The 55,013-nt window shown below is 73.2% G+C and carries 57 protein-coding genes, 1 tRNA gene, 1 rRNA gene and 2 pseudogenes (1 of these 61 running past the window's edge); 35 read left to right on the forward strand and 26 right to left on the reverse strand.

Going from position 1 to position 55,013, the window contains the following annotated elements; all coding sequences use genetic code 11:
• The 16 genes from rrf to der form a co-directional block, all read left to right on the forward strand.
• Positions 1-81: ribosomal RNA gene (rrf, locus tag CLV52_RS08365) — 5S ribosomal RNA — on the forward strand; the annotation flags it as partial.
• A 91-nt stretch (positions 82-172) separates the two neighbouring features.
• Complete coding sequence (locus CLV52_RS08370) at positions 173-1,120, forward strand: hypothetical protein (protein ID WP_133765915.1); 948 nt, start codon at positions 173-175, stop codon at positions 1,118-1,120.
• Between the two features lie 4 nt (positions 1,121-1,124).
• Positions 1,125-2,129, forward strand: coding sequence for an HAD-IIA family hydrolase (locus CLV52_RS08375; protein ID WP_133765916.1), 1,005 nt, complete (start codon positions 1,125-1,127; stop codon positions 2,127-2,129).
• 121 nt (positions 2,130-2,250) lie between these two features.
• Positions 2,251-3,093, forward strand: a complete 843-nt coding sequence (locus tag CLV52_RS08380) for a TlyA family RNA methyltransferase (RefSeq protein WP_133765917.1) — start codon at positions 2,251-2,253, stop codon at positions 3,091-3,093.
• Positions 3,090-4,001 carry an NAD kinase gene (locus tag CLV52_RS08385; RefSeq protein ID WP_133765918.1) on the forward strand — a complete coding sequence of 304 codons (912 nt, stop codon included), beginning with the start codon at positions 3,090-3,092 and terminating at the stop codon, positions 3,999-4,001. Before CLV52_RS08380 ends, CLV52_RS08385 begins: the two co-directional genes overlap by 4 nt.
• Positions 3,980-5,719: a DNA repair protein RecN gene (recN, locus tag CLV52_RS08390; RefSeq protein WP_133765919.1), complete on the forward strand. Its 1,740-nt coding sequence runs from the start codon at positions 3,980-3,982 to the stop codon at positions 5,717-5,719. The genes CLV52_RS08385 and recN overlap by 22 nt, the downstream gene beginning before the upstream one ends.
• 75 nt (positions 5,720-5,794) lie before the next feature.
• Positions 5,795-7,480 carry a CTP synthase gene (locus CLV52_RS08395; protein ID WP_133765920.1) on the forward strand — a complete coding sequence of 562 codons (1,686 nt, stop codon included), beginning with the start codon at positions 5,795-5,797 and terminating at the stop codon, positions 7,478-7,480.
• Entirely contained in the window at positions 7,473-8,114 is a 642-nt protein-coding gene (locus tag CLV52_RS08400) for an NUDIX domain-containing protein (protein WP_133765921.1), read from the forward strand. Before CLV52_RS08395 ends, CLV52_RS08400 begins: the two co-directional genes overlap by 8 nt.
• 129 nt (positions 8,115-8,243) lie before the next feature.
• Entirely contained in the window at positions 8,244-9,143 is a 900-nt protein-coding gene (xerD, locus tag CLV52_RS08405) for a site-specific tyrosine recombinase XerD (RefSeq protein WP_133765922.1), read from the forward strand.
• Between the two features lie 237 nt (positions 9,144-9,380).
• The gene (locus tag CLV52_RS08410; RefSeq protein WP_133766745.1) at positions 9,381-10,265 is read left to right on the forward strand and encodes a ParA family protein; all 885 of its coding nucleotides are present in this window, start codon (positions 9,381-9,383) and stop codon (positions 10,263-10,265) included.
• 7 nt (positions 10,266-10,272) lie between these two features.
• Entirely contained in the window at positions 10,273-11,070 is a 798-nt protein-coding gene (locus CLV52_RS08415; protein ID WP_342773143.1) for a segregation and condensation protein A, read from the forward strand.
• Positions 11,063-11,818: an SMC-Scp complex subunit ScpB gene (scpB, locus tag CLV52_RS08420; protein ID WP_133765924.1), complete on the forward strand. Its 756-nt coding sequence runs from the start codon at positions 11,063-11,065 to the stop codon at positions 11,816-11,818. The genes CLV52_RS08415 and scpB overlap by 8 nt, the downstream gene beginning before the upstream one ends.
• The gene (locus CLV52_RS08425; RefSeq protein WP_133765925.1) at positions 11,808-12,596 is read left to right on the forward strand and encodes a pseudouridine synthase; all 789 of its coding nucleotides are present in this window, start codon (positions 11,808-11,810) and stop codon (positions 12,594-12,596) included. Before scpB ends, CLV52_RS08425 begins: the two co-directional genes overlap by 11 nt.
• Before the next feature lie 11 nt (positions 12,597-12,607).
• Entirely contained in the window at positions 12,608-13,684 is a 1,077-nt protein-coding gene (locus CLV52_RS08430) for a prephenate dehydrogenase (RefSeq protein WP_133765926.1), read from the forward strand.
• A gap of 13 nt (positions 13,685-13,697) precedes the next feature.
• On the forward strand, positions 13,698-14,372 hold the full coding sequence (gene cmk, locus CLV52_RS08435) for a (d)CMP kinase (RefSeq protein ID WP_133765927.1): 675 nt from the start codon (positions 13,698-13,700) through the stop codon (positions 14,370-14,372).
• Entirely contained in the window at positions 14,369-15,880 is a 1,512-nt protein-coding gene (gene der / locus CLV52_RS08440) for a ribosome biogenesis GTPase Der (RefSeq protein ID WP_133765928.1), read from the forward strand. The genes cmk and der overlap by 4 nt, the downstream gene beginning before the upstream one ends.
• A gap of 52 nt (positions 15,881-15,932) precedes the next feature.
• On the opposite strand, the gene CLV52_RS08445 is transcribed toward der, so the two are convergent.
• From CLV52_RS08445 to CLV52_RS08460, 4 genes are all read right to left on the reverse strand, one after another.
• Complete coding sequence (locus CLV52_RS08445; protein ID WP_133765929.1) at positions 15,933-16,805, reverse strand: Rieske (2Fe-2S) protein; 873 nt, start codon at positions 16,803-16,805, stop codon at positions 15,933-15,935.
• A 125-nt stretch (positions 16,806-16,930) separates the two neighbouring features.
• Positions 16,931-17,872: an alpha/beta hydrolase gene (locus tag CLV52_RS08450; protein ID WP_211342660.1), complete on the reverse strand. Its 942-nt coding sequence runs from the start codon at positions 17,870-17,872 to the stop codon at positions 16,931-16,933.
• Positions 17,873-17,906: 34 nt separating this feature from the next.
• Complete coding sequence (locus CLV52_RS08455; protein ID WP_133765930.1) at positions 17,907-18,758, reverse strand: 3-hydroxyacyl-CoA dehydrogenase; 852 nt, start codon at positions 18,756-18,758, stop codon at positions 17,907-17,909.
• 13 nt (positions 18,759-18,771) lie between these two features.
• Positions 18,772-20,268 carry a flavin-containing monooxygenase gene (locus tag CLV52_RS08460; protein ID WP_133765931.1) on the reverse strand — a complete coding sequence of 499 codons (1,497 nt, stop codon included), beginning with the start codon at positions 20,266-20,268 and terminating at the stop codon, positions 18,772-18,774.
• Positions 20,269-20,352: 84 nt separating this feature from the next.
• Here CLV52_RS08460 and CLV52_RS08465 point away from each other — a divergent pair, with 84 nt between their 5' ends.
• A complete protein-coding gene (locus CLV52_RS08465; protein ID WP_133765932.1) occupies positions 20,353-20,979 on the forward strand; it encodes a TetR/AcrR family transcriptional regulator in 627 nt (208 codons plus the stop codon).
• A gap of 66 nt (positions 20,980-21,045) precedes the next feature.
• On the opposite strand, the gene CLV52_RS08470 is transcribed toward CLV52_RS08465, so the two are convergent.
• From CLV52_RS08470 to CLV52_RS08480, 3 genes are read right to left on the reverse strand one after another with little or no spacing between them, the layout of a single operon-like run.
• On the reverse strand, positions 21,046-22,653 hold the full coding sequence (locus CLV52_RS08470) for a long-chain-fatty-acid--CoA ligase (RefSeq protein WP_133765933.1): 1,608 nt from the start codon (positions 22,651-22,653) through the stop codon (positions 21,046-21,048).
• A gap of 46 nt (positions 22,654-22,699) precedes the next feature.
• A complete protein-coding gene (locus tag CLV52_RS08475; RefSeq protein ID WP_133765934.1) occupies positions 22,700-23,155 on the reverse strand; it encodes an acyl-CoA thioesterase in 456 nt (151 codons plus the stop codon).
• On the reverse strand, positions 23,152-23,805 hold the full coding sequence (locus CLV52_RS08480) for a QsdR family transcriptional regulator (protein WP_133765935.1): 654 nt from the start codon (positions 23,803-23,805) through the stop codon (positions 23,152-23,154). Before CLV52_RS08480 ends, CLV52_RS08475 begins: the two co-directional genes overlap by 4 nt.
• 84 nt (positions 23,806-23,889) lie before the next feature.
• Between CLV52_RS08480 and CLV52_RS08485 the strand changes: the two genes are divergently transcribed.
• Both CLV52_RS08485 and CLV52_RS08490 read left to right on the forward strand, forming a co-directional pair.
• Positions 23,890-25,107, forward strand: a complete 1,218-nt coding sequence (locus CLV52_RS08485) for an acyl-CoA dehydrogenase family protein (RefSeq protein ID WP_133765936.1) — start codon at positions 23,890-23,892, stop codon at positions 25,105-25,107.
• 30 nt (positions 25,108-25,137) lie between these two features.
• The gene (locus CLV52_RS08490) at positions 25,138-26,370 is read left to right on the forward strand and encodes an acetyl-CoA C-acetyltransferase (protein WP_133765937.1); all 1,233 of its coding nucleotides are present in this window, start codon (positions 25,138-25,140) and stop codon (positions 26,368-26,370) included.
• A 107-nt stretch (positions 26,371-26,477) separates the two neighbouring features.
• On the opposite strand, the gene CLV52_RS08495 is transcribed toward CLV52_RS08490, so the two are convergent.
• The 4 genes from CLV52_RS08495 to CLV52_RS08510 all read right to left on the reverse strand — a co-directional run bounded on the left by CLV52_RS08495 (position 26,478) and on the right by CLV52_RS08510 (position 29,736).
• Positions 26,478-26,930, reverse strand: a complete 453-nt coding sequence (locus CLV52_RS08495; RefSeq protein WP_133765938.1) for a MaoC family dehydratase — start codon at positions 26,928-26,930, stop codon at positions 26,478-26,480.
• Positions 26,927-27,682: a 3-oxoacyl-ACP reductase FabG gene (gene fabG / locus CLV52_RS08500; protein ID WP_133765939.1), complete on the reverse strand. Its 756-nt coding sequence runs from the start codon at positions 27,680-27,682 to the stop codon at positions 26,927-26,929. The genes CLV52_RS08495 and fabG overlap by 4 nt, the downstream gene beginning before the upstream one ends.
• A gap of 9 nt (positions 27,683-27,691) precedes the next feature.
• Entirely contained in the window at positions 27,692-28,795 is a 1,104-nt protein-coding gene (locus CLV52_RS08505) for an alcohol dehydrogenase catalytic domain-containing protein (protein ID WP_133765940.1), read from the reverse strand.
• A 71-nt stretch (positions 28,796-28,866) separates the two neighbouring features.
• Positions 28,867-29,736 carry an LLM class F420-dependent oxidoreductase gene (locus CLV52_RS08510; protein WP_133765941.1) on the reverse strand — a complete coding sequence of 290 codons (870 nt, stop codon included), beginning with the start codon at positions 29,734-29,736 and terminating at the stop codon, positions 28,867-28,869.
• A gap of 101 nt (positions 29,737-29,837) precedes the next feature.
• On the opposite strand from CLV52_RS08510, the gene CLV52_RS08515 reads away from it, so the two are divergent.
• From CLV52_RS08515 to CLV52_RS08525, 3 genes are read left to right on the forward strand one after another with little or no spacing between them, the layout of a single operon-like run.
• On the forward strand, positions 29,838-30,164 hold the full coding sequence (locus CLV52_RS08515) for an ArsR/SmtB family transcription factor (protein ID WP_133765942.1): 327 nt from the start codon (positions 29,838-29,840) through the stop codon (positions 30,162-30,164).
• Positions 30,161-30,670, forward strand: a complete 510-nt coding sequence (locus CLV52_RS08520) for an SRPBCC family protein (protein WP_133765943.1) — start codon at positions 30,161-30,163, stop codon at positions 30,668-30,670. Before CLV52_RS08515 ends, CLV52_RS08520 begins: the two co-directional genes overlap by 4 nt.
• A gap of 11 nt (positions 30,671-30,681) precedes the next feature.
• Positions 30,682-32,172: an aspartate ammonia-lyase gene (locus CLV52_RS08525; protein WP_133765944.1), complete on the forward strand. Its 1,491-nt coding sequence runs from the start codon at positions 30,682-30,684 to the stop codon at positions 32,170-32,172.
• A 3-nt stretch (positions 32,173-32,175) separates the two neighbouring features.
• On the opposite strand, the gene CLV52_RS08530 is transcribed toward CLV52_RS08525, so the two are convergent.
• Entirely contained in the window at positions 32,176-32,931 is a 756-nt protein-coding gene (locus CLV52_RS08530) for a hypothetical protein (protein ID WP_133765945.1), read from the reverse strand.
• A 108-nt stretch (positions 32,932-33,039) separates the two neighbouring features.
• On the opposite strand from CLV52_RS08530, the gene CLV52_RS08535 reads away from it, so the two are divergent.
• Both CLV52_RS08535 and CLV52_RS08540 read left to right on the forward strand, forming a co-directional pair.
• Complete coding sequence (locus tag CLV52_RS08535; RefSeq protein ID WP_133765946.1) at positions 33,040-33,648, forward strand: GNAT family N-acetyltransferase; 609 nt, start codon at positions 33,040-33,042, stop codon at positions 33,646-33,648.
• A complete protein-coding gene (locus CLV52_RS08540) occupies positions 33,645-34,175 on the forward strand; it encodes a GNAT family N-acetyltransferase (protein ID WP_133765947.1) in 531 nt (176 codons plus the stop codon). The genes CLV52_RS08535 and CLV52_RS08540 overlap by 4 nt, the downstream gene beginning before the upstream one ends.
• Before the next feature lie 89 nt (positions 34,176-34,264).
• Here the strand turns inward: CLV52_RS08540 and CLV52_RS08545 are convergent, their stop codons facing one another.
• Both CLV52_RS08545 and CLV52_RS08550 read right to left on the reverse strand, forming a co-directional pair.
• A complete protein-coding gene (locus tag CLV52_RS08545; protein WP_133765948.1) occupies positions 34,265-36,385 on the reverse strand; it encodes a glycoside hydrolase family 36 protein in 2,121 nt (706 codons plus the stop codon).
• A gap of 34 nt (positions 36,386-36,419) precedes the next feature.
• Positions 36,420-37,211, reverse strand: a complete 792-nt coding sequence (locus tag CLV52_RS08550; protein WP_133765949.1) for a prenyltransferase/squalene oxidase repeat-containing protein — start codon at positions 37,209-37,211, stop codon at positions 36,420-36,422.
• A 48-nt stretch (positions 37,212-37,259) separates the two neighbouring features.
• On the opposite strand from CLV52_RS08550, the gene CLV52_RS08555 reads away from it, so the two are divergent.
• Positions 37,260-38,972 (forward strand): alpha-glucosidase, encoded by a 1,713-nt coding sequence (locus CLV52_RS08555; RefSeq protein WP_133765950.1) that lies wholly within the window; start codon positions 37,260-37,262, stop codon positions 38,970-38,972.
• A gap of 7 nt (positions 38,973-38,979) precedes the next feature.
• Here CLV52_RS08555 and CLV52_RS08560 read toward each other — a convergent pair whose 3' ends face one another.
• A complete protein-coding gene (locus CLV52_RS08560; RefSeq protein WP_133765951.1) occupies positions 38,980-39,537 on the reverse strand; it encodes a CGNR zinc finger domain-containing protein in 558 nt (185 codons plus the stop codon).
• Positions 39,538-39,622: 85 nt separating this feature from the next.
• Between CLV52_RS08560 and CLV52_RS08565 the strand changes: the two genes are divergently transcribed.
• Both CLV52_RS08565 and CLV52_RS08570 read left to right on the forward strand, forming a co-directional pair.
• Entirely contained in the window at positions 39,623-40,639 is a 1,017-nt protein-coding gene (locus CLV52_RS08565) for an EamA family transporter (RefSeq protein ID WP_162850766.1), read from the forward strand.
• A gap of 11 nt (positions 40,640-40,650) precedes the next feature.
• Positions 40,651-41,547, forward strand: coding sequence for an SDR family oxidoreductase (locus CLV52_RS08570; RefSeq protein ID WP_133765953.1), 897 nt, complete (start codon positions 40,651-40,653; stop codon positions 41,545-41,547).
• A gap of 62 nt (positions 41,548-41,609) precedes the next feature.
• Here the strand turns inward: CLV52_RS08570 and CLV52_RS08575 are convergent, their stop codons facing one another.
• On the reverse strand, positions 41,610-42,266 hold the full coding sequence (locus CLV52_RS08575; RefSeq protein ID WP_133765954.1) for a peroxiredoxin-like family protein: 657 nt from the start codon (positions 42,264-42,266) through the stop codon (positions 41,610-41,612).
• A gap of 97 nt (positions 42,267-42,363) precedes the next feature.
• Positions 42,364-43,020: an SDR family oxidoreductase gene (locus CLV52_RS08580; protein ID WP_133765955.1), complete on the reverse strand. Its 657-nt coding sequence runs from the start codon at positions 43,018-43,020 to the stop codon at positions 42,364-42,366.
• A 55-nt stretch (positions 43,021-43,075) separates the two neighbouring features.
• On the opposite strand from CLV52_RS08580, the gene trxA reads away from it, so the two are divergent.
• Both trxA and CLV52_RS08590 read left to right on the forward strand, forming a co-directional pair.
• Positions 43,076-43,456: a thioredoxin gene (gene trxA / locus CLV52_RS08585; protein ID WP_133765956.1), complete on the forward strand. Its 381-nt coding sequence runs from the start codon at positions 43,076-43,078 to the stop codon at positions 43,454-43,456.
• A 102-nt stretch (positions 43,457-43,558) separates the two neighbouring features.
• Positions 43,559-44,413, forward strand: a complete 855-nt coding sequence (locus tag CLV52_RS08590; protein ID WP_133765957.1) for an aldo/keto reductase — start codon at positions 43,559-43,561, stop codon at positions 44,411-44,413.
• A gap of 54 nt (positions 44,414-44,467) precedes the next feature.
• Here the strand turns inward: CLV52_RS08590 and CLV52_RS18895 are convergent, their stop codons facing one another.
• From CLV52_RS18895 to CLV52_RS08605, 3 genes and pseudogenes are all read right to left on the reverse strand, one after another.
• The gene (locus CLV52_RS18895; RefSeq protein WP_342773150.1) at positions 44,468-45,379 is read right to left on the reverse strand and encodes an FAD-dependent monooxygenase; all 912 of its coding nucleotides are present in this window, start codon (positions 45,377-45,379) and stop codon (positions 44,468-44,470) included.
• Positions 45,380-45,519: 140 nt separating this feature from the next.
• Positions 45,520-45,711, reverse strand: a pseudogene (locus CLV52_RS19045) (FAD-dependent monooxygenase); the annotation flags it as partial.
• Between the two features lie 83 nt (positions 45,712-45,794).
• Positions 45,795-46,748, reverse strand: coding sequence for a hypothetical protein (locus CLV52_RS08605; RefSeq protein ID WP_133765960.1), 954 nt, complete (start codon positions 46,746-46,748; stop codon positions 45,795-45,797).
• Between the two features lie 169 nt (positions 46,749-46,917).
• On the opposite strand from CLV52_RS08605, the gene CLV52_RS08610 reads away from it, so the two are divergent.
• Positions 46,918-46,991: transfer RNA gene (locus CLV52_RS08610), tRNA-Pro, on the forward strand.
• A 142-nt stretch (positions 46,992-47,133) separates the two neighbouring features.
• Positions 47,134-48,225 carry a TIR domain-containing protein gene (locus tag CLV52_RS08615; protein WP_133765961.1) on the forward strand — a complete coding sequence of 364 codons (1,092 nt, stop codon included), beginning with the start codon at positions 47,134-47,136 and terminating at the stop codon, positions 48,223-48,225.
• 10 nt (positions 48,226-48,235) lie between these two features.
• Here CLV52_RS08615 and CLV52_RS08620 read toward each other — a convergent pair whose 3' ends face one another.
• Entirely contained in the window at positions 48,236-48,553 is a 318-nt protein-coding gene (locus CLV52_RS08620; RefSeq protein ID WP_162850767.1) for a tyrosine-type recombinase/integrase, read from the reverse strand.
• A gap of 42 nt (positions 48,554-48,595) precedes the next feature.
• On the opposite strand from CLV52_RS08620, the gene CLV52_RS19050 reads away from it, so the two are divergent.
• Positions 48,596-48,730, forward strand: coding sequence for a hypothetical protein (locus CLV52_RS19050; RefSeq protein ID WP_281276060.1), 135 nt, complete (start codon positions 48,596-48,598; stop codon positions 48,728-48,730).
• On the opposite strand, the gene CLV52_RS08625 is transcribed toward CLV52_RS19050, so the two are convergent.
• The gene (locus tag CLV52_RS08625) at positions 48,727-48,867 is read right to left on the reverse strand and encodes a site-specific integrase (RefSeq protein WP_162850768.1); all 141 of its coding nucleotides are present in this window, start codon (positions 48,865-48,867) and stop codon (positions 48,727-48,729) included. The genes CLV52_RS19050 and CLV52_RS08625 overlap by 4 nt on opposite strands.
• Before the next feature lie 128 nt (positions 48,868-48,995).
• Between CLV52_RS08625 and CLV52_RS08630 the strand changes: the two genes are divergently transcribed.
• Complete coding sequence (locus CLV52_RS08630) at positions 48,996-49,289, forward strand: hypothetical protein (RefSeq protein WP_133765964.1); 294 nt, start codon at positions 48,996-48,998, stop codon at positions 49,287-49,289.
• A gap of 94 nt (positions 49,290-49,383) precedes the next feature.
• On the opposite strand, the gene CLV52_RS08635 is transcribed toward CLV52_RS08630, so the two are convergent.
• From CLV52_RS08635 to CLV52_RS19180, 4 genes and pseudogenes are all read right to left on the reverse strand, one after another.
• The gene (locus CLV52_RS08635; protein WP_133765965.1) at positions 49,384-50,163 is read right to left on the reverse strand and encodes an SGNH/GDSL hydrolase family protein; all 780 of its coding nucleotides are present in this window, start codon (positions 50,161-50,163) and stop codon (positions 49,384-49,386) included.
• Positions 50,164-50,404: 241 nt separating this feature from the next.
• Positions 50,405-50,545, reverse strand: a complete 141-nt coding sequence (locus tag CLV52_RS18360; protein WP_162850769.1) for a hypothetical protein — start codon at positions 50,543-50,545, stop codon at positions 50,405-50,407.
• Between the two features lie 680 nt (positions 50,546-51,225).
• Entirely contained in the window at positions 51,226-52,686 is a 1,461-nt protein-coding gene (locus CLV52_RS19175; RefSeq protein ID WP_483964198.1) for a mannosyltransferase YkcB-related protein, read from the reverse strand.
• Positions 52,569-53,372 (reverse strand): annotated as a pseudogene (locus CLV52_RS19180) (glycosyltransferase family 39 protein); the annotation flags it as partial. The gene CLV52_RS19175 and the pseudogene CLV52_RS19180, both read right to left, overlap by 118 nt.
• A 130-nt stretch (positions 53,373-53,502) precedes the next feature.
• Here CLV52_RS19180 and CLV52_RS08650 point away from each other — a divergent pair.
• On the forward strand, positions 53,503-54,939 hold the full coding sequence (locus CLV52_RS08650; protein ID WP_133765967.1) for an APC family permease: 1,437 nt from the start codon (positions 53,503-53,505) through the stop codon (positions 54,937-54,939).
• Positions 54,936-55,013, forward strand: the 5' end (the start) of a protein-coding gene (locus tag CLV52_RS08655) for an ROK family protein (RefSeq protein WP_133765968.1). Its footprint extends 1,158 nt past the window's final position; the window shows 78 of its 1,236 coding nt (coding positions 1-78); the start codon lies at positions 54,936-54,938; its stop codon lies beyond the right edge, outside the window. Before CLV52_RS08650 ends, CLV52_RS08655 begins: the two co-directional genes overlap by 4 nt.

A 55,013-nucleotide genomic window follows, 5' to 3' on the forward strand; every position in this document is an offset into this window, starting at 1 on the left:
ATTCCGAACCCGGAAGCTAAGGCTCTCAGCGCCGATGGTACTGCGAGGGTGACCTCGTGGGAGAGTAGGACACCGCCGGACTTCTTCTAGAAAAGGGGGAGGCCCTGCGCTCATTGCGAGCGCAGGTCCTCCCCCTTTTCCTTTTTGCGGCGCAGCCCGCGGAGGAGCCGAGATGAGCGACCAGAACGGGCGCGGCGGAGACCGACCGCGCCGTGGCGCGCGCCACGACCGCGGCGAGTCGAACGACCGGCCGCGGCGCGACAACGATCGACCGGGCCAGCGGGGCAAGCGCTCGACGGAGCGCTCGGGTCGCTCGTTCGCCTCGGATCGGCCGGCCCGCGAGGGCGCTCGGCGGGACCCGCGGCCGTCGCGGGACGCCGACGGCGCTCACCGCTCGGGTGGCGGGCGGCACGTCGACGAGCCGGCGCTGCCGGACGACATCAAGGCGTCGGACCTCGACCGGGCGGCACGCAGCGAGCTGCGCACGCTGTCGAAGGAGAACGCTGACGCCGTCGCGCGGCACCTCGTCGCGGCCTCGCGCGTGATCGAGGACGACCCCGACGAGGCGCTCCGTCATGCGCTCGCTGCAGCTCGCCGCGCGGGTCGCGTCGCGGTGGTCCGGGAGAGCGTGGCGATCGCCGCCTACGCGACGGGCGACTTCGCGCTCGCGCTCCGCGAGCTGCGCACGTTCCGCCGGATCTCCGGGTCGGACGACCAGATCGCCCTCATGGTCGACAGCGAGCGCGGCGTCGGTCGACCCGACCGTGCGCTCGAGGTCGGCCGGGCCGTGGACCGGGGCACGCTCCCGGTCGAGGCACAGGTCGGACTCGCCATCGCGATGTCGGGTGCGCGGCTCGACCTCGGAGATGCCCGCGCCGCGCTCGACGAGCTCGAGCGCGCGCCGCTCGACCTCCGGGTCGTGCACGTGTGGTCCCCGACGCTCTTCGAGGCCTTCGCGACCGTGCACGAGGAGCTGGGCGACGCCGACGAGGTGGCACGCTGGCGCAAGCGGGCGGAGAACGCCGAGCGGGTGCTCGACGACGCGGATTCTGAGCAGGACGCCGTGGTGGTGGAGACGGAGGCCGGCGAGGAGCCGGACGCCGACGGGGTCGGGGCCTGACCCCGTGGCGCGCTCCACGCCGCTCGGCGACGCCGACACCCTCCTGCTCGACCTCGACGGCGTCGTGTACCGCGGCAGCGGCGCGGTCGCCCATGCGGCGGCCTCGCTCGAGGCCGTCCGCGCGCGCGGCGTGCGGGTCGGCTACATCACGAACAACGCGTCCCGGACGGCGGCGACGGTCGCGGAGCAGCTGACGTCCCTCGGCATGGCGGCGGAGGCGGACGACGTCGTCACGTCCCCGCAGGCGGCCGTGCGGCTGCTCGCCGACCGGCTGCCCGCCGGTGCACGCGTCCTGGTCATCGGCGGGATCGGGCTCCGGTCCGTCGTCGAGGAGGCCGGGTTCGTCGTCGCCGCGAGCGCCGACGACGCGCCCGACGCGGTCGTGCAGGGCTTCGCCCCCGAGCTCGGCTGGAAGGACCTGGCGGAGGCGTCCTTCGCCCTCGCCGACCCGGACCGCCTCTGGGTCGCGACGAACACCGACTGGACGATCCCGGTGGACCGGGGTATCGCCCCGGGCAACGGCACGCTCGTCTCCGCGGTGCACGCCGCGGTGGGGCGGCTCCCGATCGTCGCGGGGAAGCCGGAGACGCCGCTCTTCGAGACGGCCGTCGAGCGGTTCGGCGCGCGACGGGCGTTCTTCGTGGGCGACCGCCTCGACACGGACGTGAAGGGGGCGAATGCGGCCGGGATGCCGTCCGCGCTCGTGCTCACCGGCATCGACGGCCCGAAGGAGCTCCTCGCCGCGCCGCCGGACTCGCGGCCCGGCTTCGTCCTCGCCGATCTGCGCGGGCTGCTCGAGCCGTACCCCGAGGTGAAGCGTCGCGGCGACGGCGTGCAGGTCGGCAAGGCGATCGCCCGGATCCGCGGGGTGGAGCTCGAGGTCGTCCGCGAGGGCGAGCCGATCGACCTGATCCGCGCGGTGGCCGCCGCGGTCTGGTCGTCGGGCGTCGGCGTCTACGCCCTCCGCATCCCGGAGGCCGTGCTCCGTCTGCGCGCCTCGTTACGCTGACGACCATGGACGACGACCGGATCACCCCGGCGGCGGTCGAGGCGCTGCCCCTCGAGGCGCGCGCCGCGGCGTACCTCGCCGCGCAGCGGGCACTGGAGGAGCGACTGCAGCTGCCCTCCTCGTGACGGCCCCCGCAGCGGCCTCCGACGACCTCGAACGCATCGACGTCGCCCTGGTGAGCCGCGGGCTCGTCCGCAGCCGGTCGGCCGCGCAGACGGCGATCGCCGCCGGACGGGTCCGCGTCGACGGCGTGGCCGCCAAGCGCGTCTCGCAGAAGGTCGGACCGGACGCGGTGCTCGAGGTCGACCGCGGCAGCGGCTGGGTCGGTCGCGGGGCCGGCAAGCTCGACGCCGCGCTCGACGCGTTCGAGGTCGCGGTCGACGGACGGACGGCCCTCGACCTCGGGGCGTCGACCGGCGGCTTCACCCAGGTCCTGCTCGAGCGCGGCGCCGCCTCCGTGATCGCGCTCGACGTCGGGCACGACCAGCTCGCGCCGGAGCTCCGCGCGGATCCGCGGGTCGTCGTCGTCGAGGGGGAGAACGCACGCACGCTGACGGCGGAGCGGCTCGCGGAGCTGACCGGGCGGTCGGACGCGCCGCAGGTCGTGGTCGCGGACCTGTCGTTCATCTCGCTGACGCTCGTCCTGCCGGCGATCGCCGCGGTCGCGGCGCAGGACGCGGATGTGATCCTCCTGATCAAGCCGCAGTTCGAGGTCGGTAGGACCGTGGTGCGCGGCGGGCTCGTGCCCGATGCGGCGGACCGGGAGCGCGCCGTCAGGGCGGTGCTGGACACCGCATCGGCCGCCGGCTTCCTCACCGCGGGCCTCATCCCGTCCCCGGTCGTCGGCACGCACGGCAACCGGGAGGCGCTCGTGCACCTCCACCGTCTGCGCGGGAGCGATCCGTCAGAATGGACGACGTCGATCGGGCGCGCCGTGCGCCCTGGCCCCGGGGAGGTCGGATGACGCAGCGACGCCACGTCCTGATCCTCGCCCACACCGGTCGCGACGTGACCGTCGACGCCGCCGCCAAGGCGATCGCACTGCTGCGCGACGGCGGCGTCGTCCCCGTGCTCACGCCGACGGAGCGCGACGACCTCGCGGGCCGCTGCGACGTCGACGGCGTGGAGGTGCTCGGGGAGGACGTGCGGGTCGACGACCTCGAGCTCGTCGTCGTCCTCGGCGGCGACGGCACGATCCTGCGGGCCGCCGAGCTCGTCCGGAACTCGGACGTCCCGCTGCTCGGGGTGAACATGGGCCACGTCGGCTTCCTCGCCGAGGCGGAGGCGGACGATCTCACCCGGGTCATCCGCCGCGTCGTGGAGCGCCACTGGGACGTCGAGGAGCGCCGGGCCATCGCGGTGACGGTCTACCAGGACGACCGGGTCGTGCACCGCGACTGGGCGCTGAACGAGGCCTCCGTCGAGAAGGCGGCGCGGGAGCGGATGCTCGAGGTCGTGCTCGAGGTCGACGGCCGGCCGCTGTCGACCTTCGGGGCCGACGGGGTCGTCGTGTCGACGCCGACCGGGTCGACCGCCTACGCGTTCTCCGCGGGCGGGCCGGTGGTCTGGCCGACCCTCGACGCGATGCTCGTCGTGCCGCTCTCCGCCCATGCGCTGTTCGCCCGGCCGCTGGTGGTGCCCCCCACCTCGACGATCGCCGTGGAGGTCCTGCGGCGCACGCCGACGAGCGGCGTGCTGTGGTGCGACGGGCGTCGCATGTTCGACCTCGAGGTCGGCGCGCGGATCGAGATCGGCGCCTCGCCGCGACCGGTGCGGCTGGCGCGCATCCACTCCGAGGAGGACCGGTTCACGGACCGGCTCGTCCACAAGTTCGACCTGCCGGTGAGCGGATGGCGGGGCCCGGCGTCGTGAGCGCGCCCCGCCCCGGTATCGAGGAGATCACGATCCGCGGCATCGGCGTGATCGAGGACGCGGTCCTGCCGCTCGGACCCGGCTTCACCGCGCTCACCGGCGAGACCGGCGCCGGCAAGACGATGGTGGTCACCGCGCTCGGGCTGCTCCTCGGCGGACGGGCCGACTCCGGGGTGCTCCGGGCGGGCGCGGAGCGCGCGGTCGCGGAGGCGCGCTGGATCGTGCCCGCGCACGGCGCGGTCGCCGACCGGGTGGACGACGCCGGCGGCGAGCTCGAGCCGATCGGCGAGGGCGCCGCGGAGCTGCTCGTGTCGAGGACCCTCTCCGCGGAGGGCCGCAGCCGCGTGGCGGTGGCCGGCCGATCCGTGCCGGTCGGGGTGCTGCAGGAGCTCGGTGAGGACCTCGTCGCCGTGCACGGGCAGTCCGAGCAGCTGCGGTTGAAGTCGCCCGTGGCGCAGCGCGAGCTGCTCGACCGGTTCGCCGGCGGCGAGCTCGCGGCCGTCCTGGAGGAGTACGCGGCCGTGCACCGGCGGCTCCTCGAGGACCGCGCGGAGCTCGACCGGCTGACGGCCGAGCGGGACGCGCGGGCCGCGGAGGCGGAGGAACTCCGGATCGCCCTGGCGGAGATCGAGGAGGTCGCGCCGCAGCCCGGCGAGGACGCCGAGCTCGCCGCCCTCGCCGAGCGGCTCGGCGCGCAGGACGAGCTCCGCGTCGCGGCGGCGACGGCGCACGAGGCGCTGTCCTCCGAGGACGTGGGCGCGCTCGACGCGCTAACGCTGCTCGTCGAGGCGCGGCGGGCGCTCGAGCGGGCCGCGCCGATCGACCCGGAGCTCGCCGCGCTGGCCGAGACCGTGGCGTCGGTGGCGTCGCTCGCCGCGGACGCCTCCGCCGACCTCGCGAGCTACCTCGCCGCGCTCGATCCGGACGCCCCCGGGCGGCTCGAGGGCGTGCAGCAGCGGATCGGGGAGCTGAACGTGCTCCTCCGGAAGCACGGGCCGACGCTCGACGACGTGCTCGCGACCGCCGAGTCCGGCAGCCGGCGTCTGCTGGAGCTCGACGCGGACCCGGACCGGCTCGAGGCGCTCGCCGCCCGGACCGGCGAGGCGGAGCGCGAGGCGTCCGTGCTCGCCGACCGGATGACGGCGCTGCGTCGCGACGCCGCGGATCGGCTCGGCGCCGCCGTGACCGCGGAGCTCGGCGACCTCGCGATGGGGAACTCGTCGGTGCTCGTCGAGGTGACGAGCCGCGAGGAGCTGACGGCGACCGGCCGCGACGCCGTGCAGCTGCTGCTCCGGGCCTACCCGGGCGCGGAGCCACGACCGATCGCCCGCGGCGCCTCCGGCGGCGAGCTCTCCCGCGTGATGCTCGCCCTCGAAGTGGTGTTGGCCGGCACGGATCCCGTGCCGACGTTCGTGTTCGACGAGGTCGACGCCGGGATCGGCGGCGCGGCGGCGACGGAGGTCGGCAAGCGGCTCGCCCGGCTCGCGACCACGTCGCAGGTCATCGCCGTGACGCACCTCGCGCAGGTCGCCGCGTTCGCGACGAACCACCTGAAGGTGCTGAAGGGGTCCGACGGCGGCGTCACCACCTCCACGGTGCAGCGCCTGACCGGCGACGAGCGGGTCGCGGAGATGGCGCGGCTCCTGTCCGGGCTCACGACGAGCGACTCGGCCCTCGCGCACGCCCGCGAGCTGCTCGACCTCGCGGGCACCGCCTGAGTCGCGACCGCCGTGGTCGGTCCGGTGCCCGGAACATCCATAAGATGGAAACCCGTGGTGGACACGGGGAGTTCGATGCCGGCCAAGATCACGAAGCACGTCTTCGTCACCGGAGGCGTCGTCTCGTCTCTGGGGAAGGGCCTGACGGCCGCGAGCCTCGGCAACCTGCTGACGTCGCGCGGGCTGCGGGTCGTCATGCAGAAGCTCGACCCCTACCTCAACGTCGATCCCGGGACGATGAACCCGTTCCAGCACGGCGAGGTGTTCGTCACCGACGACGGCGCGGAGACCGACCTCGACATCGGGCACTACGAGCGGTTCCTCGACATCAACCTCAGTCAGTCGGCGAACGTGACGACCGGGCAGATCTACTCCTCCGTCATCGCGCGGGAGCGACGCGGCGAGTACCTCGGCGACACCGTGCAGGTCATCCCGCACATCACCGACGAGATCAAGCGCCGCATGCGCCTGCAGGCCGCCGACGACCCGCAGCCGGACGTGATCATCACGGAGATCGGCGGCACCGTCGGCGACATCGAGAGCCAGCCCTTCCTCGAGTCGGCGCGGCAGGTGCGCCACGAGCTCGGTCGCCGCAACGTGTTCTTCGTGCACGTCTCGCTCGTGCCGTACCTCCCGACCTCGGGCGAGCAGAAGTCGAAGCCGACGCAGCACTCCGTGGCCGCGCTGCGCTCCATCGGCATCCAGCCGGACGCCCTCGTGCTGCGCTCCGACCGCCCGGTGACGGAGGCGAACCGCAAGAAGATCGCGCTGATGTGCGACGTCGACGAGGACGCCGTGGTGAACGCGGTCGACGCCCCGTCGATCTACGACATCCCGGCGATGCTGCACGACCAGGGCCTCGACGACACGATCGTCGAGGCGCTCGGGCTGGAGACGGGGGACGTCGACCTCACCAGCTGGAACACCGTCCTGCAGGCGGTCCACCAGCCCCGTCAGGAGGTCACCATCGGCCTCGTCGGCAAGTACATCGACCTGCCGGACGCCTACCTGTCCGTCACGGAGGCGCTCCGGGCCGGCGGGTTCGCGCAGCAGACGAAGGTCTCGCTCCGCTGGGTGCCGAGCGACGAGTGCGAGACGCCGGAGGGCGCCGCGCAGCACCTCGGCGACCTCGACGGCATCTGCATCCCGGGCGGCTTCGGCGTGCGCGGCATCGAGGGCAAGGTCGGCGCGCTCCGCTTCGCGCGGGAGAACGGCATCCCGGCGCTCGGGCTGTGCCTCGGCCTGCAGTGCATGGTCATCGAGTACGCGCGGCACGAGGCGGACCTGCCGGACGCCTCGTCGACGGAGTTCGACCCGGACACCCCGTTCCCGGTCATCGCGACGATGGCGGAGCAGGTCGCGATCATCGCCGGCGGCGACCTGGGCGGCACGATGCGCCTCGGCCTGTACCGCGCCGACCTCGACGAGGGCACCCTCGCCCGCGACCTCTACGGCCGGGCGGAGGTCAGCGAGCGGCACCGGCACCGGTACGAGGTGAACAACCACTACCGCGAGCGGCTGCAGGGCGCCGGTCTGGTCTTCTCCGGCACGTCGCCCGACCACAAGCTCGTCGAGTTCGTCGAGCTGCCGCGCGACGTGCACCCGTTCTACATCGGCACCCAGGCGCACCCCGAGCTGCGGTCGCGCCCGACGAACGCGCATCCGCTGTTCCGCGGCCTGGTCGGCGCGGCGCTCGAGCGTCAGCGCGCGTCCCGCCTGTTCGAGGACTCGAACGTGGAGGAGGTGGCCGCCGGTGCCTGACGCCATCGAGGACCGCCCGGAGCGGCACGAGGTCGTCGCCGACACGCTCCTCCACTCAGGCCGGGTGTGGGACGTCGCGCGGGAGACCTTCGACTACGACGGGAAGCCGATCACGCGGGAGCTGGTCCGCCACCCGGGAGCTGTCGCCGTCCTGGCGCTCGACGACGACGAGCGCATGCTGCTGATCCGCCAGTACCGGCACGCGATCCGCACCCGGGCCTGGGAGATCCCGGCCGGGCTGCTCGACAAGCCGGGGGAGCCGCCCCTGGTCGGCGCGCAGCGGGAGCTGGCGGAGGAGGCGGACGTCGCGGCGACGACCTGGAACGTCCTGGCCGACTTCCAGAACTCCCCGGGCGGCAGCGACGAGACCATCCGGGTCTACCTCGCGCGCGGGGTGTCCGCCGTGCCCGCGTTCGAGCGGAGCGACGAGGAGGCGGACATCGAGGTGCGCTGGGTGCCCCTCGACGACGTGGTCGACGCGGTGCTGAGCCGCCGGGTGCAGAGTCCCTCCCTGGTCGTCGGCGCGCTGGCCGCGGTCGCCGCGCGGGCCCGCGACTGGACGACGCTCGCGCCGGGCGACGAGCCGTGGCTCCGCCACCCGGTGGTCGGCGGCGACCCCTGGGTCACCCGCTGACCTTCCGGATCCGCAGTTCGTTCGCGGATCCGCAGTTCCTGGTCGACACGCCGGGGTGAGCCGCGGAGGACGCGGCGTGTCGTCCCGCTTCTGCGGATCCGCGAGCAGCGCGGTGCTGGACTCGACCCCGTGAAGGTCGAGCAGGCGGTCGGGCGGTTCCTCCGCCACGTCGCGGTCGAGCGCGGCCTGTCCGACAACACGCTCGCGGCCTACCGGCGCGATCTCGCGCGGTACGCCGCGCATCTCGAGGAGGCCGGCCGCACGGACGTCGGCGATGTGACGACCGCGGACGTGACGGCGTTTCTCTCGCGCATCCGCGGCGAGGACGGCGCCGCGGCCTCCTCCGCGGCTCGGATGCTGTCGTCCGTGCGCGGGCTGCACCGGTTCCTGGCGGAGGACGGCGTCGTCCCGGACGACGTCGCGCACGAGGTCGCTCCGCCGAAGCTGCCCATGCGCCTCCCGAAGGCCATCGCGATCGACGAGATGGCGCGCCTGATCGCCGCGACGGAGGGGGAGGAGCCCGTCCTCGTCCGGGATCGGGCCCTGCTCGAGCTGCTCTACGCGACCGGTACCCGGGTGAGCGAGGCCGTCGGGCTCGACGTCGACGACCTGTCGACCGGGGAGCTGGTGCGGGTGCTGGGCAAGGGCGGCAAGCAGCGCCTCGTGCCCGTCGGCTCCTACGCTCGGGCCGCGGTCGACGCTTACCTCACCCGCGTCCGGCCGATGTGGGCGGCGAAGGGGCCGGCGACACCCGCGCTGTTCCTCGGCGCGCGCGGGGCGCGGCTGTCCCGGCAGGGGGCGTGGCTCGTCATCCAGGCCGCCGCCGAGCGGGCCGGTCTCTCGGCGCACGTCTCACCGCACACCTTCCGGCACAGCTTCGCCACTCACCTGCTGCAGGGCGGCGCCGACGTCCGCGTGGTGCAGGAGCTGCTCGGCCACAGTACGGTCGCGACGACGCAGCTGTACACGCTCGTCACGGCGGACGGCCTGCGGGACGTCTACACGACCGCGCACCCCCGGGCGCGCTAGGCCCCGGGGGTCGAGCCGGGCGCTCCGCCCCCGTGTCGAGACCATTCCGATCGCGGACTGGTCTCGAGGCTCGCTGCGCTCGCACCTCGACCAGCGGACCGAACCGGCCGGCAGGACACGCCGCGGGCTCGGCGCGCGTCCAGCCGGCGGCGGCGCGTCGCCCCCGGACGGGGGACAGCCGTGCATAGCGTGGTCGGACGTTCGAGCCAGGACCCGAGGACCACACCCATGACGCAGATGACCGTGCTGGACACCCGACCCGACGCAGCCGAGGACGCGCTGCCGATCGGCCCGACCGGTCGGCCGGCGCACGACTTCCCCGTGCCGGCGCCGCTGACGCAGCACGGCCCGGCGCGGATCGTCGCGCTCTGCAACCAGAAGGGCGGCGTCGGCAAGACCACGACGACCGTGAACCTCGGCGCGGCGCTCGCCGCCTACGGCCGCCGGGTGCTGCTCATCGACTTCGACCCGCAGGGCGCCCTGTCCGCGAACTTCAAGGTGCAGACGGACGACGTCCCGACGATCTACGAGCTGCTGCTCGGCTCCTCGCGGACCGACCCGCGCGTCGCGATCCAGCACACGCAGATCGAGGGCCTCGACATCATCCCGGCGAACATCGACCTGTCCGCCGCCGAGGTGCACCTCGTCAACGAGGTCGCCCGTGAGCAGAGCCTCGCCCGCGTGCTCCGTCGCGTCGTCGACGACTACGACGTCGTCCTCATCGACTGCCAGCCCTCCCTCGGGCTGCTCACCGTCAACGCGCTCACCGCCGCGCACGGCGTCGTCATCCCGCTCGCGTGCGAGTTCTTCGCCCTCCGCGGCGTCGCGCTGCTCGTCGAGACCATCGAGAAGGTCCGCGACCGGCTCAACCCGGCGATCGCGCTGGACGGTATCGTCGGCACGATGTACGACCCGCGCACGCTGCACAGCCGCGAGGTCCTCGACCGCGTGGTGGAGGCCTTCGACGCCGACGTGCTCGAGACGGTGATCAGCCGGACCGTGAAGTTCCCGGACGCCTCCGTCGCGCGCGAGCCGATCCTCGAGTACGCGCCCGAGCACCGCGCCGCGGCCGCGTACCTGCAGCTCGCGCGGGAACTGGTGGTGCGGGGTGCCTTCGCCTGACCGGGACGTGCAGGTCGACGCGGCCCCGACGTTCCGGGTCCGCGTCGGCGGCTTCGACGGCCCGTTCGACCTGCTGCTCGACCTGATCGGTCGGCACGAGCTCGACGTGACCGAGCTCGCCCTCTCGATCGTCACCGACGAGTTCCTCGCGCACCTCGAGCACCTCGGGGACGACGCCGACCTCGACCAGACGAGTGGCTTCCTCGTCGTCGGCGCGACCCTGCTGGACGCGAAGATCGCCGGCCTCCTGCCCGCCGGCGAGGTCGTCGACGCGGAGGCCGTCGCGATGCTGGAGGCGCGGGACCTCCTCTTCGCCCGACTGCTGCAGTACCGCGCCTTCAAGGAGGCGTCGACCTGGTTCGCGGAGGCACTCGCACTCGAGGAGGCCCGGCACGCGCACCGCGGTGCCGTTCGCGAGCACCAGCTGCCGCCCGCGGCACCGCCCGAGCTGGACGTGGACCTCGCCGCGTTCGCGCAGCTCGCCGCGCTCGCCCTGGCTCCCCGCCCGGAGCCGACGGTCGGCCTCGACCACCTGCACGGTTCGGCGATCGGCCTCCGCGAGCAGGCGGCGGAGGTCGTCAGCCTCCTGCGCCGGGGCTCGTCCATGTCCTTCCTCGACCTCGCGGGACCGGCGGCGACCCGGCCCGTGGTCGTCGCGAGGTTCCTCGCGGTGCTCGAGCTGTACCGGCTCGGGGCGATCGCGTTCGAGCAGCTCGACCCGCTCGGCGCGCTCGTCGTGCGGTGGACGGCCCAGGACTGGGACGACGCGACGCTCGCCCGGCTCGGTGGGGGCTTCGATGAGTGACCGTTCGGCGCCGGCGCGGCGCACGCCGCAGGAGCCGGTCGCCCTCCTGCTCTCCGGCCTGCTCGGCGCCCCCGTCGACGACGCCGAGCTCGCGGCCGCGTTCGGTGCGCGGGAGGAGGCCCCGGCCCCCGCGGCGGACCCGGCCCCTGCAGCGGACCCGGCGCCCGCGCCCGCCCGGGGGCACGCGCCGTCGGCGCTCGACGACCTCGACGAGCGCGTCGAGGCGCTGCTCGTCGTCGCCGACCGCCCGCTCGACCTGCTGACGATCGCCAGCGCGGTCGACCGCCCCGTCGCGGTCGTGCGCCAGGCGGTCGAGCGCATCCGCGACGACTACGACGGCCGCGACGGCGGGCGGCGCCGCGGGTTCGAGCTGCGCGAGCTCGCGCTCGGCTGGCGCCTCTACGCCCGGCCGGCGCACGACGAGAGCGTGCGCCACCTGCTCGAGATCGAGACCGCCGGACGGCTGAGCCAGGCCGCCCTCGAGACCCTCGCCGTGATCGCCTATCGCCAGCCGGTGTCGCGGGGGCAGGTCGCCGCGATCCGCGCCGTCTCCGTCGACTCGGTGCTGAAGACGCTCGTCGCTCGCGGCCTCGTCACAGAGGTCGGGCGCTCCGAGGAGACCGGCGCGATCCTGTACGGCACGACGGGCGACCTGCTCGTCGCGCTCGGCATCCGCTCGCTCGCCGAGCTGCCGCCGCTCGCCCCGCTGCTCGAAGGCGTCGAGGGGGCGCACGCCGATGTCCGCTGAGCAGCGACCGGATCCCTCGACGGGCTCGGAGCGGCGTGGCGAGCGGCTGCAGAAGGTGCTCGCCGCCGCGGGCGTCGCCTCCCGCCGCGCCTCCGAGGAGCTCATGGCCGCGGGACGCGTCGCGGTGAACGGCCGCACGGCCACCGAGCCGGGGACGCGCGTCGACCCGGCGGTGGACGAGGTCGCCGTCGACGGCGTGCCCGTGCGGGTCGACCCCGAGCGGCGGACCGTCATCCTCCACAAGCCGACGGGCGTCGTGTCGTCGATGCAGGACGACCGCGGGCGGCCGGATCTCTCCCAGTACGCGGATCGCTACGAGGAGCGGCTGTTCAACGTCGGCCGGCTCGACACGGACACCTCCGGGCTCCTGCTGCTGACGAACGACGGGGACCTCGCGCAGGTGCTCGCGCACCCGTCCTTCGGCGTGACGAAGACCTACATCGCGCTCGTCGAGGGGGCCGTGAAGCCCGCCGCGCTGCACCGCCTCCGGGAGGGGGTCGAGCTCGACGACGGCCCGATCGCCGCCGACCGCGTCCGGATCCTGCCGGGCGGTGCGCAGCCCGGCGCGACCCTGCTCGAGGTGACGCTGCACTCCGGGCGCAACCGGATCGTGCGGCGGATGCTCGACGCGGTCGGCCACCCGGTGCGGGAGCTCGCGCGCCGCGAATTCGGCCCGCTCAAGCTCGGGGACCTGCAGGCCGGCCGGTCCAGGGACCTGACGGCGGCGGAGTTCGGGGCGCTCGCGACCCTCGTGAGGCGGGGGCGGCCCGACCGGTAGGCTGTTCGCCCGTGTCCGCCCGCACCACGGGGCAGGTCCGGGTCGTCGGCACCGGGCTGCTCGGCACGAGCATCGGGCTCGGCCTCTCGTCCCTCGCCGTCGACGTCGTCCTCGACGACGTCTCGCCGGCGACCCTGGCGCTCGCGGTGGACTACGGCGCCGGCAGGCCCACGAAGCCCGCGGACGCGCCCGCCCTCGTCGTCGTCGCCGTCCCGCCGGACGTGACCGCGGACGTCGTCGCCGCGGAGCTCGCGCGCTACCCGGAGGCGCTCGTCACAGACGTCGCGAGCGTGAAGGCCGGGCCGCTCGCCGCGCTCGAGGCGGCCGGCGCCGCGACCGACCGCTACCTCGGCGGCCACCCGATGGCCGGTCGCGAGCGCGGGGGCCCGATCGCCGGCCGCGCCGACCTCTTCCTCGGGCGGCCGTGGGTGATCACGCCGCACGCCGGCTCGCGCCCGGAGCACGCCGCCGTGCTCGAAGCGCTCGCGCTCGACCTCGGCGCGGTTCCGGTGCGGCTCGCCGCCGATCGGCACGACGACGCCGTCGCGGTCGTCTCGCACGCCCCGCAGCTCGTCTCCAGCCTGCTCGCCGCGCGCCTCGTCGACGCCCCCGACCACGCGACCGACCTCGCCGGGCAGGGCCTCCGCGACACCACCCGCATCGCGGCCAGCGACCCGACCCTCTGGGTGGAGATCCTCAGCGCGAACGCGGCGCGGATCCTCCCGATCCTCACCGACCTCCGCGACGACCTCGACGCGGTGCTCGACGCCCTGGCGGACCCGTCGGCGCGCGGCGCCCGGCGCGCGCTCGCGGACGTGCTCGCGGCGGGCAACGACGGCGTCGCCCGGATCCCCGGCAAGCACGGCGTCGACCTCCGCACCACGACGATGGTGGTGCTGGTCGACGACCGCCCCGGACAGATCGCCCGCCTGCTCACCGAGATCGGCGAGCTCGGCGTGAACCTCGAGGACATGCGCCTCGAGCACTCGCCGGGGGCGCCGATCGGGATCGTGGAGATCGCGGTCGCCCCGGAGGTCGCGGGCGGCCTCGAGGCGGACCTGCGCGGCCGCGGATGGCGGATCGCATGACGGAGGAGCAGCAGTGGGCGTGATCGTGGCGGTGGACGGCCCGGCCGGGAGCGGCAAGTCGAGCGTCTCGCGGGCGGCCGCGGTCGAGCTCGGCTACGCCTTCCTCGACACGGGGGCCGCGTACCGCGCCCTGGCATGGAGCGTGCTCGAGCACGGCGGCGACCCGGAGGACGCGGGCGACGTCGAGCGCGCCCTCGACGGCTTCGCGTTCACCTCCGCCGACGACCCGGCGGAGCGCTGGGTGCGAGTCGGCGACGTCGACGTGACGGAGGCCATCCGGACCCCGCGCGTCACCGCGGCGGTCAGCGGCATCGCTCGCGTGCCCGCCGTGCGGGCGCGGCTGAACGACGGCTTCCGCGCGCGGCTGGCCGCCGCCGAGCCGGGCGTCGTCGCCGAGGGCCGCGACATCACCACCGTCGTCGCGCCGCACGCGGACGTCCGGGTGCTGCTCACCGCGAGCCCCGAGGTGCGGGCGTCGCGCCGGGCGCGCGAGCTGCCCGAGGAGGACCACGGCGCCGTCGCGCGCTCGATCGCCGAGCGCGACGCGAAGGACAGCCGCGTGGTCGACTTCCTCGAGGCCGCGGAGGGCGTGACCACGCTCGACTCGACCGACCTCGACTTCGCCGGCACCGTCGGCGCCCTCGTCGCCCTGGTGCGCCAGGCGGCCGGATTGGAGCCCGTCTCATGACCGACGCCGACGACGAGTTCGACGCCACCCCCGACGACCTCGCGGAGCGCCTCGGCGCGATCGACGACGACGCGGCCGAGCGGAGGGCGGCGACCCTGCGGCTCGGGCTCGAGGACTACGCGCTCGAGGACGAGGACCGCCTGCTGCTCGAAGCGGGTGACATCGAGGACGCCGAGTCCGGCGCGGGCGCCGCGCTGCCGGTGCTCGCGATCGTCGGCCGGCCGAACGTCGGCAAGTCGGCGCTCGTGAACCGGATCCTCGGGCGCCGCGCCGCGGTCGTCGAGGACGTGCCGGGCGTGACGCGCGACCGCGTGACCTATCGCGCCGAGTGGGAGGGACGCGAGTTCACGCTCGTCGACACCGGCGGCTGGGAGCCCGACGCCTCAGGGCTCGACGCGGCCGTCGCCGCGCAGGCCGAGATCGCGATCGACCTCGCCGACGCCGTGCTCTTCGTCGTCGACTCGATCGTCGGCGCCACGAGCACGGACGAGCAGGTCGTCAGGATGCTCCGCGCCTCGAAGAAGCCCGTCCGGCTCGTCGCGAACAAGGTCGACGGCGAGCGGCAGGAGGCGTACATCGGCGAGCTCTGGGGCCTCGGTCTCGGCGAGCCGTGGCCGACCTCCGCGGTGCACGGCCGCGGCGTCGCGGACCTGCTCGACGAGGTCATGCGGATCCTGCCGACCGAGTCCGCGGTCGCGAAGCCCGAGGAGCGCGGACCGCGTCGCGTCGCCCTCGTCGGGCGGCCGAACGTCGGCAAGTCGAGCCTGCTGAACAAGTCGGCGCGCGAGGAGCGCGTGGTCGTCTCCGACACCGCGGGCACCACGCGCGACCCGGTCGACGAGCAGATCGAGATCGCCGGCACGGTGTGGCGCTTCGTCGACACCGCGGGCATCCGCCGCCGGACGCACCTCTCGCAGGGCGCGGACTTCTACGCCTCCCTCCGCACGCAGGCCGCGCTCGAGCGCGCCGAGGTCGCGGTGGTCCTGTTCGACGTCACCGAGCCGATCAGCGAGGCGGACATCCGCATCGTCGACATGGTGCTCGAGTCCGGCCGAGCGCTCGTGCTCGCGTTCAACAAGTGGGACCTGCTCGACGACGACCGCCGCCGGTACCTCGAGCGGGAGATCGAGCAGGAGCTCGCGCACGTCGCGTGGGCGCCGCGCGTGAACATCTCCGCCCGCACCGGTCGGCACCTCGAGAAGCTCGTCCCGGCGCTCGAGGCGGCGCTCGACGGCTGGGACACGCGCATCCCGACCGGCAAGTTCAACGCTTTCATCGCCGAGCTCACGGCGGCGCACCCGCACCCCGTCCGCGGCGGCAAGCAGCCCCGCATCCTGTTCGGGACGCAGGCCGGCAGCCGGCCGCCCACCTTCGTGCTGTTCACGACCGGCTTCCTCGACCCGGGGTACCGCCGTTTCGTGCAGCGCCGCCTCCGCGAGGTCTACGGCTTCGTGGGCACGCCGATCGTGGTCAACATGCGCGTGAGGGAGCGTCGCCAGCGCAGCTGAGCCGTGCGCTTCGGCGGCATGGTCCGCCGCTCTCCGGGGGCGAAACGAGAACTCAGGGGCGGGGGAGGCGGATCTCGACGAGCTCGCCGGTGATGCGCGTCTCGAAGCGGATCGCCGGCGCCGTCGCCGGGCCGTGGACGACATCGCCGGTCGCGATCTCGAAGACGCTGCCCCGGGTGGTCGTGATCGTCGCCCCGGCGTGGCCGGGATCGGTGAGCACGCCGTCCGAGAGCGGCTCGCCGAGGTGCGTCGACACGTCGGCGAGCACGTCGACGCGGCCGCCGCGGCGGAGGACGAACAGGGCCGTCCCGCCGATCTCGCCCCGCACCGGCTCCTCCTCCGGCAGCTCGTCGAGCTCGCCGATCGCGTGCCAGCCCTCGGGGAAGGTGTGGACGACGGCGTCGGCGTGGTTCGCGCCGACCGCCTGGCGGTAGCCCAGGTGGCCGCCGAGGTATCCGCCGAACCCGACGAGGCCGAAGCCCGCGAAGCCGAGCGCCTTGCCGAGGCCCTCGCGCCCGCTCCTGCGTGCGAGCCAGGAGGCGGCGTAGAGCATCCACGCGGTCTCGTTCGCGACGGCGTGCACGATGCCGACGCGCTGCTGCTGCCGGTCCGAGCGCGCCCAATCGGCCCAGCCGGCGGCGATCGCGGGGAGGGCCCCGACCACGCCGGCCCCGACGAGCACGCGGGCCGCGCGCTCGGTGCCCGGCACGAGGTCGAGCACGGCGGCGCCGATCCAGCTGCCGGCGGGCACCAGGACCATCGCCGGGTGCAGGGGGTGGCCTGCTGGTACGCCGTGCAGCACGTCCTCCAGCGCCCGCGGCTTCAGCACGGCGTCGACGACGCCGTGCACGCGGGCGATCACGCCGTCGAGGACCGCCGCGTCCTCGAGCTTCACGATCGGCTTCAGGATGCGCAACTCACGCATGTCCGCTCCGTTCCCGCCGACGTCGGCGTGTCACGTCCACCCGACCGGTCGCGCGCCGACGCTGCAAGCAGACCGCCGACGTCGCAGCCGTTCCCCGGCAGACCTGCAGAACGCGCTCAGGCCGCTCAGCGCAGCAGGTCGGCGAGGGCGGCGTCGATCTCGTGCGTCGCGCGGAGCGATCCCGGCAGCGGCGTGCCGTAGAAGCCGTGGATCAGCCCGGGATAGGTGCGGTGCCAGACCGGCACCCCGGCCGCGACCAGCGCCGCCGCGTACGCGACGCCCTCGTCGCGCAGCGGGTCGTACTCCGCGGTCGCGATGACGGCGGGCGCGACGCCCGCGAGATCGGGCGTGCGCAGCGGCGCGATCCGTGGGTCGTCGATCAGGGCGCGCGCCTCCTCGGCGTCCGGCTGCAGGCCGGTGTACTGCTCGAAGAACCAGTCCATGTCGCGCGCGGTGAGGAAGTAGCCCTCCGCGTTCTCGCCGCGGGAGGCGTAGTCGCCGCCCGGGTCGACCGCCGGGTAGGCGAGCAGCTGCGCGGCGAGCGGGATCCCCGCATCGCGGGCGTGGACCGCGGTGACGGCAGCGAGGTTCGCGCCGGCGCTGTCGCCGCCCACGACGAGCCGGTCCGGGTCGCCGCCGAACTCCTCGATGCGGCCGGCGACCGTCGCGAAGACGGACCAGGCGTCCTCCACCCCGCCCGGGAAGGGGCGCTCGGGCGCGAGGCCGTAGTCGACGCTGATGACGACCGCGCCGACGTCGGTCGCGAGCAGCCGCACGGTCAGGTCGTGCGTGTCGAGGTCACCCATGACGAAGCCGCCACCGTGCAGGTAGACGATCGTCGGTGCGGGGGAGGAGACCTGCGGCCGGTACACGCGGCACCGCACGCCGCCGATCACCTCGTCGCGGATCTCCCCGATGCGCGGCAGCGTCGCCGGGTCGCGGCGGTCGGCGCCGGAGATGCCGCGCAGCACCGCGCGCGCCGTGGGCACGTCGGAGTCGGCGGGGCCGGGGAGGCCGCGGCGCTGCAGCTCCTGCAGCATCTGCGCGGTGTCGGGGTCGAGCGGCACGGGATCCGTCCTTCGTCTCGTGGTGGCGGGGTGGTCAGTAGCGGTAGAAGCCCTCGCCGGACTCGACGCCCAGCTTCCCCTGGTCGAGGTAGTGCTCCTTCAGGTACGCCGCCCAGACCGCGGCCCGGGGGTCGGCGGAGGCGATCGCGTAGGCGGTGCGGAGCCCGACGACGTCGTAGATCTGGAACGGGCCCGCGGGCGCGCCGGTCGCCTTCCGCCAGGTCAGGTCGATGGTCGCGGGGTCGGCGACGCCCTTCACGAGCAGCTCGGCGGCGGCCCCGAGGAAGGGGATGAGGAGGGAGTTCAGCACGTAGCCCGGCTGCTCCTTGTGCAGCCGGATCGCGACCATGCCGATGGCCTCGGCGAACGCCTGCACGCGGTCCGCGACCTCCGGATCGGTGGCGGGGGTGCCCATCACCTCGGCGGTGTTGTTCACCCACACGTGGTTCGCGAAGTGGAGGGCGAGGAACCGGTCGGGGCGCCCGGTCGCGTCCGCGATGGCGCTCGGCAGCAGGCTGGAGGAGTTCGTCGCGAACACCGTCGCCTCGGGTGCCGCCGCGCCGATCCGGGCCCACACGTCGCGCTTCAGCTCGAGGCGCTCGGGCACGGCCTCGATGACGAGGTCCGCCTCCCGGACGGCCTCCGCGAGGTCGCTGACGAGGCGGATTCGGCCGGGGGCGCCGCGGTAGGCCTCGGCGTCCGGCATCTGCGCGGCCGCTTCGGCGGCGAACGCGTCGAGCCGGCCGCGTCCCGTGGTGAGCGCGGCGTCGTCGATGTCGAACGCGGTCACGTCGACGCCGTGCGCCGCGGTCTGCAGGGCGATCTGCGCGCCGAGCACGCCGAGGCCGAGCACGGTGACGCGGGCGAAGGGGCTGGAGGAGGGCATGGTGCCTTTCGGGTCACGCCCGCCGGGCGGCGGGCTCGAAGCGGAGCGCACGGCGGCGCGGGTCGATGCGGAACAGGAGGAGCTCGCGCAGGTAGTTCTGGTGCACCTTCCACGGCGAGCGGGCGCCCTGCCGCGGCAGCTGGGCGAGCCCGCGGCGGATGTAACCGGCGGCCAGGTCGATGACCGGCGCGGTCGGGCCGGTGTCCTCCGAGGCCTGCGGGGTGACGACCGGGGTGCCGCGGCGGCGCATGCGCTGCAGCAGGTCGACGACGCCGTTCGCGACGAGGTCGGCGCGCAGGGTCCAGGAGGAGTTCGTGTAGCCGATCGTGTACGCCAGGTTCGGCACCCCGGCGAGCATGAAGCCCTTGTAGGCCATCGTCCGGCCGGGATCGACGGGCCGGCCGTCGACGTCCAGGCGGATCCCGCCGAGCACGAGCACGTTGAGGCCGGTCGCGGTGACGAGCACGTCCGCGTCGAGCCGACCGCCCGACGCGAGCCGGACCCCGCGCTCGTCGATCCGTTCGATGCGGTCCGTCACGACGTCCGCGTCCCCGGCGGTGATCGCCCGGAAGAGATCGCCGCCCGGCACCGCGCAGAGCCGCTGGTCCCACGGGTCGTAGCGGGGCGCGAAGTGGGTGTCGACGTCGAAGGAGGCGGGCAGCTTCGCCTTCGCCGCGTTCCGCAGCACGGCCTTCATCGCCGCCGGCCTGCGGCGGGCGTACTGGTACAGCACGATCGAGCCGAGGATGTGCTTCGTCCGGACGATGCGGTACGCGAGGGACGCGGGCAGGCGTCCTTTCAGCCGCAGGGCGAGCCGGTCGCGCGACGGCACCGCGGCGACGTAGGTGGGGGAGCGCTGCAGCATGACGGCGTGCGCGCCCCGCTTCGCGAGGGCGGGCACGAGCGTGACGGCGGTCGCGCCGCTGCCGATGATGACGAACCGCTTGCCCGCCGGGTCGAGGTCGGCGGGCCAGTGCTGCGGATGCACGACCGTTCCGGCGAAGTCGCCGAGGCCCGGGATCTCGGGGGAGTAGCCCTCGTCGTAGCGGTAGTAGCCGGTGCAGCCGAACAGGAACGAGCAGGTGATCGTGCTCGTCGTGCCGGCTTCGCCCTCGCGCCACTCGCCCGTCGCGGCCGGGTCCCGGTGCAGCAGCGTGAGCTCCCAGCGCGACCGGTCGGACCGCCAGGAGGCCGCGACGACGCGGGTGCGGAACCGGACGCGGTCGCGGACACCGGTCTCCTCCGCCGTGCGTCGCACGTACTCGCGGATGTCGTCGCCGTCCGCGATCGCCTTCTCGCCGGGCCACGGGCGGGCCGCATAGCCGAGCGTGTACATGTCCGAGTCGGAGCGCACGCCGGGGTAGCGGAACAGGTCCCACGTACCGCCGATCACATCGCGCGACTCGAGGACCGCGAACCGGCTGCCCGGCATCCGACGAGCGAGGGTCGCCGCGGCGCCCACGCCCGACAGGCCCGCGCCCACGATCACCACGTCCAGGTGCTCCGTCATCTTCGACCTCCCGCGCACCCAGGCTATCGACACCGTGTCGAGAAAGTCGACACCGTGTCGGAGCTCGCTGGCTAGGCTCAGGTCATGAGCACGACGACCCGGGGCAGGCGGGGTGCGCGGCCGTCGGGCGACGATCGGCAGCGCGCCATCGTCGACGCCCTCGAGGGCCTGCTGCAGACGCGCCCGCTCGCGGACATCGCGGTCGACGAGATCGCGGCCGGTGCCGCGATCTCCCGCAGCGCGTTCTACTTCTACTTCGTCTCGAAGCAGGCGGTCCTGCTCGAGCTGCTCGACCGCATGGTCGCGGAGGTCGACGAAGGGCTCGCCGGCATCGGCCTGCCCGGCGACGACCCGGCGGGGTGGTGGCGCTCGTCGATCGGCGTCTTCGTCGACGTGTTCGGCGCGCATCGCGCGGTGTCCGTGACGCTCGCGGAGGCGCGGGCGACCGTGCCGGAGCTCCGGGACGAGTGGGCGAGGCGTTCCGGCCGCTGGGTCGACCTCACGGCCTCCACGATCGTCGCCGAGCGGCGGCGCGGCCGCGCGCGCGAGATCGTCGACCCGCGGGCCACCAGCGTCGCACTGAACGCGATGAACGAGCGGGTGCTCGTCGCGTCCTTCGCCGGCGAGCAGCCCGCGCTCGCGCCGGACGAGGTCCTCGACGTCCTGGCGGACGTCTGGTGCACGACCATCTACGGCACCCCGCGCCCGTGACCCGGCCCGGGTTCACCGATACGGAGATCCGGTGGACCGGATCTCCGTATCGGTGAACCCTGCGGTTCAGACGCCGGCGGGCTGCTGCTCCTCCGTGTAGACGCGGGTCAGCTCGCGCTTCAGCACCTTGCCGGACGGGCCGAGCGGCAGCTCGTCGACGATGCGGACGACGCGCGGGAACTTGTACGCCGCGATCTTCGCCTTCACGAAGTCGCGCAGCTCCTCCGGGGTCGCGGAGGCGCCCTCCTTCAGCACGACGGCCGCTTCGACCTCCTGCCCGTGCTTCGCGTGCGGCGTCCCGAACACGGCCGCGGCCTGCACGGCGGGGTGCCGCATCATGACGCCCTCGACCTCGGTCGGGTACACGTTGTAGCCGTTCCGCAGGATCATGTCCTTCTTGCGGTCGACGATCGTCAGGTAGTCGTCGTCGCCCATCGTCGCGAGGTCACCGGTGCGGAACCAGCCGTCGACGACGGCCTCGCGGTTCGCCTCCGGCCGCCCGAGGTAGCCCTTGAACAGGTTGTGGCCGCGGACGACGAGCTCCCCGAGCTCGCCGCGGGGCAGCTCCACGATCCGGTCGTCGACCTCCGGGTCGGCGATCAGGACGTCGGAGCCCCAGATCGGGACGCCGATGGTGCCGGGGCGGATCTCCTTGCCGATCGGGTTGAAGGACACGACCGGGGAGGTCTCGGTCAGGCCGTAGCCCTCGTAGACGGTCGCGCCGAAGACGTCCGAGAACTCCTCGAGCACCGCCAGCGGCAGCGGGGCGCCGCCGGAGACCGCGTAGCGGAGCTGCGGCTTCGGCGCACCGGCGCGAGCGCCCGCGAGCAGGCCGACGTACATCGTCGGCACGGCCGTGAACACGGTCGCGCCGTGCTCGGCCATCGCGGTCAGCGCGGCGGCCGGCTCGAACTTCGGCAGCATGACGATCGTCGCACCCTTGCGGAACGCGGTGTTCAGCACGCAGGTCTGCCCGAACGTGTGGAACAGCGGGAGGCCGCCGAACACGACGTCGTCGTGGCGCATGTCGAACAGGTCGATGAGCGACACGTTCACCTGCTCGACGAGCGAGAAGTGCGCGCCGACGGCGCCCTTCGGCGTCCCGGTCGTACCGCTCGTGTAGAGGAGGGTCGCGGGCTCGAGCGGTCCCATCGCCTCCTGCCGGACGATCGGCTCCGCCGCTGCGGCGAGCTCCTCGAGGCGCGGGATCGGTGCGAGGTCCTTCGCCGCCTCGGGCAGCAGGACCGAGACGGCGTCGACGCCGCCCTCCATCGCCGCCGGCAGCGCCTCACCGAGGCTCGGCGCACCGATCACGACGAGCTTCGCCCCGCTGTCGCGGAGCACGTGCGCGATCTCGTCCTTCTTGAACAGGAGGTGGATCGGCACCGCGACGGCGCCGATCGCGAGGACCGCGTAGTAGACCTTCGGGAAGTCGGGCACGTTCGGCACGAGCATCGCGACCCGGTCGCCGCGGCCGACGCCGCGGGCCTTCAGCGCGCCGGCGATCGCCTTCGCGTCGCGCCACAGCTCGGCGTACGTGGCGCGGGACTGCGGACCGGTCTGGCCCGCCCAGATCACGGCCGTCTTGTCCGGGTACCGGTGCGCCGACTCGGCGAGGATCGTGGCGACGGAGATCGTCGCGTTGCCGGGGCCGTCGAGAACGTCGTCGTTCATTCCTGCTTCTCCTTCGAAGTGACGTGGCTGAGCTTGCCTCGTCGCGTTAAGCGCCCGCTCCGAGTTCGTGGCGGATGCGCTCGCGGATGGGCTCCGGCACGGGGATCGGCCGGCGGTCGTCGCGGCCGACGAACACGTGCACGAACGTGCCGGTCGCGAGCAGCTCCTCGTCCTCCTCGCGGAAGATGCCGAGCCCCCACGAGACGCTCGTCGTGCCGACCCGGTCCGCCCGCAGCCCGACGACGAGCGCGTCGGGGAAGGCGGCGGAGGCGAAGTATCGGCAGGAGGACGCGACGACGAACGCCGGGTCCGTCTCCGCCGCGGCGACGGGTCGGCCGTGGCGGGCCGCACCGGCGTCGAGCAGCCAGCTCGTCACGGTCGTGTCCATCGCGGCGTAGTAGATCGTGTTGTTCAGGTGCCCGAAGACGTCGTTGTCGTGCCACCGGGTGGGGAACGTCCGCCGCCACCCGTAGTCCGCGAGGGTCGGCCGCTCGTCCGTCACGACCGCGGCCTCGTCGCCGCGAGCACGAGCGCGAAGGCGGCGGCCGCGCGGTCCGCGTCGGGGCGCTCGCCGGCGATCAGGTCGGCGTAGGCGTAGGACTCCGCGACGCGGACGAGCACGGTCGCGAGGTCGTGCAGCGGCAGCGGCGTCGTCATCCTCCCGGCCGCGATCTCCTCCTCGAGCAGCAGCTCGACGATCGCGACGAAGCGGCGGTGCACGGGCGTGGCGTCGCCGGTGAGGATCCGGAGGGCGCGGGACGGCTCCCGGACGATCCAGCCGCGGAAGTAGTCGGCGGTGATGAGGTCGTGCACGAAGCGGGTGAGGGCGCCCTCGACGCGGTCCGCGCCGCGCGCGTCGGTGGCGGCGTCCGCGGCGTCGAACGTCGGGACCGCGATGCTCCACAGGATCTCGCCCAGCAGCGCGTCGCGGTTGCCGACCCAGCGGAACAGGGAGGTGCGGTCGACGCCGAGCTCCGCGGCCAGCGCCGACATGTCGATGCGGTCGCCCGCGATGAACCGGTGCCGGGCCGCGCGGAACGCGCGCTGCGCGTCCTCGTGCACGAGCAGCCGCTCGCCGAGCGCGCTCGGCACGAGCCGCGCGCCGAGGCTGCCCGGCCCGGTCGTGCGCCGGGGCGCGTCCACGGCTGTCATGCCGGGGATGCTAGCGCTGCAACATTCTGAGAAGTGATGCGTACACTCGCCTCGGCGACGCAGCCGAGGGAGGACTTTCGACCCATGACGATCACCGCGGACACTTCGACGGGCTCGGAGGAGCCGACGCTCGACCACCTGGTCAGCGACTTCTACGGCTACCAGGACTTCCTCACGCCGGACGAGCAGCGGCACGCGGCCGAGTTCCGCGCCGTGTTCGAGGAGCGCGTCCGGCCGATCGCGGACGAGTACTGGGCCCGGGCGGAGTTCCCGAAGCAGGTCATCCCGTGGCTCGCGGACCTCGGCGCCCTCGGGCCGTTCGTGCCGGAGGTGCGGAAGTTCGAGAACACCGCCGTCTTCCGCGGCTGGATGGCGCTCGAGATGGGCCGCGTGGACGCCTCCGTCGCCACGTTCGTCGGGGTGCAGTCCGGCCTCGCGATGGGCTCGATCCACGTCGGCGGCTCGCCGGAGCAGCAGGCGGAGCTCCTGCCGAAGATGGCGCGGGGCGAGCTGCTCGGCGCCTTCGGCCTGACGGAGCCGTACTCCGGCTCCGACTCCGCGCGCGGCCTCCGCACCACCGCCCGTCGCGAGGGCGACGAGTGGGTGCTGAACGGCGCGAAGCGGTGGATCGGCAACGCGACCTTCAGCGACTTCGTCGTGATCTGGGCGAAGGACGAGGCGGACGGCCAGGTGAAGGGCTTCCTCGTCGACACCGACCTGCCCGGCTTCCGCGCGGACAAGATCGAGGACAAGATCGCGCTCCGCAGCGTGCAGAACGCCGACATCACGATGGTCGACGTCCGCGTGCCGGAGGCGAAGCGGCTGCCGGGCATCCGCTCGTTCCGCGACGTCGCGACGGTGCTGCGCCTCACGCGCTGCGAGGTCGCCTGGCAGGCGGTCGGCGTCGCGGTCGGCGCGTGGGAGGCGGCGCTCGCCTATGCCAAGGACCGGCAGCAGTTCGGGCAGCCGATCGCGAGCCATCAGCTGATCCAGGACCTGCTCGTGAAGGGCCTCGGCAACATCACCGCCTCGATCGGCATGTGCCTCCGCGCGTCGCAGATGCAGGACCAGGGCATCCAGAAGGACGAGCACTCGGCGCTCGCGAAGGCGTTCGCGACCGCCCGCATGCGCGAGACCGTCGCCTACGCGCGGGAGATCCTCGGCGGCAACGGCATCGTGCTCGACAAGGGCGTCGCCCGCTTCTTCGCGGATGCGGAGGCGCTCTACTCGTACGAGGGCACCCGCGAGATGAACACCCTCATCGTCGGCCGCTCCATCACGGGCATGAACGCCTTCGTCTGACCCGATCCACCCGAGCGAAGGAGCTCAGCAATGCCCGAAGCGGTCATCGTCGCGGCGAAGCGCTCGCCGATCGGACGTGCGAACAAGGGATCGCTCGTCGGGTTCCGGCCGGACGACCTCGCGGCGCTGCTCGTGCAGGAGGCGCTCGACGCGGTGCCGGAGCTGGCGCCGGAGCGCATCGACGACCTGATCATGGGCTGCGGGCTGCCCGGCGGTGAGCAGGGCATGAACATCGCCCGGATCGTCGCGGTGCGGCTCGGGTACGACTTCATGCCCGGCACGACCGTCAACCGGTACTGCTCGTCGAGCGTGCAGTCGACGCGCATGGCCTTCCACGCGATCAAGGCGGGGGAGGGGCACGCGTTCGTCTCCGCCGGGGTCGAGTCGGTCACGCACTTCGCGAACGGCAGCGCGGACTTCATCCCCGGCCAGGACCCGCGGACGATCCTCAACCCCGTCTTCGACGAGGCGATGGCGCGGACGCAGCGGCGGGCGGAGGAGGGCGGCGCGTGGCACGACCCGCGCGAGGACGGCCTCCTGCCGGACGCGTACATCGCGATGGGGCAGACCGCGGAGAACGTCGCCGGCCTGAAGGGCGTGAGCCGGCAGCGGCAGGACGAGTACGCGGCGCTGAGCCAGAACCGGGCCGAGGCCGCGATCGCCGCCGGCGTGTTCGCGCGGGAGATCACGCCCGTCAAGACCCCCGACGGCCGGGTCGTGAGCACGGACGACGGCCCGCGTGCCGGCGTCACGGTGGAGACGCTCGCCGGTCTGCAGCCGGTGTTCCGGAAGGACGGCACCGTCACGGCGGGCAACGCCTGCCCGCTGAACGACGGCGCGGCCGCACTCGTGATCGTGTCGGACGCGCTCGCGAAAGACCTCGGGCTGACCCCGCTCGCGCGCATCGTGTCGACCGGCGTCAGCGCGCTCTCGCCGGAGATCATGGGCCTCGGGCCGGTGGAGGCGAGCCGGCGCGCCCTTGCGAACGCCCGGATGACGATCGGCGACATCGACCTCGTCGAGATCAACGAGGCGTTCGCCGCGCAGGTGATCCCGTCCGCCGCCGACCTCGGCGTCGAGTGGGACCGGCTGAACGTCCACGGCGGCGCGATCGCGCTCGGGCACCCGTTCGGCATGACCGGTGCGCGGATCACCACGACCCTCCTGAACGCGCTCCGGACGAAGGACGCGACCTTCGGCCTCGAGACGATGTGCGTCGGCGGCGGTCAGGGCATGGCGATGGTCGTCGAGCGACTCGCCTGACCTCCCCGATCCGCACCTCCTTCGCCGATCCGCAGAATTCGAGCGACACGCCGGTCCCGGGTGGCCTCCGGACGGCGTGTCGGCTCAGAACTGCGGATCCGCGAGGGTCAGGCGTGGACGAAGACCGTCAGCGTCTCCGCCACGAGCGCGGGCTTCTCCGCACCCTCGATCTCGAGGGTGACCGCTGTCCGCGCCCGGATGCCGGTCGACGTCCGTTCGGCGCCCGCGATCGACGCCCGTGCCCGGATCCGCGAGCCCGCCCGCACGGGGGAGACGAAGCGCACCCGGTCCGATCCGGCGTTCACCACGAGCGCGCACGCGTCGACCTGCAGCAGCTCGAACAGGAACGGGGCGAGCAGGGAGAGCGACAGGTAGCCGTGTGCGACCGTCGCGCCGAACGGCCCGCCCGCGGCGCGCTCCGGGTCGACGTGGATCCACTGGTGGTCGTCGGTCGCGTCCGCGAAGCGGTCGATCCGCGCCTGGTCGACCGTCAGCCAGTCGCTCGTACCGAGGTCGGTGCCGACCGCGTCCAGCAGCGCCTCGGGGGAGTCGAATCTCATGCCTTCGGCCCTCCTGCGACGTAGAGCACCTGGCCGGACACGAACGACGCGGCGTCGGAGGTGAAGAACGCGGCCGCCTCCGCGACGTCCTGCGGCTGCCCGACCCGCGCGACGGGGATCTCCTTCGCCGCCCCGGCCAGGAAGTCCTCGTATGAGACCTTCATCCGCTCGGCCGTCTGCCGCAGCATGTCCGTCGCGATGAACCCCGGCGCGATCGCGTTCGCGGTGACGCCGTAGCGGCCGAGCTCGATCGCGAGCGTCTTCGTGAAGCCCTGGAGCCCGGCCTTCACGGCCGCGTAGTTCGCCTGCCCGCGGTTGCCGAGCGCGCTCGTCGACGACAGGGAGACGATCCGCCCCCATCGCGCCTCCACCTGGTGCGTCTGCACGGCGCGGCTCATGAGGAACGCGCCCCGGAGGTGCACGGCCACGACCGCGTCCCAGTCCGCGTCGGTCATCTTGAAGATGAGGTTGTCGCGGAGGATGCCCGCGTTGTTCACGAGGATCGTCGGGGCGCCCAGCTCATCCGCGACCCGAGCGACCGCCGCCGCCACGTCCTCCGCCCGCGACACGTCCGCGCCGATGCCGAGCGCCTCGCCGCCGGCCGCCCGGATCGCCTCGACCGTGTCGGCGGTCGCCGCCTCGTCGAGGTCGAGCACCGCGACCGCCCGCTCCTGCGCCGCGAGCCGCTTCGCGATCGCGGCACCGATGCCGCGCGCGCCTCCGGTCACGATCGCGATCCGTCGTCCCGTCATGCGTCCTCCTCAGTCGAACTCGATCAGCTGCCGGAGGGCGGTGCCTCCGGCGAGCGCGTCCATCGCCGCGTTCACGTCCTCGAGCGCCACGCGGCCGCTGACCAGCCGCTCGACGGGCAGCCGGCCGGCGAGCCACAGGTCCGCGAACGTCGGGACGTCGCGCGCCGGCACCGACGAGCCGAGGTAGCTGCCCACGACCGTGCGCGCCTCGCTCGTCAGCGTGAGCGGCGGGAGGCTCGAGCGCGCGTCCGCGCGGGGGAGCCCCACGGTGACCGTCGTCCCGCCGGGCGCGGTCACCGAGAACGCCGTCTCGAAGGCCTTCGGGTGCCCCGCCGCCTCGATCACGACGGGTGCCCGCACGCCGCGGTCCGCCGCCTCCTCGGGCGCCCATGCCTCGGTCGCCCCGCAGGCACGGGCGTGCTCGAGCTTCGCCGGGACGGCGTCGATCGCGACGACGGGGTGCCCGGTCGCGACGGCGACGAGCAGCGCGGCGGTGCCGACCCCGCCGAGCCCGACGATCGCGATCGGGTCGCCCTCCCGGGCGCCGGAGGCGTTCAGCACCGCGCCGCCGCCCGTCAGCACGGCGCAGCCGAGCAGCGCCGCGACCCCCGGCGGCACCGCGGCGGGCACTGGCACGACGGAGCGGCGGTCGACGACCGCGTGATCGGCGAAGGCCGAGGCGCCGAGGTGGTGGGCGACCGGCTCGCCGCGCCGGGACAGCCGCGTGCCGCCGCCGAGCAGCTCACCCCGCGCGTTCGCCGCGCTGCCGCGCTCGCACGGCAGGCGCCCGTCCGTCGCGCAGGCCGCGCACTCGCCGCAACGGGGCAGGAACGTGAGGACGACGCGGTCGCCCTCGTGCACGTCCCGGACGTCCGCGCCGACCCGCTCGACGACGCCCGCAGCCTCGTGCCCGAGCAGCATCGGCGTCGGGCGCGGCCGGTCGCCGTCGACGACCGACAGGTCGGAATGGCAGATCCCGGCGGCTTCGATCCGGACGAGCAGCTCGGTCGGCCCGGGGTCGTCCAGCTCGAGCTCGTCGACCGTGAGCGGGCGGCTGGCCGCGAAGGGACCGGGCCGCCCGGACTCCTCGAGCACCGCACCGCGGATCCGCATCGTCGACCTCCTCGTCGTCCGCGATGCTACGCAACACTTCCCGAGACGTTGCAGGAGGTGCCCGGTGCTCCTCAGCCGAGCTGCGCGAGCCTCGGCACGACCGTCTCGCCGAGCCGCGTCGCGAAGCCGACGGGGTCGGGCGCCGCCGCGCGGACCCACACCTGGTCGATGCCGATCGCCGCGTACTGCTCCATCCGGGTCAGGAAGTCGTCCACGTCGTCAGGCGAGTCGGGCCCCATTGTCGTGAGCGTCGCCTGGATCGTCGAGAAGTCGCGGCCGACGTCGTCGCAGTGCCCGCGGAGCACGTCGAGCTTGCGGCCCACCTCGTCGGGGCCGGCGTCGAAGAGGTTGCAGGCGTCGCCGAACTCGGCGACGAGCCGCAGCGTCTTCCGCTCGCCCGATCCGCCGATCAGCACCTCGGGCCGGTGCAGCGGCTGCGGGTTGCAGATCGTCGCTCCGAGCCGGTAGTGCTGGCCCTCGTAGGGACCGTCGTTCTCGCTCCACATCTGGGCGCAGATCTCCAGGGCCTCCCGCAGGCGCTCGAACCGCTCCTTGAGCGGCGGGTAGGGCACGCCGTAGGCCTCGTGCTCCTCCTCGTACCAGGCGGCGCCGATGCCGAGGAACGCGCGGCCCTGCGACAGCACGTCCAGGGTCGACACGATCTTCGCGAGCAGCGCGGGGTGCCGGTAGGTGACGCCGGTCACGAGCGTGCCGAGCCTGAGCCGCTCGGTCTTCCCGGCGAGGTACCCGAGGGTCGTGTAGCCCTCGAGCATCGGCTCGGCGGAGCCGCCGAGCGGGATCATCTGGAACCAGTGGTCCATGACGGTCATCGCGGCGAAGCCGCCCTCGTCGGCCGCCTTCGCGGTGTCGGCGAGCGTGGTGGCGAGGCTGCCCGGCGCACCGGGCATCGTGAAGTTCAGGAAGTGCAGCGCCAGCTTCATGGCGCCACCCTGCGCCTGGTCGGCTGGACGTCCGACGAGGGGCTCGTCGCGCTCGGCTGTGTACCTTGACCGGTACGTACCCAGTCAGGTACACATGACGCATGGACGCGGTGCTGCAGGCGATCGGCGACGCGAGTCGCCGCACCGTGCTCGACGCCCTTCGTGAGGGTCCGCGGACGGTCACCGAGCTCGCCGAGCGGCTGCCGATCGCGCGCCCCGGCGTCTCCCGCCACCTCCGGGTGCTGCGGGAGGCCGGCCTGGTCGAGGTGGAGGCGCGGGCGCAGTTCCGGGTCTACTCCCTGCGGGCCGAGCCGCTCGCCGAGCTGGACGCCTGGCTCGAGGACTACCGCGCGCTCTGGCGATCCCGCTTCGACGCGCTGCACACCGAGATCGCTCGCGGGAAGCGGGCGGAGAGGACCGGATCATGACGCACCAGGCGCACACCGTCGTCGAGCAGGACGGCGATCGAGTCCTCGTCCGCGTGGACGACGTCTTCGCGACATCGGTCGACGACCTCTGGTCGGCGATCACGGAGCCCGCGCGACTCGCGCGCTGGGTCGCGGAGGTGTCCGGCGACCTCCGCGAGGGCGGGGCGCTGCGGCTCCGCTTCACGAGCGGCTGGGAGGGGACGGGGCGGGTGCTCGTCTGCGACGCCCCTCGGCGCCTCGTCGTCGCGAACCGGGAGGACGACGGCGAGGAGACCGTCGTGGAGGCGCGGATCGAGGCCGTCGACGGCGGCGCACGCCTGACCGTCGAGGAGCGCGGGCTGCCCGCCGACGGCGGTGCGCCGTACGCCGCCGGCTGGTCCGTCCATCTCGAGGACCTCGCGCTGGTGCTCGACGGACACGAGCGCGGGGACTTCCTCCTCCGCCTGCGCGCTCGCCTCGTGGACGCGCAGCAGCAGGACGGATCCGAGGAGCGGCCCAGGGCGTAGGTTGATCGCCCGTGACCGACGACGCTCACCCGACCACCCGCACCGAGACCGACAGCCTCGGCGCGGTCGAGATCCCCGCCGAGGCGTACTGGGGCGCGCACACCGCCCGGGCGCTCGAGAACTTCCCGATCTCGAACACCCCGATCTCCCGCCATCCGCGGCTCGTGGACGCGCTCGCGATCGTCAAGCAGGCGGCCGCCCGCGCGAACCGCGACCTCGACGTGCTCGAGCCCGCGAAGGCGGCGATGATCGAGCGCGCCTGCGTCGCGATCCGGGAGGGGGCCCACCACGACCAGTTCGTCGTCGACGTCATCCAGGGCGGCGCCGGCACCTCGACGAACATGAACGCGAACGAGGTCGTCGCGAACGTCGCGCTCGCGCTCGCCGGTCGCGAGCTCGGCGACTACGCCTTCCTGAACCCCATCGACGACGTCAACCGCAGCCAGAGCACGAACGACGTGTACCCGACCGCGGGGAAGATCGCCATCGCGCTCGCGCTCGAGGACCTGCTCGTCGAGCACGTCGCGCTGAAGCGCGCGTTCGCGGACAAGGGGCACGAGTTCCACGACGTGCTGAAGGTCGGCCGCACGCAGCTGCAGGACGCGGTCCCGATGACGCTCGGGCAGGAGTTCCACGGCTTCGCGACGACGCTGGGGGAGGACGAGGAGCGCATCCGGGAGGTGCTGCCGCTGCTCCGGGAGATCAACCTCGGTGCCACCGCGATCGGCACGGGCATCACGGCCGACCCCCGGTACGCGGCGACGGTGCGGGCGCACCTCAGCGACATGCTCGGCGAGCAGTACGAGACGGCCGGCGACCTGATCGAGGCGACCAGCGACACCGGCGTGTTCATGCAGATGTCCGGCGTGCTGAAGCGCGCGGCGGTGAAGCTCTCGAAGATCTGCAACGACCTGCGGCTGCTGTCCTCCGGCCCGCAGGCGGGCCTCGGCGAGATCGTGCTGCCGCCGCGGCAGGCGGGCTCGTCGATCATGCCCGGCAAGGTCAACCCGGTGATCCCGGAGGTCGTGAACCAGATCGCGTTCGCGGTCGTCGGGCACGACGTCTCGGTCACGATGGCGGCCGAGGCCGGCCAGCTGCAGCTGAACGCGTTCGAGCCGCTGATCCTCCACTCGATCCTCACGAACGTCGCCTGGCTCGCGGCCGGCTGCCGCACGCTCCGCCTGCACTGCGTGGAGGGGATCCAGGCGAACGTCGATCGGCTCGACTCCATGGTCCGCACGTCCGTCGGCGTCGTCACGGCGCTCACGCCCTACATCGGCTACGCCGCGGCCTCCGCGCTCGCGAAGACCGCCCTGCTGACCGGCCGCGACGTCGCGGACCTCGTCGTCGAGGCCGGCCTCATGGACCGCACCCGCGTGCTCGAGCTCACCTCGCCCGAGCGCCTGACGAACTCGACGCCGATCACCGCGAGCATCGCGGTGGTGGGGCCGGAGACCGCCGCCATCGCGATCGCGCAGCCGTCGGAGGCCGACTCGATCTGACGGTCACGCGTCGACGGAGCGCTGCGCGGTGCCCGAGGAGCGGAGGCCCGCCGCGTAGCCGGGCGCGCGACCGTAGCCCGAGAACGAGCGGCGGTCGGTGACCCGGCGCACGTGCAGGTTGTCCCGCACCCAGTCCTGCACGGCCTCCTCCCGAGCGGCGACGACGAGCGCGGTGCCCGTGCCGGTGTCGGCGAGCGCGCGCTCGCGACCCTCGTCGAGCCGGGCCGCGGCACCGGCGCCGAAGGCCTGCGCGAAGGCGCACCGGGAGAGGTGCGCGTCCCACTTCGGGATCATCCGGTGACGCGGATCGCTCCGCCACCAGGCCTTCACCGCGAGTGCCGCCTGGACCGCGAGGGACTCGAGCAGCGGCACCGCGAGGGCCAGGTCCGAGGCGAATCCCGTCACCGCGAGCTCGACGTGCGGCCGCGAGCCGGGGTCGTCCCAGGGGTTGACGGTGCGGCGGTCGCGGTAGTGGGCGACGAGGCCGAGCGCCTTCGCCGCGGCGCTGAGGCCGATCACCACGTCGAGCGCGGTCGTCCCGCGTCCGCCGGCGACCACGACGGTGCGCCGCTCGATCGGCTCGCGCTCGGCGCGTCGGGCGCCGTCGACGTCGAGCGTCAGCCGGTCGATCGCGTGCTTCGCGAGCAGCCGCTCCGCCTCCTGGCCGGCGGTGTCCCGCTCGGCCTGCGTCGCCGCGGGGTCCTGCGAGACCCGCAGGAAGTGCTCGATGCGCGCCTCGACGCCCATCTTCTCGGCCATGGTTCCTCCTGGATGCCGGGGCACGGGCGCGGCCGCATTCGATCAGCGCCCACCGACAGCGCGGACATCGGCGGGCGATCCCCGGCGGCGCACCGGGATACTGGCCCGATGCCCACCCTGGACGCCGATGCCGCGCAGGCGTACGGCCGCGACCTCCTCCTCGGCGACCTGGTGCGCCTCCGCCCGCTCGAGGAGCGGGACCTCCTCCACCTCGAGCGCTGGTGGGGCGACCCGGAGTGGCAGGTGTTCCAGCAGCAGACCGTGCGGCCGCAGCCGGACGGACCCGCCCAGGACCTGTTCCGCCGCTGGAGCACGAACGACTCCGGCGCCGGGGTCGGGTTCAGCGTCGAGACGCGCGCGTCCGGCGAATTCGTGGGGCACGTGACGCTCTGGGGCGCCGCGCTCCCGGCACGAGCGGCGACGCTCGGCATCATCATCGGCCCGACCCAGGTCGGCCGGGGATACGGCACCGACGCCGTCCGCACCCTCTGCCGGTACGGCTTCCGCGCGATGGGCCTGCATCGCATCGGCCTCTCCCTCGCCGCCTTCAACGAGCGCGGCCGCGCCGCTTACGAGAAGGCGGGCTTCCAGGTCGAGGGCGTGCGCCGCGAGGCGGTGTTCACGGACGGCGGCTTCACGGACGAGGTGCTGATGGGGCTGCTGCGACGGGACTGGGAGGCGCGCGAGGAGGCGCGCGCCGCCGAGGCCTCCGCGTGACCGTGCGCGCGGCCCGCCCCGCCGACGCGGCCGCGCTCGCCGAGGTGGCTGCGGCGACCTTCGGCCTCGCGTGCCCGCCGAGCACGCCGCAGGCCGCGATCGACGAGTTCATCGCGACCGCCCTCTCCGAGTCGGCCTTCACCCGCTACCTGGCCGATCCCGCCCGGGCGCTGCTCGTGGCCGAGACGACGCCGGGGCGACCGTTCGACGGCTACGCGATGCTCGTGCTCGGCGAGCCCGCCGACCCGGACGTCGCCGGGGCGCTCCGCGTCCGGCCGACCGTCGAGCTGTCGAAGATCTACGTCCGTGCGGACGGCCACGGCCGGGGGACGGCAGCCGAGCTGCTCGCCCGGGCGCTGGAGGCGGGCCGTGCGCGGGGTGCGGCCGGCATGTGGCTCGGCACGAACCAGGAGAACGAGCGCGCCCAGCGGTTCTACGCGAAGCACGGCTTCGAGCGCGTCGGCGTCAAGCGCTTCCGGCTCGGCGACCGCTACGAGGACGACTTCGTCTTCGAGCGCCCCCTCTGACGCCGCCGGACTCCCCGGCAGAGGTTCACGGATACGGAGAACCGGCCCCGAACCTCCGTATCCGTGAACCTCATCCGGGTCGGTGAACCTCAGCGGAGGCGGAGGCGGAGGACTCGGGCCGCCTCGCCGGCGCCGGTCAGGTCGACGGTGAGCACACCCGTCGCCGCGTCCCAGGAGGTCGGCCAGACGGGCAGCGCCGTCGGGAACACCGTCTGCACCTCGATCTCGCGGCCGCGCAGCGCGGGGAACGCGAGGGCGACGGAGGTCGCGTCCTCCTGCCGGTTCCAGACGAATGCGAGCGTCTGCGCGGCGCTCGCCGTGGCCAGGGCGACCTGCGGCGCATCCCAGGCGGGCAGCCCGAGGGGCCAGGACGGCAGCGCGCGGGCGTGGTGCCGGACGACCTCCGGGTACGCGGCGGTCGCCTCGCGGACGAGGCCGAGCTGCCGTTCGTCGAGCCGGTCGAGGTTCCCGGACAGGTACAGCCGGCCGGACAGGCCCGTGACCAGCGTGAACGCGATCCGCTCGTCGCTCCACTCGGACTGCGGGTACGCCCAGTCGCCCGCCATCTCGGGCGGCATCGCCGCCGGGGCGGCCGCCGCGATGGCCGCGTACCGCCGCGCGTCCTGCTGGTCCGTCGTCGACTGCAGGTCGAAGCGCGCGAGCGTCGCCGAGTCCATCCGCTGCGCCCCGGAGGAGCACGCCTCGAGCACGACGCCCGGGTGCCGCCGCCGGAGGTCCACCACCCACGTCAGCAGCGCGCGGGCGTGGCCGAGCAGGCCGTCGCCGGGACTCGCCGCGTCCGCGTCCGGTCCGGACCCGGGGGTCACGTTGTAGTCCCACTTGAAGTACCGCGCCCCGTACTCGCCGATGAGCCGGTCGAACACGGCGTCGAGGTGCGCCCGGGCCGCGGGGCTGCGCAGGTCGAGGAAGTACCGGTCGTGCTCGACGATCCGCACGCCGGCACGGTGCATGAACGCCTCCTCCGGCAGGGTCCGCGCGACGGGGGAGCGGACGCCGACGACCTCCGGCTCCACCCAGAGCCCGGGCGTCATCCCACGGTCGCGGATCACCTGCAGCACGCCGGGCAGTCCGCGCTCGCCGAAGCGGACCGTGGAGGGCTCCCACGCGCCGACGCTCGGCCACCAGTCGCCGCCGTCGTCGTACCAGCCGGCGTCGATGCAGAAGACCTCGGCGCCGACGGATGCGGCCGCGTCGATGAGCGGCAGCAGCTTCTCGGTGGTCGGGTCGCCCATGAGCGCGTTCATGTAGTCGTTGAACACGAGCGGCCGGGCCGTGTCCGCGTGCACGTCGAGGTGCGAGCGGCGCCGGTGCTCGGTCAGCTGCCCGATCGCACCGGCGAAGCCGCCTTCGGCGAGCGCGATCGACGCCGGGACGGTGGAGAACGAGCCGCCGGGCTCGAGCCGGTGCAGCCACCCGTGGTCGACGTCCGTCGGCCCGAGCAGGGCGAGCGCGAGCGCCTCCGCCGGGTCGAACAGGGTGTCGAGCTCCCACCGCCAGGGGCCGTTGTGCTCCACCTCCCATGCGAGCGCGCGGCCGGAGTCGCGGTGCTCGAGCACCGCGACGGGCACCCACTCGCCGGACGGCCACGTCGAGTGCCCCGTCAGCGCGATCGAGCCGCGCGCGAAGTGCCCGTGCAGGGCGGCGTCGATGTCGGCGAGCCCCGCGGTGCCGCCGAGGGCGGTCGAGGACCAGCGGTTCTCCGCGCACCACTCGCTGCGCGCGGTCCACAGGTCGACGCCCACCGCGTCGCCGAGGTGCCCCGTCAGGCCGATGAAGGTGCCGGAGGTGACCTGCTGGAGCAGCACCGGCGCCGCGCCGCGGTTCTCGAGCACGGAGGAGACCCGGTAGGCGGCCGTCCCGGCGAACCGCTCGATCCGCGTGGTGACGACGAGCCCGGTGCGCTCGTCGCGCTGCACGAGGGTCAGCGTGCTGCGGCCGCCGGCCGACGCCGCCCGGTGCTCGACGAGGCGCAGGCGGTCGCCGATCGCGGTGCGGATCGCGCGCATGCTGCCGAGCCCGCGGCCCTCGCCGACCGCGAGCACCTCGACGAGCGCCGGCCGCGCGCGCTGCTCGGGTCGCCGCGGCTCGACGGCGTCGACGCCGGTCGTGACGGACGCGAGGACGGGACCGTCGTCGGCGGCGGTGAAGCGGAGGGGGAAGGCGTCGTCGCCCCAGGTGAAGTCGAGCACGCGTCGATCCTCCCGGACCGCGGAGGGCTCCGCCTCAGCCCTCCGCCCAGGCGAGCACGCGCGCGGCGCGCTCCGCGATCAGGACGCTGGAGGATCCCGGCGGCTCGAGCACGAGGATCTGCTCGGCCTCGATCGCGGGCGCCGCGATCCACGCGCCGTCGGGGCGCCGTGCGCGGCGCAGGGTGTCGACCGCGTCGGCGATCCGGTCGTCGGGCGCGACGCCCGCGGCGCGCAGGTGGTCGAGGCCGCGCAGCACGTCGTAGCACCAGTACACCGGCGCGTGGGGCACGAGCCAGGCCTCGTCGAGGACGCGGCCGGTCGTGCGGCTCCGGAGGAGGCCGCGGTCGAGGAGGTACTCGTGCCCCCGGTGCAGCGCGGTGTCGAGCGCCGGGCTCGATCCGACGGCCCGCGCGAACCCGAGGAGGCCCTCGAGCACGCAGATCGTCGAGTGGAACGAGCCGCGGGTGCTGGCCGGCGCCTCGCAGTTCCAGCCGCCGTCGGGCAGCTGCTCGCCGAGCAGGCGGGCGGCGAGCGCCGGCTCGGGACACCCGAACCGGGCGCCGAGCGTGAGGACCCGTCCGTTGACGCACGCCTCCGTCTCGCCCTGGAAGTAGGGCCGGCCGCCGTTCCCCTCCTCCCACCGCACGCGCTCGTGCACGAGGTCGACGGCGCGCCGGACGCCGGGATCGTCCGCGGGTGCGTCGAGCTCGTGGAGGAGCCAGAGCGCATCGGTCGTCGAGCACCAGTCGGCCGGGTCGTAGACCCCGACGCCCCAGTTCCCGTCCGGCCGCTGCAGCGCGAGCAGCGCGTCGATGCGTTCGTCCACGGAGCCTCTCTACCGCGCGGTCCTCCGAGCCGGGCCAGGATGGTTCCCGTGTCCGATCCCGCGTGGTTCACCTCCGCCGTCGTCTACCAGATCTACCCGCGCAGCTTCGCGGACTCGAACGGCGACGGGATCGGGGACCTCGGCGGGATCCTCGAGCACGTCGACCACCTCGCCGAGCTCGGCGTCGACGTCGTCTGGCTCTCGCCGATCTACCGGTCCCCGCAGGCCGACAACGGGTACGACATCAGCGACTACTTCGACATCGACCCGCTGTTCGGGACGCTCGAGCAGCTCGACGAGCTGATCGCCGCGCTGCACGCGCGCGGGATCGAGCTCGTGATGGACCTCGTCGTGAACCACACCTCCGACGAGCACCCGTGGTTCGTCGAGTCCGCCGCGGGGAAGGACAGCCCGAAGCGCGACTGGTACGTCTGGCGCGACGGCCGCGACCCTTCGAGTGCTCCTGGCGAGCCCGGACAGGAGCCGAACAACTGGGGCTCGTTCTTCTCGGGCTCCGCCTGGCAGTTCGACGAGGCGTCGGGCCAGTACTACCTGCACCTCTTCGACCGGAAGCAGCCGGACCTCAACTGGGAGAACGAGGACGTCCGCGAGGCCGTCTACTCGATGATGCGCTGGTGGCTCGACCGCGGGGTCGACGGCTTCCGGATGGACGTCATCAACTTCATCTCGAAGGAGCAGTCCTTCGCCGACGCGCCGCCCGTGCCGGGCGAGCGCTACGTCAACGCGTTCCAGCTGTTCGCGAACGGCCCGCGCATCCACGAGTTCCTCGCCGAGATGCACGAGCGCGTCTTCGCGGGCCGGGAGGGGAAGCACCTGACCGTCGGCGAGATGCCCGGCGTCACGACGGAGGAGGCGATCCTCTACACCGACCCCGCGCGCGGCGAGGTCGACATGGTCTTCCAGTTCGAGCACGTCTCGATCGACCAGGGGCCGACGTCGAAGTGGGACTGGATCGGTCTCGACCGGCTCGCGCTGAAGCGCTCCCTGCACCGCTGGCAGACCGCGCTCGCGCAGCAGGGCTGGAACAGCCTCTACTGGGACAACCACGACCAGCCGCGCGCCGTCTCCCGCTTCGGGGACGACGACCCGGCGTACTGGGAGCAGTCGGCGAAGGCGCTCGCGACGATCCTCCACGGCATGCGCGGCACGCCGTACGTCTACCAGGGCGAGGAGCTCGGGATGACGAACTACCCGTTCCGCTCCGCCGACGACCACCGGGACGTCGAGGCCGTGAACCACTGGAAGCGCGTGCTCGAGGAGGGACTCGACCAGGAGGCCGCGCTGACGGGCATGTCGAAGGTCGGCCGCGACAACGCGCGGACCCCGGTGCAGTGGGACGCGTCGCCGCAGGCCGGGTTCACGACGGGAGAGCCGTGGCTGCCCGTCAACCCGAACCGGTCCTGGCTGAACGCGGTCTCGCAGGTGGGGAAGCCGGGCAGCGTGTTCGAGCACTACCGCGCGCTCATCGCACTGCGCCACGAGCACCCGGTGTTCGCGACCGGCGACTTCACGGGCGTGATGGAGAACGACCCGGAGATCTGGGCGTACGTCCGCACCCTCGACCGGCAGCGCCTGCTCGTCGTGGCGAACTGCAGTCGGGCGCCGCGGGAGCTCGAGCTCGGCGACGGCTGGGCGGGCGCGCGGCTGCTGCTCGGCAGCGTCGAGGGCCGCGCGGACGTGCTCCGGCCCGGCTCGATCACGCTCGCGGGCTGGGAGTCCCGCGTCTACCTCCTCGACTGAGCGGCGCTCAGGCGGAGGCGGCGTGGCGCGCACGGAAGGCGCGGACGTTCATCCGGTTGCCGCAGTTGCCCACGTCGCAGAACCGCTTCGACCGGTTGCGGCTGAAGTCGACGAGCACCGCCTCGCAGTCGTCAGCGGCGCAGCGCTTCATGCGGGCGCGCTCGTCCTGCCGCAGCACGTCGACCCAGGCCATCGCGATCTCGACCATGACGCGGTCGGCGAGCGGGGCGTCCGGCGCGTTCGCGTGGACGTGCCAGCCGAGGCCGTCGTGGTCGACGAGGCGGGGGAGCGCGCCGCCCTCCGCGAGCATCGCGTTGACGAGCGCGGCGGCGTCCCGATCGCTCGCCGCCTCCCAGAGCGCCCGCAGTCGGAGCCGCAGCGCGCGGAGGGACTCGAGCTCGGCGGGCGTGCCCAGCCGGTCGCCGGTGAACCCCTCGCCCTCGAACCAGGCGCTCAGCTGCGCGATGGTCGTCAGCTCGTCCTGACCGCTGTGCGACGCGTCGGGCAGCGTGTTCACGAGGGTCGTGGCCGCCTGGAGGCTGAGCTCGACGTCATTGGTGAACACGCGTTGACTCCTGACAGCGACTCGATAGGCTTGCACCCGATGTCATGAGTGTACGTGCTTTGACTCGTGACAGGGGAGGGTGCTCGTGCGGACCAGGAACACGGCGCTCGGGCTGCCGCTCGCGGTCCTCGCGGCGTTCGCGTTCGGCGTCGGCGGCCCCTTCGTCCGCCCGCTCCTCGAGAGCGGCTGGAGCTCGACCGCCGCCGTGCTCTGTCGGTGCCTCGGCACCGTCCTCGCGCTCCTCGTGCCCGCGCTGGTGCTGCTGCGTGGGCGGTGGTCCGTGCTGCGCCGCAACGCCTGGACGATCGTCGCCTACGGCGCCTTCGCCGTCGCCGTCGTGCAGTTGTTCTTCTACTCGGCCATCACGCGCATGTCCGTGGGTGGCGCGCTGCTGATCGAGTACCTCGCGCCGGTGCTCCTCGTGCTCTGGAGCTGGCTGCGCACCCGGCGCCGCCCGGGCGGCCGCGTCCTGGCGGGCTGCGCGCTCGCCGTCGCCGGGCTGCTGCTCGTCGTCGACCTGACCGGCAGCGGCGGCGCGGATCCCGTCGGCCCGGTCCTCGCGCTCATCGCCGCGATCGGCGTCGCAGTGTACTACGTCGTCAACGCGCGGGTCGACCCGGACCTGCACCCGATCGTGCTGCTCACCGCCGCCATGCTCGTCGGCAGCGTGCTGCTGCTCGCGGTCGCCGCGGTGGGGATCGTGCCGCTCCGCTTCGCCTTCGGCGAGGTCCTCCTCGCCGGCACGGCCGTGCCGTGGTGGGTGTCGGCCGGCGTCATGGTGCTCGTCTCGACGACCGCCGCGTACCTGCTCGGCATCGCGGGCGGCGCCCGCCTCGGCAGCCGCGTGGCGTCCTTCGTCGGGCTCTTCGAGGTGCTGTTCGCGGTGCTCGCCGCCTGGGTCCTGCTCGGCGACCTGCCCGCTCCGATCCAGCTGGTCGGCGGCGTCCTGATCCTCGCCGGGGTCGTGCTCGTGAAGCTCCAGGGCGAGCGGCCGGAGGCGGCGATCGCCGCCGCCACCGCGCACGTGCCCCCGCGAGCTTCACGGTGGCCGTTCAGGGCGCGTGCAGCGCGCACGGCGGAAACGTCCCGCTCCGGTTCCTAGGGTCGCTCGTCGTGACCGATCAGTACACGCTCCAGGACCCGACCACCCAGTACCCGAAGCCCGACGACAGCTGGAAGCAGTACCAGAAGGGCGCCGGCACCGAGCAGGAGCAGCACCCGAAGCCGGACGCGGGGGAGAGCACCTACCGGGGCTCGGGACGGCTGACCGGCCGCAAGGCGGTCGTCACCGGCGCCGACAGCGGCATCGGGCGCGCGGCGGTGATCGCCTACGCCCGTGAGGGCGCGGACGTCGTGCTGTCCTACCTGCCCGAGGAGGAGGAGGACGCGAAGGAGGTCGTGCGGCTCGTCGAGGAGGCGGGCCGGAAGGCCGTCGCGTTCCCCGGCGACCTCAAGGACGAGTCGTACTGCGAGGCGCTCATCAAGAAGGCCGTGGACGAGCTGGGCGGGATCGACATTCTCGCGAACGTGGCCGGCAAGCAGCAGACGCAGGAGGCGATCGCGGACATCACGACCGAGCAGTTCGACGAGACGATGAAGACCAACGTCTACGCGCTGTTCTGGCTGTGCAAGGCGGCCGTGGCGCAGATGAAGCCGGGCAGCACGATCATCAACACGTCGTCGATCCAGGCGTACGCGCCGAGCCCGACGCTGATCGACTACGCGAGCACGAAGGCGCAGATCAACGCGTTCAGCAAGGCGCTCGCCGGCTCGGTCGCGGAGCAGGGCATCCGCGTCAACGTCGTCGCGCCGGGCCCGATCTGGACGCCGCTGCAGCAGGCCGGCGGCCAGCCGACGGAGGCGCTCTCGGAATTCGGCGTGCAGACGCCGCTCGGTCGTCCCGGCCAGCCGGCGGAGCTCGCCTCGGCGTACGTGTTCCTCGCGAGCGCGGAATCGAGCTACGTGACGGGCGAGACGCTCAACGTGAACGGCGGGATGCCCACCCCCTGACCCGGGCGGCCCCGTTCTTCGTCGTGGTGGACTCGGCGCCCTCCATGACGAAGAACGGCGGCTCAGAGGTGGTCGACGGCCTCGAGGATCGTCGGCACCTCGGTGCGGGTCGTGTAGTCGACGTGCACGTCCGCGAAGCGGACCACGCGGTCCCCGTCGACGACGAGCACGGTCGGGAACGGGATGTCGCCGGTCGCGTCGGCGTTGCTGTCGGCGACGTCGAAACCGAGCTGCGTGTGCGCGTCGCGCGCCTCCCCGCTCGGCTCGGTGAGGATCCCGAGCTCGCGGACGAGCGCGTTCGCCGGGTCGGACAGCACGGTGAACTCGAGACCGCCGTTCGCGACCGCCTGCTCGGTGCCCTCCGGTGTCTGCGGGCTGATCGCGACGAGCTCGACGCCGCGTTCGCGGAGCGCGGGCAGGAGGTCCCGCTGATAGGTCTGCAGGGCGATGTTGCAGTACGGGCACCACGCGCCCCGGTAGAAGACGAGCACGGCCGGTCGGTCCGCCAGCACCTCGCCGAGCGCGACGGTCGAGCCGTCGGCGCGCACCAGTGCGGCATCGGGCACCGCGTCCCCCTCCCGGACCGCGCCGTCGGGCACGCCGTTCGCGTTCAGCGCCGCCTGCTCCTGCACGAAGACGTCGGCCAGCACCGGCCCGATCTGCTCGTTGAATCCGCCGTTGAAGGTGTCGACCTGCTCGGCGATGCTCTGTCCGCTCATGCCGCCGACGCTAGGGAGCGCACGGCGACGCCGCCGGTCGAGGCGTAACGCGGCGTCGCCTGGCTCGCATTCGGGCCCGATCCGCGCAGGGACCGCCTCAGCGCAGCGAGGCGAGCGCCTCCGCGATCGTCTGCTCGCCCTCCACCAGCTCGAACTGGGCGCCGATCGTCGCGTCGTCGTCGAGGACGGCGGCGATCACCGCGGCGACGTCGGAGCGGGAGATCCGCCCGGGCGACAGCCGCGGCGCGATCCGCACGGACCCGGTCGCCGGGTCGTCAGTCAGCCCGCCCGGCCGGACGATCGTCCAGTCGAGCCCGCTCCCGCGGAGTGCGACGTCGGCGTCCCGCTTCGCCTCGACGTACGCGCGCCAGGCGGGCGCCGCGTCGTCGGCGGCCGGCTCGTCCACGCCCATTGCGGAGACCTGCACGAAGCGGCGGATCCCGACGAGTCCCGCCGCCTCGATCGACTTGAGCGACCCCTCCAGGTCGACCGTGCGCTTGCGCTCGACGTTCCCGTCGCCGCCTCCGCCGGCGCTGAACACCACCGCGTCGGCCCCGCCGAAGACCTCGGCGAAGTCCTCCGCGTCGCTCGACTCGATGTCGAGCAGGTACGGCTCGGCGCCGGCCCGTTCGACGTCCGGGCCGTGCGCCTCGTTCCGGATGGTGCTGCGGACGGTGCGGCCCTGGGCGGTCAACGCCTCCGCGAGGCGGAGGGCGACCTTCCCGTGGCCGCCGACGATCACGACGGTGCTCATGCGGCGCACCGTACCGAGCGGGAATGCACGGATCCCGAGGGGCGTTGCCCGAGGCATGGCGACCAAGACCCTCACCATCGAGAACCACAACGAGACCGTGGCAGACGGCACCGTCCTCATCGACTTCTGGGCCGACTGGTGCGGCCCGTGCAAGCAGTTCGCGCCGGTCTTCGAGCAGTCGAGCGAGCAGCACCCGGGCATCACCTACGCGAAGGTGGACACCGAGGACCAGCAGCAGCTGGCCGCGATGTACGGCATCACGTCCATCCCGACCCTCGTCGTCTACCGCGACGGCATCCCCGTGTTCGGGCAGCCGGGCGCGCTCCCCGGGCAGGCGCTCGAGTCCCTGATCGAGCAGGTCGAGGCGCTCGACATGGACAAGGTCCGCGAGCAGTGGGCCGAGCAGCAGAAGGAGCAGCAGGCCGCGCAGGCCTGACCGGCTTCCCAGGAAGGGCCCCGTCCGGACTCGGACGGGGCCCTTCCGTGCATCAGGAGGAGTCCGGCGTGCACTCAGATTCGGCGACGAGCATCGACCTCCGTGACTGACACGACAACCGTTCCCGACACCATCACGATCGGCGACCTCACGGTCCACCGCCTCGGCTTCGGCAGCATGCAGCTGACCGGCCCGGGCGTCTGGGGCCCGCCGAAGGACCACGACGAGGCGATCCGCGTCCTCAAGCGCTCCGTTGAGCTCGGCGTCGACTTCATCGACACCGCCGACTCCTACGGCCCCTACGTCGCCGAGGAGCTCATCGCGGAGGCGCTCGCCCCGTACAAGGAGGGCGTCGTCATCGCGACGAAGGCCGGCCTCACACGGACCGGGCCGAACGTCTGGCCGCCCGTCGGCCGTCCCGAGTACCTGCGCCAGGAGGCGATCCAGAGCCTCCGCCGCCTGAAGCTCGACGCGATCGACCTGTTCCAGCTGCACCGGATCGACGAGAAGGTCCCGCTCGAGGACCAGGTCGGCGAGCTGAAGAAGCTGCAGGACGAGGGCAAGATCCGGCACATCGGGCTCTCCGAGGTGTCGGTCGAGCAGCTGCAGGAGGCGCAGAAGATCGCGACGATCGTCTCCGTCCAGAACCTCTACAACCTCGCGAAGCGCGACGCCGAGCCGCTGCTCGAGCACTCCGAGCAGAACGGGATCGCGTTCATCCCGTGGTTCCCCCTCGCGACCGGCGGCCTGGCGAAGGAGGGCGGCAAGCTCGACCAGCTCGCCAAGAAGCACTCCGCGACGCCGTCGCAGCTCGCGCTCGCGTGGCTGCTGCACCGCTCGCCGGTGATGGTCCCGATCCCGGGCACGTCCTCGGTGGCGCACCTCGAGGACAACATGAAGGCCGCCGACATCGAGCTGACCCCCGAGGAGGTCCAGGAGCTCGAGCAGGCCGTCTGACCCGGCGTGCTCCCGGGTCCGGGGATCCGCGTGGATCCCCGGACCCGGGAGCCGTCAGCCCGCGACGCGCTCCGGGCGGATGCCGTAGACGAAGACGCGGGGGAGCATCCGCGCGATCGGGCCGCGCAGCAGCGCGAGTGCCGGGGCCGGCGGCAGCAGGGAGCGCCCGGGCGGCGTCTCGGTGAACGCGATCACCCGGTTCTGGCCGAGCACCTGGATGCGCTGGGTGAGCATCGTCGGCCACTGCCGCCGCTGCTGCACCCGGTCGAGGATCGCCGGGTTGAGCACCTTCTCGAAGCGGTCCGGGTCCGCCTGCGCCCGCAGCAGGTCGGGCGCGAGCAGGTTCGCCGCGGCGACCGCGTCGCTGATCGCGAGGTTGACGCCGACGCCGCCCAGCGGCGACATCGTGTGCGCGGCGTCGCCGATCGCGAGCAGCCCCGGTACCGCCCACTGCCGCAGCCGCTCGACGGTGACCGAGAGCAGCTTCACGTCGTCCCACGTCCGCAGCTGGTCGAGCCGGTCCGCGGTCCACGCGGCCACGGAGGCGACGCGCTCCCGGAAGGCGGGCAGGCCCGTCGCCTCGATCTCCTCGTCCGTGCCCTTCCTGACGAGGAACGCGACCTGCCAGTAGTCGCCGCGGTTGATGGCGACGAGACCGCCACCGCGGCCGATCGTGCCGCGCAGCTCGGTCGGCTCGTCCTCCCGCCGGTCGAGCCGGAACCAGAGGACGTCGATGGGGGAGCCGAGCGTCCGCAGGCCCGTGCCGATCTCTCCGCGCAGGCCGGAGTGGCGGCCGTCGGCGGCGATGCTCGCGACGGCGCGCAGCCGGTGCTCCTCCCCGCCCTGCCGGTAGCGCAGGCCGCGGACCCGACCCTGCCGGTCGCGGAGCACGCCGATCGTCTCCGCCTCCATCTCGAGCCGGAAGGCCGGGAACTCCCGCGCCTTCCGGGACGGGAGGTCGAGCAGGTCCCACTGCGGGCGAGCGCGATCTCCGCGTACTTCGCGCCCTTCGGCGCGACCGCATCGAGGTCCTGGTGCACCAGCGTGCCGTCGGTGGTCGAGAAGTCGACGGCGCGCATCCGGCCGCGCACGAGGCGGTCGAACTCGGGCATGAGGCCGAGCTCGTCGAGGATGTCGAGCGTCATCGGGTGCACGGTGTCGCCGCGGAAGTCGCGGAGGAAGTCGGCGTGCTTCTCGAGCACCGTCACCTCGACGCCGCGCTTCGCGAGCAGCAGGCCGAGCATGATCCCCGCCGGTCCACCGCCGGAGATCGCGACCGTCGTCCGCTGCTCGTCCATCCGGCTGTTCTACCCGCGGTTCCCGGGAACCACGAAGGGCGCCGCCGGGAACCCGGCGACGCCCTCCGCTGCTCGTGCTGGACTCAGCGGCGGTGCGACCGCGTGGTCTTGCCGGCGACCTTCTTGCCGGCGGCGACGACGGCGCGCCACTCGGCCTTCCCGGCCTTGACCGTCGCCTTCGCGACGCCCTTCGCGTCGGTGCGGGTCGTCTTCACGGTGACCCAGGTGCCGTCGACCTTCTTCTGGAAGTGGACCTGCACCTTCTTCCAGGCCGCGGCCCTGCCGGACTCCGTCTCGCGGTCCACCGACACCGCGAGCGCGACGCGCTTGCCGTGCCGCTCGGTGGTGAGCGCGGCGTCCGAGTCGTACTTCACCTGGATCTGCTGCGTCAGGTCGAGGTCCGTGTCGACCCCGCGGAGGCCGATGACGAAGCTCGCGCCGAGCGTCGACATCCAGGCGAGGTCCTTGCGCGGGCGGATGACCAGCGTGAGCGAGCCGTTGCCGTTCGCCCGCTTCACCTCACTGATCGGGCCGCCGGACTGGCCGCCCGAGAAGTAGGGCTGGTAGTGCGCCTTCCGGGTGAGGCCCGAGTAGACGACCTTGATGCCCCTGGTGCGGAGCTCCTTCGGCAGGAGCACGGTGTCGCGGAACGTCTGCGTGGGCGTGCCCTGCTCGGCGGGCAGCGCGACCGGGGTCGATGCGGACCCGCCCGTGTCGCCGCCCTGGTCGTCGGAGGCGTCGTCGCCCTGGTCGTCCCCGGCGTCGGTGCCGTCGTCCGTGGCGTCGCTGCCGTTGTCGTCGCCGGCCTCCGCCCCGCCGTTGCCGTCGCCCGCCTCGGTGGCGGTTCCGTCGTCACCGGCGGCGGTGCCGGAGTCGTCGGTGGAGGTCGTGGCGCTGTCGCTGGACGAGGTGCCCGACTCGGAGCCCGAGTGGCTGAAGGCGGAGACGGTGACCGCGTGCGCGGGCAGGGCGACGAACGAGAGGGCGATGGCGCAGGAGCCGGCGATCGCCGCCGTGCGCAGAGCAGAGAGGTGCATGGTGCTCCAGTGGTTCGATCCGCGGGAGTGGTGCGGAGTGCGCTGATCCAAGGGCACCCGCCCCGCCGCGCTCGACTCCCAGTTGGAGGGGCGGGAGGTCCGAGCCGCGGTCCCGCCGCCCGCTACACTGTCGGAGGCTCGCAGGGACTCCACTCCCTGCGCGCCGCCACGGGCTGTGGCGCAGCTTGGTAGCGCACTTGACTGGGGGTCAAGGGGTCGCAGGTTCAAATCCTGTCAGCCCGACCGTAAAAGCCCTGGTAGGACCGATGTTCTGCCAGGGCTTCTTTCGTGTCTGTCGCGGAAATCCCCGCGAAAACCCCTCCGTCATCCGCTCAGTGGGAATGGTTCGCGGGAGTGTCCGAGGTCGCCGTTACTCTGCGGGACCGTGCTGCCTATCAAGACGACCGTCGACGACGCGGTGACCGTCGTGAACTACCTCAAGACCAAGCCGGTGGGCGCGACTCTCGCGGAGGCGAAGGGCGTACTGGACAGTCGGGTCCTCGACGGGCGCAAGCTGACCGCGTACCAAACATGGGGTCTGGTCGAGGTGGACGGCGAGCGCTACAAGTTGACCGAGCGAGGACGGCAGCTCTCGCGCAACGCCAGTGATCCTGCGCAGGTCTTCTTGCAGGTCGTGAACGGCATCCCGGCGTACCGTGCCGCGATCGAGTGGGCGTACCACCAGCACTTCACGGAGATCACCGTGGACGAGCTCGCCGCGAACTGGCACGAACACCAGCACGCGTCGCTCGGAACCGACAACGAGGCGTCGATCAAGGCCGCCGTGACCTGCTTCTTTAACGTCGCGAACGGTGCGGGCCTGGGCCGCTACGTAGTTGGTCGCGGCGGCGCTGCCACCCGCTTGGAGATGGCGGCCGACGTCGTGAAGTCCGTGGTCGAGGCCGGTCCGAGCGACCCGCCGTGGGAGGACCCTGCGCAGGAACCCGTCGAGCTGCCGGGAGCGCCGTCTGAGCCGGAGCCGGACCTCGTCGTGGAGGAGCCCGTGCAGCCAACCGGACCAGCCATCCCGGCCGCGGTGAGCCGTGCGTCGGCCGACGGCGAGGCGGTCAGGGTCTTCATCTCGCATGGCAAGAACATGGATGTGGTCGAGCAGGTCGAGACGATCCTCGATGTCGCTGACATTGCGTGGGAGGTGGCGGTCGAGGAGGAGACGGCTGCGATCCCCGTGCCCGACAAGGTCTTCGGGGCCATGCGCAACTGCAACGCCGGCATCATCTGCGTCAGCGGAGAGGCGGTCGCTGGGGTCGACGGCCAGTACACCCTCAACCAGAACGTGCTGATCGAGATCGGTGCCGCATTCGTCCTCTACGACCGACGTGTTGTGCTGCTGTGGGACAAGCGCGTACCCGTTCCTTCGAACCTGCAAGGGCTGTACCGCTGCGAGTTCGAGGGCAACGAGCTGTCGTGGTCGGCCGGTATGAAGTTGATGAAGGCGATCCAGGGGTTCAAGCGCTGAACGTCGGTCACTAGCTTCGCAGTGCGACCGGCGTGACCGGATGACGGGCACCCGCTGCGGATATCCGGCGGCGCTCCGCGGACCAGTCGCGCTTCCGCACGTGGGCGTACACCCGGTCCGCGATCGCGTAGCTCGCGTGCCCGAGTAGTGGGCTTACGTCCCGCGTCGAGATGCCGTTCTCGACCCACATCGTCGCCGCGGCGTGCCGGAGCTCGTGCAGCTTCAGGTCGCCGAGCCCGGCAGGGGCCGCGGCGGGACGGAACTGGTACCGGTAGAAGCCCTTGGGGGCGAAGGCGTAGTCGTAGGACAGCGTTCGGTGCCCCGGCACCTTCCCGGGCCATAGCGCTACGTCCGGGTCGTCTGCGTGCGGGTGGCTGAGCAGGTAGTGGTCGAGGTCAGCCAGGACGCGCTCATGCAGGATCGGGACGTCGCGGCGGACCGGGCGGACTTCGGCGCCGTGACAACCCATCCCGCCGACGTGTGCGACATCGTCCGTCGCACCTAAAGCTCGCCGTGCAGCAGGTCGACGTCGCGGATGCGCAGTGCTGCCAGCTCGCCCGCACGGAGGCCTGTAACACCCGCCAACCGCACGAACGGATCGAACGGGTGCTCGTCGGCCAGCGCGTGCGCCAGGGCGTCCACCTCATCCAGATTGAGGAACCGCGCCCTATTCCGTGTCCGGGCGGGGTCGGGTCACCGCCGCCGTGGGGGGAGTGGGCGATGATCCGCTGCCGGTGGCGTAGGTGAGAACCCGGGCGAGCGCCTCGAAGGTGCCGAGCACGGACGTCTCCGACCGGGGGCGCCCGTTCGCCTTCGGCTTCGCGCGCAGCGCCGCCATCAATGCCTCCAGGTCCTACCCGGTGATCGTGGTGATGCGCCGGTCGCCGAACGTCGGCAGGACGTGGACGCGGAGCGCGACCTCGTACCCGTCGATCATCCGGCACGTGAAGCGCGGTTCGGAACGGTGGCAGCACCGGTCCGAGCGTCAGCAACGACTTCTCGCACTGCTGCCGGGGTTCGTGCTCATGATCGTCACGGTGATCATGCTCGACGTTCCGTGGTGACGCCGGAAGGGACGGAGTCAGCACGGTGGGCTGACCGATCCGGCGGCCTGTCGGACCACGGCTCTCGGCAGGAGCGGATCCGGCCTCGACGGATCTAGCGACCCGGTGACAGGGCGTCCGCGGACGCTGACGGCGACCGCCAGAGGGCACGCCGCACGGCCTCGGCAAGGGGGTCGGCCTGCCGTCGGTAGTCGGCCGTGCCCAGCACGGGATCGCCCGAGCGCATGGGGACGACGACCGTGCCCAACTCGACCGTGACGACGTCGGGGAACCGGGCGGCGACCTCGGCGATCGTGCGGTTCAGGCGGGCGTACCACGGTCGGAGGATGAGCACCGACGGGTGCGTGCCCGAGGGGACGGGGAGCTGCGCGATCACCAGGGGCATGTCCGAGTCGGCTCGGATCTGCTGCAGCATCGCCGTCACCCGGGAGCGCCAGCCCTGCAGTGTGAGCCGTTCCAGCGTCTCGGTGAGCGCTGGGCTCCAGACCCCGACCGCGAACGTGTGGGTCCCCACGCCGCCGAGGGACTCGACCACCTCGTCCACGCGCACGTTGGGACGGGCCCTGTTCTCGAGGATCACGCCGCGGCCGGTGAGCTCGGCGATCCGCTTCGCGAGGGCGCCGTCGATCGCCTCCGCGCGGGACCCGACGCCGTAGCCCACCGTGACGCCCTCGCCGAAGAGCAGGATGCGGACGGGGTCGTTCCCGACGACGAGCGTCCGAGGAGGGAGCTGCCCCGGGGCGGCCGTCGGGGCGTGGCCGGCCGCTTCGAGGACCTCCCGGCAGTAGCGGCTCACCTGGAGCCGGCATCGGACCGCCGTCCAGAAGCGGTCGAGCACCGACGGGGACGATGCGGCACGGCGTGACTCGCGCATGCGCGCATCGTAGGGAGCGCCGCGCTGCACGCAAGGCCGACACGTCGAGGTCGATTCGCCGTCGCCCTACGAACTCGTCGCCGCGCTGCGGCGGACGTGCGGGCGGGATCATGCGCGCTCGGAGGTCGACGCCGCCGGAGCGAGCGCCGCCCTCCCCGCGCCGGCGCGCAGCGACGCGGGTGTCCGGAGGGCCGTGCTGCGACCGCCGTTGTCCTCGACGCAGGGTGAGCGCCCTGCTCCGTCACGCGCGCGGCTCCGGCTGCGGCGACGGGACGTGATAGGCGGCCGAGGACGGGGCCGCGGTCGCCGCCGCGTCCGCCCACTCGTCGAGGCCGACGATCGAACCCAGGATCAGGGCCGCGACCACGGCGGCCGTCGTCATGGCACGCGCCACGCGTGCTGCTGTCTCCCGCATCGGTGAGTCCTTCCCTCCCGTCGGGCCGAGTCGCGCCCCCGCGCGACGTCGAGCGCTCCGATCGTCAGCTGCCGGCGGACGTCGATCCCGGCTGCGATCCGGAGCCGGCCGTCGTTCCCGACGGCGGTTGCGGCTCCGACCCGTCCGTCTGCGACTGCCCGGACTCGGACGAGGTGCCGCCCGGGCCGCCCGCCATCCCGCCGGGCGGGGTGCCCTGCATCCCGCCCTGCTGCCCGGACGTCCCGTTCGAGGAGCTCATCGCCGTGGCGGCGACGGCCCCGGTGCCGGTGCCGAGGCCGAAGAGCAGGACGCCGGCCGCGACGGCCCCCAGCGCCCGTCTGCCGGGGGGCTCCTGGCGGCGAACCCCGTCCGATTGTGCGGTGTCCGTCGTGTTCTCTTCCATTCGGACATCGCACAGCACGGGGCTCTCCGGACCCCGTGCGGCGTCTTGACCGATCCGATGCGTGGGCTTCGAGCGCTCCTCACGGCGACTTCGAGTTCCCCATGCGGAGCACGGCGCCCCCGTCGACGGTCCGATCGACGAGGTGGCGGCGGACGTCGTCCCCGCACGCACGGAAGGCCCCCGGGTCGAGGACGTCCGTCCTCGACCCGGGGGCCTTCCGCGACCTGGGGCCGACGGCGACCGATCAGCCGCCGCTGGTGAGGTCGTAGACGGTCGTGCCGCCGACCGTGGTCGCGGTGAAGTTCGCCTGCACCCAGCTCGCGATGGCGCTCGCCGTGGAGGTGCCGCCGCCCGGTGCACCGCTGCCGGCGCCCGTTCCCGACGCGAGGTAGTAGTGCACCTTCCCGGCGGCGACGAGCGCCTTGAACTGCGCCAGCGTCGGCGTCGGATCACTGCTCCAGCCGCCGATCGCCAGCACCGCGGTGTCGCTGGACAGCTCGAGCGTCGCAGCCGACTGCGATCCGTCGACCGCGGCCGACCAGACCGTGCCGGCCTTCGCGAGGAGCTCGGAGAGCGCCGCCGACGAGGTCGCCCCGGCGGAGCCGCCACCGGCCCCCCCGTGCCGTCCTCCGACCGCGTCGGGGCCGAGCTCCCGGACGACGGACCCGAGGTGCCGGACGCGCTCGGAGCGGTGCCGGACGGGGCCGCACCGGTCGGGCCCGCACCGGACGGCGCGCCGCCGTCCGCTCCGCCGCCGGTCATCGAACTCGTCGAGCCGACGGTCGGGATGGAGCCGCCGTGCGCGACCGACGCCGTCGCGACCGCGAAGGACGCGGTCCCACCGAGTCCGAGGAGCAGACCGGCGAGGACCCCTGCGGCCAGCACGCGGCGACCCGCGACCCCCTGCAGGACCCCGCTCGTGAGCACGGCACCGGCAGCGAGCAGGCCGCCGACGAGCAGCACCCAGCGCAGCCAGGGAAGCCAGGCGCTGTTCTCGGACAGGAGCGCGAAGCCCCAGACGCTCGCCGCGCCTGCCGCGACGGCCAGGCCGAAGCGTCCTGTCCAGCCGTCCCGGTGGGACCAGACGACCGCGCCGCCGAGCCCGGCGAGCGCGCCGATCGCCGGGGCGAGAGCGACCGTGTAGTACGGGTGCACCGTCCCGCTCATGAAGCTGAAGACGAGGCCGGTGACGACGAGCCACCCTCCCCAGAGCAGGAGGCCCGCACGCACCGGATCGAGCCGGGAGCGCCGGCCGCGCAGCACGAGGCCCATCGCGAGCAGCAGCAGCGCACTCGGCAGCAGCCACGAGACCTCGAGGCCCATCTCGCTCGAGAAGAGGCGCAGCAGACCCGTCGCCCCGCCGAAGCTCGAGCCGGAGGTGCCGCTTCCGCCGCCGACGTTGCCGGAGCTGCCGAAGAGGCGACCGAAGCCGTTGTAGCCGAACACCAGGTCGAGCACGGTGTTGTTCGTCGATCCGCCAATGTACGGCCTCGCCGATGCCGGCCACACCGCGACGACGAGCACCCACCACCCGGCCGCGACGACGAGCGCCCCCGCGGCGACGGCCAGGTGGGCGACGCGCTTGAGCAGGGGTGCCGGCGCCGCGAGCAGGTAGACCGCGCCGAACGCCGGAAGCACGAGCAGGCCCTGCAACATCTTCGTGAGGAAGGCGAAGCCGAGGAGCGCGCCCGCCAGGGCGAGCCACCTCCAGCTCGCACGGGGCAGCGCTCGGACCACCGCGTACGCGGCGGCGGACATCAGCAGGACGAGCAGCGCATCCGGATTGTCGAAGCGGAACATCAGGACCGCGGCCGGCGTCAGGGCGAGGACGCTCCCGGCCAGCAGTCCCGCCGCGGCCCGCGTGGAGGCGGAGAACGCGGCGAGGCTCCGTCGCACCGTCGCGAAGACGAGCGCGACCGATCCGACGCCCATGAGCGCCTGGGGCACGAGCAGGCTCCAGCTCGAGTAGCCGAAGAGCCGGATCGACAGTCCCATCACCCAGAGGCTCGCGGGCGGCTTGTCGACCGTGATGAAGTTCGCGGAGTCGAGCGAGCCGAAGAACCACGCCTTCCAGCTCTTCGACGCCGCCTGCGCGGCCGCGGCGTAGAAGCTGTTCGCGTCCCCACTGCTCGCGAGCCCCCAGATGTAGAGCACCGCGGTCAGCAGCAGCAGGCCGATCGCCGACGGACGCACCCAGAGCGGCTGGGCCGTGCCGAACAGCGCGCGACGGATCCGCCGGCCGCCCGTGCTGGGGGTGACGGCCGGTCGGGCGGGGAGGGAAGGCGTCGTCGTGGTCATCAGGCGACCATCCGTGAGTCCGCAGGTACTCGCCGATGAGTCGCCTGAAGTATTTCTATGAGCAAATCGCACCAGGGGATCGCGACCGGCCATCGATGGCGCGGGCGAGCAGCGACCCGCGCCCGCGGGGACTCGCCGTCGCAAAACGCTTGCGCCGCTTCGTGCGGCTGCCCTAGCGTGCTCTCATTCGTTAGGACACTGTCCGATCAAAAGGAGTGCAGCGATGACGCATGGCGCCCGCCCCGATCACGGGCTCAGCACGGGAACGATCGGCCTGACGCAGGGGGTGTTCCAAGCGCTCACCCACATGGGGCCCGCGGCCGGCGTCGCCTCCTCGCTGCTCGTGGCCGTGTCGTTCGCCGGCGCGGCCACGCCGTTGGCGGTGATCCTGACGCTCGTCGTCGTCCTGCTCATCGGCATCGCGGTCGGCTCGCTGGCCCGCGTCTTCTCATCCGCGGGCGGGCTCGCCGCCTACGTCGAGCAGGTGCTCGGCCGCCGCGCCGGCATCTTCGTCAGCTGGCTGTACGCACCGCTCGAGCTGCTGATCGCGCCGATCGTGTTCATCTTCTTCGGCCAGTTCCTGTCCGGCGCGCTGCAGTCCTCCCTGGGGATCGCGGTGCCCTGGTGGGTGTTCGCGGTCCTGGCGGCCGTATTCGTCTGCGTCGTGAACGTGCGCGGCGTCAAGCAGTCCACCACCGCCGGGGTCGTGCTCGGGCTCGCGGAGGTCGTCATCTTCGTCGCGCTCGCGGTGTGGATCATCGTCGCCCAGTGGAACGACAACACCCTTGCGGTCCTCGATCCGAGCCGGGCCCTCGATCCGGGCTGGTCGGGGATCTTCAAGGCGGTCGTGTTCTCGATCCTCGCGTTCCAGGGATTCGAGACGGCTGCGCCGCTGGCGGAGGAGACCCGCGACCCGAAGCGCGTGATCCCGAGGACGATCCTCTACTCCGCGCTGGCCTGCGGCGCCTTCTACCTGATCTGCTCGTACGCGGCGGTGCTCGGGTGGGGCGCGGACCGGATGGGGTCGTTCGCGTCGGATGCGAGCCCGTGGATCGTCCTCGCTCAGCGCTTCTGGGGACCGGTCTGGCTGCTCGTGCTGTTCGCGCTGATCAACAGCTTCCTCGGCAACGCCAACGCCGGCACGACGGCCGCTTCCCGCATCGTCTTCGCCCTCGGACGCGCGGGGCGGCTGCCGCGCAGGTTCGCCGAGGTGCACCCGGTGCACCGGACGCCGACGTTCTCCATCTACTTCCAGACCGTCTTCGGCATCGTGCTGACGGTGGTCGTCGGCCTCCTGCTCGGTCCGACCGCGGCCTTCTCGGTCATCGGGGCCGTGATCACGGTGTTCGCGATCGTGATCTACATCGTCACGTGCGCCGCCTGCATCCGGTACTTCACGAAGGAGCCGCGCGATCGCGGGTTCAACGTGGTGCTCCACGTCATCGTGCCGGCCGTGGCGATCGTCATCCTGCTGGCCCCGCTCTGGTTCCAGTTCGTGCCGTGGCCGGACTATCCGGGGAACATCGGCAACGCTGTAGCCATCCTGCTGATCGCGGTCGCTCTGGTCAGCGCGCTGCTGACCGGCCGCCGTGCTCCTGCGGGCCCGTCCGCTCGTATCGGCGACCGCGACGGCGAACCCGTCGCGAAGGAGCCGGCATGAGTGGTCCCGTCCCGTCCGACAGCCCGCAGCGCGCCCGAGCGCGGAACCGCCGCCTCGTGCTCGACGTCGTGCAG

Origin of the sequence: Amnibacterium kyonggiense, from assembly GCF_004364555.1 — a bacterium.
Classification (GTDB): domain Bacteria; phylum Actinomycetota; class Actinomycetes; order Actinomycetales; family Microbacteriaceae; genus Amnibacterium; species Amnibacterium kyonggiense.

Coding starts and splice junctions, on each gene's coding strand:
- CLV52_RS08650 (WP_133765967.1), top strand. CDS start 53,503: ATGACGCATGGCGCCCGCCCCGATCACGGGCTCAGCACGGGAACGATC.
- CLV52_RS08485 (WP_133765936.1), top strand. CDS start 23,890: ATGACGATCACCGCGGACACTTCGACGGGCTCGGAGGAGCCGACGCTC.
- der (WP_133765928.1), top strand. CDS start 14,369: ATGACCGACGCCGACGACGAGTTCGACGCCACCCCCGACGACCTCGCG.
- CLV52_RS08535 (WP_133765946.1), top strand. CDS start 33,040: ATGCCCACCCTGGACGCCGATGCCGCGCAGGCGTACGGCCGCGACCTC.
- CLV52_RS08385 (WP_133765918.1), top strand. CDS start 3,090: ATGACGCAGCGACGCCACGTCCTGATCCTCGCCCACACCGGTCGCGAC.
- CLV52_RS08530 (WP_133765945.1), bottom strand. CDS start 32,931: ATGGCCGAGAAGATGGGCGTCGAGGCGCGCATCGAGCACTTCCTGCGG.
- recN (WP_133765919.1), top strand. CDS start 3,980: ATGGCGGGGCCCGGCGTCGTGAGCGCGCCCCGCCCCGGTATCGAGGAG.
- CLV52_RS18360 (WP_162850769.1), bottom strand. CDS start 50,545: ATGACGACGGCCGCCGTGGTCGCGGCCCTGATCCTGGGTTCGATCGTC.
- CLV52_RS08455 (WP_133765930.1), bottom strand. CDS start 18,758: ATGCCCTCCTCCAGCCCCTTCGCCCGCGTCACCGTGCTCGGCCTCGGC.
- fabG (WP_133765939.1), bottom strand. CDS start 27,682: ATGACGGGACGACGGATCGCGATCGTGACCGGAGGCGCGCGCGGCATC.
- CLV52_RS08490 (WP_133765937.1), top strand. CDS start 25,138: ATGCCCGAAGCGGTCATCGTCGCGGCGAAGCGCTCGCCGATCGGACGT.
- CLV52_RS08510 (WP_133765941.1), bottom strand. CDS start 29,736: ATGAAGCTGGCGCTGCACTTCCTGAACTTCACGATGCCCGGTGCGCCG.
- CLV52_RS08520 (WP_133765943.1), top strand. CDS start 30,161: ATGACGCACCAGGCGCACACCGTCGTCGAGCAGGACGGCGATCGAGTC.
- CLV52_RS08470 (WP_133765933.1), bottom strand. CDS start 22,653: ATGAACGACGACGTTCTCGACGGCCCCGGCAACGCGACGATCTCCGTC.
- CLV52_RS08425 (WP_133765925.1), top strand. CDS start 11,808: ATGTCCGCTGAGCAGCGACCGGATCCCTCGACGGGCTCGGAGCGGCGT.
- CLV52_RS08505 (WP_133765940.1), bottom strand. CDS start 28,795: ATGCGGATCCGCGGTGCGGTGCTCGAGGAGTCCGGGCGGCCCGGTCCC.
- CLV52_RS08410 (WP_133766745.1), top strand. CDS start 9,381: ATGACCGTGCTGGACACCCGACCCGACGCAGCCGAGGACGCGCTGCCG.
- CLV52_RS08575 (WP_133765954.1), bottom strand. CDS start 42,266: ATGAGCGGACAGAGCATCGCCGAGCAGGTCGACACCTTCAACGGCGGA.
- CLV52_RS08605 (WP_133765960.1), bottom strand. CDS start 46,748: ATGCACCTCTCTGCTCTGCGCACGGCGGCGATCGCCGGCTCCTGCGCC.
- CLV52_RS08480 (WP_133765935.1), bottom strand. CDS start 23,805: ATGACAGCCGTGGACGCGCCCCGGCGCACGACCGGGCCGGGCAGCCTC.
- CLV52_RS08515 (WP_133765942.1), top strand. CDS start 29,838: ATGGACGCGGTGCTGCAGGCGATCGGCGACGCGAGTCGCCGCACCGTG.
- CLV52_RS08445 (WP_133765929.1), bottom strand. CDS start 16,805: ATGCGTGAGTTGCGCATCCTGAAGCCGATCGTGAAGCTCGAGGACGCG.
- CLV52_RS08495 (WP_133765938.1), bottom strand. CDS start 26,930: ATGAGATTCGACTCCCCCGAGGCGCTGCTGGACGCGGTCGGCACCGAC.
- CLV52_RS08395 (WP_133765920.1), top strand. CDS start 5,795: ATGCCGGCCAAGATCACGAAGCACGTCTTCGTCACCGGAGGCGTCGTC.
- CLV52_RS08370 (WP_133765915.1), top strand. CDS start 173: ATGAGCGACCAGAACGGGCGCGGCGGAGACCGACCGCGCCGTGGCGCG.
- scpB (WP_133765924.1), top strand. CDS start 11,063: ATGAGTGACCGTTCGGCGCCGGCGCGGCGCACGCCGCAGGAGCCGGTC.
- CLV52_RS08465 (WP_133765932.1), top strand. CDS start 20,353: ATGAGCACGACGACCCGGGGCAGGCGGGGTGCGCGGCCGTCGGGCGAC.
- trxA (WP_133765956.1), top strand. CDS start 43,076: ATGGCGACCAAGACCCTCACCATCGAGAACCACAACGAGACCGTGGCA.
- CLV52_RS08460 (WP_133765931.1), bottom strand. CDS start 20,268: ATGACGGAGCACCTGGACGTGGTGATCGTGGGCGCGGGCCTGTCGGGC.
- CLV52_RS08580 (WP_133765955.1), bottom strand. CDS start 43,020: ATGAGCACCGTCGTGATCGTCGGCGGCCACGGGAAGGTCGCCCTCCGC.
- CLV52_RS08635 (WP_133765965.1), bottom strand. CDS start 50,163: ATGCGCGAGTCACGCCGTGCCGCATCGTCCCCGTCGGTGCTCGACCGC.